This is a genomic window from Sphingomonas sp. Leaf62, assembly GCF_001421915.1.
Classification (GTDB): domain Bacteria; phylum Pseudomonadota; class Alphaproteobacteria; order Sphingomonadales; family Sphingomonadaceae; genus Sphingomonas.
The window spans coordinates 335,555-390,600 of the sequence record NZ_LMLN01000030.1 but is presented as its reverse complement, the minus strand read 5'-3'; the positions used below and the strand labels follow the sequence as shown (position 1 = coordinate 390,600).

Annotated in this window: 57 protein-coding genes, 1 other RNA gene and 2 pseudogenes (1 of these 60 cut by a window edge); 38 read left to right on the top strand and 22 right to left on the bottom strand. The window is 66.5% G+C overall.

Features of this window, described 5'->3' with window-relative positions:
* From ASE91_RS17150 to ASE91_RS17135, 4 genes are all read right to left on the bottom strand, one after another.
* A protein-coding gene (locus ASE91_RS17150) for a sugar O-acetyltransferase (RefSeq protein ID WP_056628360.1) crosses the window boundary here: on the bottom strand, positions 1 to 8 show its 5' portion. 541 nt of this gene lie to the left of the window's left edge; only the first 8 of its 549 coding nucleotides appear in the window; the start codon lies at positions 6 to 8; its stop codon lies beyond the left edge, outside the window.
* Positions 5 to 691 carry a RadC family protein gene (radC, locus tag ASE91_RS17145; protein WP_056628357.1) on the bottom strand — a complete coding sequence of 229 codons (687 nt, stop codon included), beginning with the start codon at positions 689 to 691 and terminating at the stop codon, positions 5 to 7. The genes ASE91_RS17150 and radC overlap by 4 nt, the downstream gene beginning before the upstream one ends.
* Before the next feature lie 181 nt (positions 692 to 872).
* On the bottom strand, positions 873 to 1,637 hold the full coding sequence (gene map, locus ASE91_RS17140; RefSeq protein WP_056628354.1) for a type I methionyl aminopeptidase: 765 nt from the start codon (positions 1,635 to 1,637) through the stop codon (positions 873 to 875).
* Position 1,638: 1 nt separating this feature from the next.
* Entirely contained in the window at positions 1,639 to 1,845 is a 207-nt protein-coding gene (locus ASE91_RS17135; RefSeq protein WP_056628351.1) for a ParD-like family protein, read from the bottom strand.
* Positions 1,846 to 2,025: 180 nt separating this feature from the next.
* Here ASE91_RS17135 and ASE91_RS17130 point away from each other — a divergent pair, with 180 nt between their 5' ends.
* The 21 genes from ASE91_RS17130 (at position 2,026) to ASE91_RS17035 (ending at position 21,853) form a co-directional block, all read left to right on the top strand.
* Complete coding sequence (locus ASE91_RS17130) at positions 2,026 to 5,196, top strand: intermembrane phospholipid transport protein YdbH family protein (protein ID WP_235530542.1); 3,171 nt, start codon at positions 2,026 to 2,028, stop codon at positions 5,194 to 5,196.
* Entirely contained in the window at positions 5,193 to 5,387 is a 195-nt protein-coding gene (locus ASE91_RS17125; protein WP_056004594.1) for a YnbE family lipoprotein, read from the top strand. Before ASE91_RS17130 ends, ASE91_RS17125 begins: the two co-directional genes overlap by 4 nt.
* Positions 5,388 to 5,389: 2 nt before the next feature.
* Complete coding sequence (locus tag ASE91_RS17120; RefSeq protein ID WP_056004596.1) at positions 5,390 to 5,773, top strand: YdbL family protein; 384 nt, start codon at positions 5,390 to 5,392, stop codon at positions 5,771 to 5,773.
* A gap of 544 nt (positions 5,774 to 6,317) precedes the next feature.
* Entirely contained in the window at positions 6,318 to 6,638 is a 321-nt protein-coding gene (locus tag ASE91_RS17115) for an AtpZ/AtpI family protein (protein ID WP_056628348.1), read from the top strand.
* Positions 6,639 to 6,675: 37 nt separating this feature from the next.
* Positions 6,676 to 7,461 (top strand): F0F1 ATP synthase subunit A, encoded by a 786-nt coding sequence (locus ASE91_RS17110; RefSeq protein WP_056628345.1) that lies wholly within the window; start codon positions 6,676 to 6,678, stop codon positions 7,459 to 7,461.
* A gap of 40 nt (positions 7,462 to 7,501) precedes the next feature.
* The gene (locus ASE91_RS17105) at positions 7,502 to 7,729 is read left to right on the top strand and encodes a F0F1 ATP synthase subunit C (protein ID WP_055998526.1); all 228 of its coding nucleotides are present in this window, start codon (positions 7,502 to 7,504) and stop codon (positions 7,727 to 7,729) included.
* Between the two features lie 105 nt (positions 7,730 to 7,834).
* A complete protein-coding gene (locus ASE91_RS17100) occupies positions 7,835 to 8,326 on the top strand; it encodes a F0F1 ATP synthase subunit B family protein (protein ID WP_055998524.1) in 492 nt (163 codons plus the stop codon).
* The gene (locus tag ASE91_RS17095; RefSeq protein ID WP_055998522.1) at positions 8,319 to 8,951 is read left to right on the top strand and encodes a F0F1 ATP synthase subunit B family protein; all 633 of its coding nucleotides are present in this window, start codon (positions 8,319 to 8,321) and stop codon (positions 8,949 to 8,951) included. The genes ASE91_RS17100 and ASE91_RS17095 overlap by 8 nt, the downstream gene beginning before the upstream one ends.
* 129 nt (positions 8,952 to 9,080) lie before the next feature.
* Positions 9,081 to 9,401: a DMT family transporter gene (locus ASE91_RS17090; protein WP_055998520.1), complete on the top strand. Its 321-nt coding sequence runs from the start codon at positions 9,081 to 9,083 to the stop codon at positions 9,399 to 9,401.
* A gap of 458 nt (positions 9,402 to 9,859) precedes the next feature.
* Positions 9,860 to 10,804 carry an alpha/beta hydrolase gene (locus ASE91_RS17085; RefSeq protein ID WP_082454093.1) on the top strand — a complete coding sequence of 315 codons (945 nt, stop codon included), beginning with the start codon at positions 9,860 to 9,862 and terminating at the stop codon, positions 10,802 to 10,804.
* Positions 10,805 to 11,224: 420 nt separating this feature from the next.
* Positions 11,225 to 11,536: a hypothetical protein gene (locus ASE91_RS17080; RefSeq protein WP_056628341.1), complete on the top strand. Its 312-nt coding sequence runs from the start codon at positions 11,225 to 11,227 to the stop codon at positions 11,534 to 11,536.
* A 1-nt stretch (position 11,537) separates the two neighbouring features.
* Positions 11,538 to 12,527, top strand: a complete 990-nt coding sequence (locus ASE91_RS17075) for an oxidoreductase (protein WP_056628338.1) — start codon at positions 11,538 to 11,540, stop codon at positions 12,525 to 12,527.
* 52 nt (positions 12,528 to 12,579) lie between these two features.
* Positions 12,580 to 13,671, top strand: a complete 1,092-nt coding sequence (locus ASE91_RS17070; protein ID WP_056628335.1) for a GGDEF domain-containing protein — start codon at positions 12,580 to 12,582, stop codon at positions 13,669 to 13,671.
* A 311-nt stretch (positions 13,672 to 13,982) separates the two neighbouring features.
* Positions 13,983 to 15,914: an excinuclease ABC subunit UvrC gene (gene uvrC, locus ASE91_RS17065; RefSeq protein ID WP_056628331.1), complete on the top strand. Its 1,932-nt coding sequence runs from the start codon at positions 13,983 to 13,985 to the stop codon at positions 15,912 to 15,914.
* Positions 15,892 to 16,098: a type II toxin-antitoxin system CcdA family antitoxin gene (locus tag ASE91_RS17060; RefSeq protein WP_056628327.1), complete on the top strand. Its 207-nt coding sequence runs from the start codon at positions 15,892 to 15,894 to the stop codon at positions 16,096 to 16,098. The genes uvrC and ASE91_RS17060 overlap by 23 nt, the downstream gene beginning before the upstream one ends.
* A 75-nt stretch (positions 16,099 to 16,173) precedes the next feature.
* The gene (locus tag ASE91_RS17055) at positions 16,174 to 17,127 is read left to right on the top strand and encodes a polysaccharide deacetylase family protein (RefSeq protein ID WP_056628324.1); all 954 of its coding nucleotides are present in this window, start codon (positions 16,174 to 16,176) and stop codon (positions 17,125 to 17,127) included.
* Positions 17,124 to 18,035 (top strand): GNAT family N-acetyltransferase, encoded by a 912-nt coding sequence (locus ASE91_RS17050; RefSeq protein WP_082454092.1) that lies wholly within the window; start codon positions 17,124 to 17,126, stop codon positions 18,033 to 18,035. Before ASE91_RS17055 ends, ASE91_RS17050 begins: the two co-directional genes overlap by 4 nt.
* Before the next feature lie 371 nt (positions 18,036 to 18,406).
* A complete protein-coding gene (locus ASE91_RS19785; protein ID WP_156357897.1) occupies positions 18,407 to 18,745 on the top strand; it encodes a hypothetical protein in 339 nt (112 codons plus the stop codon).
* Between the two features lie 44 nt (positions 18,746 to 18,789).
* The gene (gene recO, locus ASE91_RS17045; protein ID WP_056628319.1) at positions 18,790 to 19,521 is read left to right on the top strand and encodes a DNA repair protein RecO; all 732 of its coding nucleotides are present in this window, start codon (positions 18,790 to 18,792) and stop codon (positions 19,519 to 19,521) included.
* Between the two features lie 73 nt (positions 19,522 to 19,594).
* The gene (gene leuB / locus ASE91_RS17040) at positions 19,595 to 20,638 is read left to right on the top strand and encodes a 3-isopropylmalate dehydrogenase (RefSeq protein ID WP_056628317.1); all 1,044 of its coding nucleotides are present in this window, start codon (positions 19,595 to 19,597) and stop codon (positions 20,636 to 20,638) included.
* A 105-nt stretch (positions 20,639 to 20,743) separates the two neighbouring features.
* Positions 20,744 to 21,853, top strand: a complete 1,110-nt coding sequence (locus tag ASE91_RS17035; RefSeq protein WP_056628314.1) for a glycosyltransferase family 2 protein — start codon at positions 20,744 to 20,746, stop codon at positions 21,851 to 21,853.
* Here ASE91_RS17035 and ASE91_RS17030 read toward each other — a convergent pair.
* Complete coding sequence (locus ASE91_RS17030) at positions 21,850 to 23,082, bottom strand: phospholipid carrier-dependent glycosyltransferase (RefSeq protein WP_056628312.1); 1,233 nt, start codon at positions 23,080 to 23,082, stop codon at positions 21,850 to 21,852. The genes ASE91_RS17035 and ASE91_RS17030 overlap by 4 nt on opposite strands.
* Positions 23,083 to 23,228: 146 nt before the next feature.
* Between ASE91_RS17030 and ASE91_RS17025 the strand changes: the two genes are divergently transcribed.
* The gene (locus ASE91_RS17025) at positions 23,229 to 24,452 is read left to right on the top strand and encodes an SAM-dependent methyltransferase (RefSeq protein WP_056628310.1); all 1,224 of its coding nucleotides are present in this window, start codon (positions 23,229 to 23,231) and stop codon (positions 24,450 to 24,452) included.
* A gap of 40 nt (positions 24,453 to 24,492) precedes the next feature.
* On the opposite strand, the gene ASE91_RS17020 is transcribed toward ASE91_RS17025, so the two are convergent.
* The 7 genes from ASE91_RS17020 to ASE91_RS16990 form a co-directional block, all read right to left on the bottom strand.
* Positions 24,493 to 25,251: a helix-turn-helix domain-containing protein gene (locus ASE91_RS17020; RefSeq protein ID WP_056628308.1), complete on the bottom strand. Its 759-nt coding sequence runs from the start codon at positions 25,249 to 25,251 to the stop codon at positions 24,493 to 24,495.
* Positions 25,252 to 25,379: 128 nt separating this feature from the next.
* Positions 25,380 to 25,649 (bottom strand): HPr family phosphocarrier protein, encoded by a 270-nt coding sequence (locus ASE91_RS17015; RefSeq protein ID WP_056000078.1) that lies wholly within the window; start codon positions 25,647 to 25,649, stop codon positions 25,380 to 25,382.
* Positions 25,646 to 26,053 carry a PTS sugar transporter subunit IIA gene (locus tag ASE91_RS17010; RefSeq protein ID WP_056000233.1) on the bottom strand — a complete coding sequence of 136 codons (408 nt, stop codon included), beginning with the start codon at positions 26,051 to 26,053 and terminating at the stop codon, positions 25,646 to 25,648. Before ASE91_RS17010 ends, ASE91_RS17015 begins: the two co-directional genes overlap by 4 nt.
* Before the next feature lie 23 nt (positions 26,054 to 26,076).
* The gene (rapZ, locus tag ASE91_RS17005; RefSeq protein ID WP_443024555.1) at positions 26,077 to 26,970 is read right to left on the bottom strand and encodes an RNase adapter RapZ; all 894 of its coding nucleotides are present in this window, start codon (positions 26,968 to 26,970) and stop codon (positions 26,077 to 26,079) included.
* Positions 26,967 to 27,380 carry an HPr kinase/phosphorylase gene (locus tag ASE91_RS17000; protein WP_056628306.1) on the bottom strand — a complete coding sequence of 138 codons (414 nt, stop codon included), beginning with the start codon at positions 27,378 to 27,380 and terminating at the stop codon, positions 26,967 to 26,969. Before ASE91_RS17000 ends, rapZ begins: the two co-directional genes overlap by 4 nt.
* Entirely contained in the window at positions 27,377 to 28,951 is a 1,575-nt protein-coding gene (locus tag ASE91_RS16995; protein WP_056628304.1) for a sensor histidine kinase, read from the bottom strand. Before ASE91_RS16995 ends, ASE91_RS17000 begins: the two co-directional genes overlap by 4 nt.
* A 152-nt stretch (positions 28,952 to 29,103) precedes the next feature.
* Complete coding sequence (locus ASE91_RS16990) at positions 29,104 to 29,811, bottom strand: response regulator transcription factor (RefSeq protein WP_056000064.1); 708 nt, start codon at positions 29,809 to 29,811, stop codon at positions 29,104 to 29,106.
* A gap of 263 nt (positions 29,812 to 30,074) precedes the next feature.
* Here ASE91_RS16990 and ASE91_RS16985 point away from each other — a divergent pair, with 263 nt between their 5' ends.
* The 3 genes from ASE91_RS16985 to ASE91_RS16980 all read left to right on the top strand — a co-directional run bounded on the left by ASE91_RS16985 (position 30,075) and on the right by ASE91_RS16980 (position 32,238).
* Positions 30,075 to 31,682: a phosphoenolpyruvate carboxykinase gene (locus ASE91_RS16985; RefSeq protein WP_056628303.1), complete on the top strand. Its 1,608-nt coding sequence runs from the start codon at positions 30,075 to 30,077 to the stop codon at positions 31,680 to 31,682.
* Between the two features lie 193 nt (positions 31,683 to 31,875).
* On the top strand, positions 31,876 to 32,037 hold the full coding sequence (locus ASE91_RS19780) for a hypothetical protein (protein WP_156357896.1): 162 nt from the start codon (positions 31,876 to 31,878) through the stop codon (positions 32,035 to 32,037).
* 12 nt (positions 32,038 to 32,049) lie between these two features.
* On the top strand, positions 32,050 to 32,238 hold the full coding sequence (locus ASE91_RS16980; protein WP_056000056.1) for a hypothetical protein: 189 nt from the start codon (positions 32,050 to 32,052) through the stop codon (positions 32,236 to 32,238).
* On the opposite strand, the gene yaaA is transcribed toward ASE91_RS16980, so the two are convergent.
* Positions 32,235 to 32,990, bottom strand: a complete 756-nt coding sequence (yaaA, locus tag ASE91_RS16975) for a peroxide stress protein YaaA (RefSeq protein WP_056000053.1) — start codon at positions 32,988 to 32,990, stop codon at positions 32,235 to 32,237. The genes ASE91_RS16980 and yaaA overlap by 4 nt on opposite strands.
* 189 nt (positions 32,991 to 33,179) lie before the next feature.
* Here yaaA and ASE91_RS16970 point away from each other — a divergent pair, with 189 nt between their 5' ends.
* Positions 33,180 to 34,481, top strand: coding sequence for a hypothetical protein (locus ASE91_RS16970; protein WP_056628300.1), 1,302 nt, complete (start codon positions 33,180 to 33,182; stop codon positions 34,479 to 34,481).
* A 249-nt stretch (positions 34,482 to 34,730) separates the two neighbouring features.
* Here the strand turns inward: ASE91_RS16970 and radA are convergent, their stop codons facing one another.
* Entirely contained in the window at positions 34,731 to 36,101 is a 1,371-nt protein-coding gene (gene radA, locus ASE91_RS16965) for a DNA repair protein RadA (protein ID WP_056628297.1), read from the bottom strand.
* A gap of 290 nt (positions 36,102 to 36,391) precedes the next feature.
* The gene (locus tag ASE91_RS16960) at positions 36,392 to 36,604 is read right to left on the bottom strand and encodes a DUF2945 domain-containing protein (protein WP_056000044.1); all 213 of its coding nucleotides are present in this window, start codon (positions 36,602 to 36,604) and stop codon (positions 36,392 to 36,394) included.
* Positions 36,605 to 36,694: 90 nt separating this feature from the next.
* Here ASE91_RS16960 and ASE91_RS16955 point away from each other — a divergent pair, with 90 nt between their 5' ends.
* Positions 36,695 to 37,837: a glycosyltransferase family 4 protein gene (locus tag ASE91_RS16955; RefSeq protein ID WP_056000041.1), complete on the top strand. Its 1,143-nt coding sequence runs from the start codon at positions 36,695 to 36,697 to the stop codon at positions 37,835 to 37,837.
* Between the two features lie 259 nt (positions 37,838 to 38,096).
* Entirely contained in the window at positions 38,097 to 38,432 is a 336-nt protein-coding gene (locus ASE91_RS16950; RefSeq protein ID WP_056000038.1) for a DUF423 domain-containing protein, read from the top strand.
* Between the two features lie 86 nt (positions 38,433 to 38,518).
* Here ASE91_RS16950 and ASE91_RS16945 read toward each other — a convergent pair whose 3' ends face one another.
* The 3 genes from ASE91_RS16945 to ASE91_RS16935 all read right to left on the bottom strand — a co-directional run bounded on the left by ASE91_RS16945 (position 38,519) and on the right by ASE91_RS16935 (position 42,560).
* Positions 38,519 to 38,956, bottom strand: coding sequence for a GNAT family N-acetyltransferase (locus ASE91_RS16945; protein ID WP_056000036.1), 438 nt, complete (start codon positions 38,954 to 38,956; stop codon positions 38,519 to 38,521).
* Between the two features lie 161 nt (positions 38,957 to 39,117).
* Entirely contained in the window at positions 39,118 to 40,614 is a 1,497-nt protein-coding gene (trpE, locus tag ASE91_RS16940) for an anthranilate synthase component I (RefSeq protein WP_056000033.1), read from the bottom strand.
* Complete coding sequence (locus tag ASE91_RS16935) at positions 40,611 to 42,560, bottom strand: peptidylprolyl isomerase (protein ID WP_056628294.1); 1,950 nt, start codon at positions 42,558 to 42,560, stop codon at positions 40,611 to 40,613. Before ASE91_RS16935 ends, trpE begins: the two co-directional genes overlap by 4 nt.
* Before the next feature lie 129 nt (positions 42,561 to 42,689).
* Here ASE91_RS16935 and tpiA point away from each other — a divergent pair, with 129 nt between their 5' ends.
* From tpiA to ffs, 3 genes are all read left to right on the top strand, one after another.
* Complete coding sequence (gene tpiA / locus ASE91_RS16930; RefSeq protein ID WP_056000027.1) at positions 42,690 to 43,436, top strand: triose-phosphate isomerase; 747 nt, start codon at positions 42,690 to 42,692, stop codon at positions 43,434 to 43,436.
* Between the two features lie 108 nt (positions 43,437 to 43,544).
* Complete coding sequence (locus ASE91_RS16925; RefSeq protein ID WP_056000024.1) at positions 43,545 to 43,946, top strand: hypothetical protein; 402 nt, start codon at positions 43,545 to 43,547, stop codon at positions 43,944 to 43,946.
* 37 nt (positions 43,947 to 43,983) lie between these two features.
* Positions 43,984 to 44,080: signal recognition particle sRNA small type (ffs, locus tag ASE91_RS19035), an RNA gene on the top strand.
* Here the strand turns inward: ffs and ASE91_RS16920 are convergent.
* From ASE91_RS16920 to ASE91_RS16910, 3 genes are all read right to left on the bottom strand, one after another.
* Positions 44,079 to 45,389 (bottom strand): serine hydrolase, encoded by a 1,311-nt coding sequence (locus ASE91_RS16920; RefSeq protein WP_056628291.1) that lies wholly within the window; start codon positions 45,387 to 45,389, stop codon positions 44,079 to 44,081. The two genes, ffs and ASE91_RS16920, sit on opposite strands and share 2 nt — an antisense overlap.
* 65 nt (positions 45,390 to 45,454) lie before the next feature.
* Positions 45,455 to 47,434, bottom strand: a complete 1,980-nt coding sequence (parE, locus tag ASE91_RS16915) for a DNA topoisomerase IV subunit B (RefSeq protein WP_056000017.1) — start codon at positions 47,432 to 47,434, stop codon at positions 45,455 to 45,457.
* A 164-nt stretch (positions 47,435 to 47,598) separates the two neighbouring features.
* A complete protein-coding gene (locus ASE91_RS16910) occupies positions 47,599 to 48,393 on the bottom strand; it encodes a GcrA family cell cycle regulator (RefSeq protein ID WP_056628288.1) in 795 nt (264 codons plus the stop codon).
* An 86-nt stretch (positions 48,394 to 48,479) separates the two neighbouring features.
* Between ASE91_RS16910 and ASE91_RS16905 the strand changes: the two genes are divergently transcribed.
* From ASE91_RS16905 to queE, 7 genes and pseudogenes are all read left to right on the top strand, one after another.
* Positions 48,480 to 49,316: an ABC transporter permease gene (locus ASE91_RS16905; protein WP_056628286.1), complete on the top strand. Its 837-nt coding sequence runs from the start codon at positions 48,480 to 48,482 to the stop codon at positions 49,314 to 49,316.
* A 98-nt stretch (positions 49,317 to 49,414) separates the two neighbouring features.
* Positions 49,415 to 50,605 carry an aspartate aminotransferase family protein gene (locus tag ASE91_RS16900; protein ID WP_056000008.1) on the top strand — a complete coding sequence of 397 codons (1,191 nt, stop codon included), beginning with the start codon at positions 49,415 to 49,417 and terminating at the stop codon, positions 50,603 to 50,605.
* 144 nt (positions 50,606 to 50,749) lie between these two features.
* The gene (gene argF, locus ASE91_RS16895; protein ID WP_056628283.1) at positions 50,750 to 51,667 is read left to right on the top strand and encodes an ornithine carbamoyltransferase; all 918 of its coding nucleotides are present in this window, start codon (positions 50,750 to 50,752) and stop codon (positions 51,665 to 51,667) included.
* A gap of 267 nt (positions 51,668 to 51,934) precedes the next feature.
* The gene (hslO, locus tag ASE91_RS16890) at positions 51,935 to 52,864 is read left to right on the top strand and encodes an Hsp33 family molecular chaperone HslO (protein ID WP_056628281.1); all 930 of its coding nucleotides are present in this window, start codon (positions 51,935 to 51,937) and stop codon (positions 52,862 to 52,864) included.
* A 22-nt stretch (positions 52,865 to 52,886) separates the two neighbouring features.
* Positions 52,887 to 53,306 (top strand): hypothetical protein, encoded by a 420-nt coding sequence (locus ASE91_RS16885; protein ID WP_082454091.1) that lies wholly within the window; start codon positions 52,887 to 52,889, stop codon positions 53,304 to 53,306.
* Between the two features lie 147 nt (positions 53,307 to 53,453).
* A pseudogene (gene queC / locus ASE91_RS16880) lies at positions 53,454 to 54,158 on the top strand (7-cyano-7-deazaguanine synthase QueC); the annotation flags it as partial.
* Positions 54,155 to 54,790 carry a 7-carboxy-7-deazaguanine synthase gene (queE, locus tag ASE91_RS16875; protein WP_056628276.1) on the top strand — a complete coding sequence of 212 codons (636 nt, stop codon included), beginning with the start codon at positions 54,155 to 54,157 and terminating at the stop codon, positions 54,788 to 54,790. The pseudogene queC and the gene queE, both read left to right, overlap by 4 nt.
* Positions 54,791 to 54,838: 48 nt before the next feature.
* Here queE and ASE91_RS20770 read toward each other — a convergent pair.
* A pseudogene (locus ASE91_RS20770) lies at positions 54,839 to 55,046 on the bottom strand (histidine kinase); the annotation flags it as partial.

The following is a 55,046-nucleotide window of genomic DNA, read 5'->3' as shown; positions in this document are numbered from 1 at the left end:
AAGGTCATAGCATTCCCTGTGCGCGCAGGCTCGTATGCCCCTTCGCGCCGATGATCAGGTGATCGTGGACGGTGATGCCCAGCGGCTTGCCCGCCGCCGCGATCTGCCGCGTCAGGTCGATATCGGCGCGACTGGGGCTATGGTCGCCGCTCGGATGGTTATGGACGAGGATCAGTGCCGCCGACCCCAGATCGAGTGCGCGGTGGATTACCTCGCGCGTATAGAGCGGCGCTTCGTCCAGCGTTCCCTCCGCGACCAGTTCGTCGCGGATCAACAGGTTACGGGTGTTCAGGTGCAGCACCCGGATACGCTCGACCGCCTGATGCGCCATGTCGGCGTGGAGATAGTCGAGCAGCGCCTGCCAGTTCGACAGCACCGGCCGTGCCAGCACCTGCGCCTGCAACATCCGCGTCGCCGCGCATTGCGCGATGCGGATCGCGGCGACGGCGGTGTCGCCCATGCCCGCTACCTTGCCCATCGCCGCCGGATCGGCCGACAGCAATCCGCCGATCCCACCGAATTCGTGCAACAATGTCTTTGCCAACGGCTTGGTATCGCGCCGGGGAATGGCCAGCGTCAGCAGATATTCGATCAGTTCATGGTCGAGCAGCGCTTCCCCGCCATGCTCCAGCAACCGCCCCCGCAGCCGCGCGCGGTGTCCGGTGCCATCGGTTTCGGGCGGGGTGTTCATGCCGCGGTCGTAGCCGATCGGGCAGGGGCGGGCGAGGGGGTGCGTTCCGTTGACGAAGCGAAGACCAGCATCAACCCTCTCGTCATCCCCGCGCAGGCGGGGATTCCTACACGCTACCCTGTCGGCGCTTACCACAGCCGACAGCGCCAATGGATTCCCGCCTTCGCGGGAATGACGAAAGCTAACCCTGCACCTCATCCCGCCGCAACGTCAGCACCTCGACCCCGTCCGCCGTCACCGCGACGGTATGCTCGAACTGCGCCGACAATTTCCTGTCGCCGGTTACGACGGTCCAGCCATCGTCCTCGGTCTCGACCCGGCGCGTGCCCTGATTGACCATCGGTTCGATGGTAAAGGTCATGCCCTCGCGCAGCCGCACGCCCTTGCCCGGCTTGCCGAAGTTCATCACCTCGGGCGCTTCGTGCATCTCGCGGCCGATACCGTGGCCGCAATATTCGCGGACCACCGAATATCCGTTCTTCTTGGCATGGCGTTCGATCGCAAAGCCGATATCGCCCAGATGCGCGCCGGGCTTCACCTGCCGGATGCCCTGCCACATCGCCTCCTGCGCGACCTTCACCAGCCGCCGCGCGGCGGGCGCGACCGCGCCGACCAGATAGGTCTTGCTCGAATCGGCGATGAACCCGTTCTTTTCGAGCGTGATGTCGAGATTGATGATATCCCCGTCGCGCACGATCGTATCGGCATCGGGCACGCCGTGGCACACGACCTGGTTGATCGAGCAATTCAGCACGAACTTGAAGCCATATTGCCCCTTGCTCGCTGGGCGCGCGGCAAGGTCGTGGGTGATGAAGCGCTCGACCAGATCGTTGATCGCCAGCGTCGACATGCCGGCAAGGTCCGTGTCGTCGAGCATTTCGAACACGCGGGCCAGCAGCTTGCCCGAAATGCGCATCAACGCCAGTTCGTCCGGGGTCTTGACCATGTCAGGCGGCGATCGCGTCGGCCGGCGGGACCTGCACGGCGGCCAGCTCGGCCCGCACGATGTCGGTGAACGGCAGCGTCGGGTTCGCTTCGGCCAACATCCCGATCTTCATCCAGAATTCGGCCTGAGCATTGATCGACCGGCACATCACCGCGCTCGCCCTGCGAACTTCGGCATGCAAATCGTCGTCGATCTTCACGATCCCCATGGTCGGCCTTCCTCCTGACACTCGATACGAACCATATATGGTCCATATGCTATCGGGTCAACTCAGGTCGCCCGCTACGTGTAACCTTCGCCAACTTCCGTTGCGCAGCCGGAACCGTTTCGCGCCTCTCGCGCTTGACGCCGGCGGGCCGAACCGCGACGAACGGGGCGAAACAGCGGAGTGGGTGGTCTGGGCGTTGATGACGATCGGGCGGAGCAGGCCGAAGCGTCGCCGCGTCGCGCCGGTCGCCGGCGGCGGCGTTTCGCGCGGGTGCTGCTGGTCATCTGCCTCCTCGTTCTCGCGCTGGCGGCCCTGCTGTGGACGCAGCGGCGCTCGATCGCCGACGATATCGTCCGCCGCGAACTCGAACGCCGCGGCGTCACCGCCCGCTACCGCGTCGCCGAAATCGGCTTCGGGCGTCAGCGTCTGGTCGACGTCGTCCTTGGCGATCCCCGCGCCCCCGACCTCGTTGCCGACTGGGTGGAAGTCGATACGCGGGTCGATCTGAACGGCGCACAGGTCACCGGCGCGCGCGTCGGACAAGCCCGCCTGCGCGCGACGCTGCGGCCCGATGGCACGGTCTCGTTCGGACAGATCGACCGCCTGCTCCCGCCGCCCTCGGGCAAACCCTTTGCGCTGCCCGATTTCAACGTCGCGGTCGATGACGGCCGCGTTCGTCTCGCCACCCCCTATGGCCTGATCGGTGCGAAGCTCGCCGGGCGCGGCAACCTCGCCAACGGCTTTGTCGGGCGGCTGGCGGCGGTGTCCGAACGCCTGTCGTTGAACGGCTGCGGCGTCGACCGTTTGGCGCTGAACGTATCGCTCCGCACCGCCACGACCGGACCGTCGCTGACCGGCCCCGTGCGTGCGCGGCAGGCGGCCTGCGGCGAGGTACGGCTGGGTTCGCCGGTCATCCGCCTCGACGCAAAGCTCGCGCCGGCCTTCAACGGCTGGCGGGGGCAGGCCGACGTCTCGGCGGCGGCGGTCGCCGCGCCGCAGACCCGCGTCGCCGATCTTTCGGGCCAGATCGGCTTCGAGGGCACGGCGCAGGGCACGCGCGGAACGCTCGACCTTGCGTCGGGCGCATTCGACCTGCCGCAACTCGACGGTGCCGGCCTGTCGATCGCCGGCCGCTATCAGGTCGGCGGCGTTCCCGCCTTCGAAGGGCGGGTCGGCGCGCGCGGCGCAAGGCTCGCCGACGCGATGGTCACACAAATCGAGGGATCGGGTACTGCCGCTAACGGTCTGCCGGTCGCACCGCTGCTGCGCGCCGCGTCCCGGGCGGCGGGGCAGGCGGCGCGCTGCTTCGACCTGTCCGCCGACGTCGCCGCCCGCCCGCTCGCCGCCCGGCTCGACCGGCTGGCGTTCACCGCCGCCAATGGTGCCCGCGCGACGCTGCGCGACGGGCCGGTCCGCTGGGTATCGGGCAAGGGCGTGACGCTGAACGGTACGCTGGCGACGGGCGGGGGCGGGCTGCCGGTCGCGAGCATCCGCCTGTCGCATGCCGGACCCGGTGCGCCGGTGACCGGCACGGCGATGGTGCAGCCCTATGCCGCCGGTGACTCCCGGCTGGCGCTTGCGCCCGTCCGGTTCCGCACTGCCGGCAACGGAGCGACCCAAATCGAGACACGCGCCGAACTGAGCGGGCCGCTCGGCGATGGTCGGGTCGAACGACTGGCGGTGCCGATCGATGCGCGTTGGGACGGGGGCGGGCGGCTGACCGTCAATGCCGACTGCGTGCCGGTCGCCTTCGATCGGCTGCGCGTTTCGGCGCTTGTTCTAGACGCCACCCGGTTGCGGCTATGCCCGCAGGACGGGGGGATGCTGCGGCTTGCCCGTGGCCGCGTCGCTGGCGGGGTCGGCATAGGTGCGACGCAATTGCGCGGCACCCTCGGCGGAACGCCGCTCGCGCTCGCCGCAAGCGGCGGCCGGTTCGGCTTGGCCGGCATGGCGTTCACGTTGGACGGCGTGAAGACCCGGCTGGGTAGTCCGGAACGGGTCAGCATCCTCGATATCGGGACGCTGACCGGCCGTATCGCCAACGGCGCCGTCACCGGCGGGTTCGAGCGGGGCGAGGGGCAGATCGGCAACGTTCCCCTGCTGATCCGTGAGGCGTCGGGCGGCTGGAAACTGGCGGGCGGCGTGCTGTCGCTGAACGGCGATGTCGGCGTCCGCGACGCCGCGCCCGAACCCCGGTTCGAACCGCTGCGCAGCGACGATTTCCGGCTGACGCTGAACGGCAATGACATTCGCGCCGGTGGTACGCTGAAGCACCCGACCAAGGGGGTGAAGGTCAGCGACGTGACCATTGCCCATGACCTTGCCACCGGGCGCGGCGATGCAGTGCTCGACGTCCCCGGCATCGCCTTTGGTGACGCGTTCCAGCCCAATGAACTGACGCGCCTGACGTTCGGCGTCATCGCCGATGTGAAGGGCAGCGTGTCGGGCCGGGGCAAGATCGGGTGGAGCCCCGAGGGCGTCACCAGTACCGGCGTGTTCCGCACCGCCGGAACCGACCTCGCCGCTGCCTTCGGCCCCGTCACCGGCCTGTCGGGCGAGATCCGCTTCACCGACCTGCTGGGGTTGGTCAGCGCGCCAGGGCAGGTGGCGACGATCGCCGAGGTCAATCCGGGTATCGCCGTAACCGATGGCGTCGTCCGCTATCGCCTGATCGAAGGGCAGCGGATCCAGATCGAGGGCGGCCGCTGGCCGCTGGGCGGTGGCGAGATGATCCTCGATCCGACCATACTTGATTTCGCCGAGGACCGCGAACGGCGCATGACGTTCCGGGTGAAGGGAGTCGATGGCGGGCTGTTCCTGCAACAGTTCGCCTTCGACAATCTCAATGCGTCGGGCACGTTCGACGGCGTGCTGCCGATGATCTTCGATGCCAGTGGCGGCCGCATCGAAGGCGGCAAGCTGCAGTCGCGTGGTGCCGGCAACCTGTCCTATGTCGGCGAAGTGTCGAAGGAGGATGTCGGCTTCTGGGGCAATCTTGCCTTCCAGGCGCTGAAATCGATGAACTATCGTGGCCTGACGATCGAGATGGACGGGCCGATCGCCGGCGAGATGGTGACCGCGATCCGCTTTTCCGGGGTCAGCCAGGGGAAGGGGACCTACAGCAATTTCCTGATCCGGCGGCTGGCGCGGTTGCCCTTCGTCTTCAACGTGCGGATCAAGGCGCCCTTCCGCCAATTGATCGATTCGGTGCAGAATTATTATGATCCCAAGCGGCTGATCGAACGCAACCTGCCGGCGCTGCAAGCCGAACAGCGCCGCCGCGAACAAGGCTTGCCGCCGGCACCGCTCGATACCACCATTCAGCCTTCCGAAAGCGAGACCGTGCCATGACGCGAACCGTGACGATGCTGCGATTTCTGACGATCGGTGCCGCTTCCTGTGCGGCGACCGGGTGCGTGAACGTCTCCGCGCCCGACAAGCCGATCGTCATCAACTTGAACATCAACATCACGCAGGAAGTGGTGTACCGTCTCGACGGAGAAGCGAAGACGCTGATCCAGGACAATCCGGGGATATTCTGACCATGCATGCTTTCGTGAAATACGGCCTCGCCGCAGCCGCCATTGTCGCGGTCGCCGGGTTTGCCGGCAGCGCATGGGCGCAGCGCGATCCGGCCTATCAGGCTGCTCGCGCCGCGGGTCAGGTTGGCGAGCAACCCGATGGCTATCTTGGCGTCGTCGGCGGCGGCACGCCGGAGCTTCGCGCGCTGGTCGCGAACATCAATATCCAACGCAAGGCGGCGTACACGCGCGGCGCACAGGCGGGTGCGACGGTCGAACAGTTCGCGTTCGTATCAGGCTGCAACCTGATCGCGCAGACCAAGCCGGGCGAGAAGTACAAGACGCCGGGCGGCGGCTGGGAAACCCGCGGCAGCGGTGCGCCGGAGCGCGACCCGCGCTGTGTGTGAGAGTTGAAGATCGGCGACCTATACGTTATGTATTGATCGCTGAATCAGAAGTTCGTTGAACTCGTCTCCGACCCCGGCTGTGCCAGCAGTCGGGGTCTTTGGCGTTTGGGGACCGGCTGCCAGGCTCGGCCCCCTCCCGCCGCTACTTTGAGCGGGCGGCCTCGATGACTTTAAGCACCAAGGTCGCGAAAGCCATCACCAGCATTGCTACGCCAATGATGACCATTGCTGAATCTTTGTACGTTTTACTCACCTCCTTCGCAACCGATGTGTCGGTCGCATCGTCTGACTAACATTCGCATCTTGGTTTGTCCCCGTGCCCTTTGGGGCATTTTGGCGGACCAACGACACCCTGACAGCAAGCTATCACCGCTCCCGCCTCGGAACTTCCCGATGGCCGTCATCTCCCGTTCATCGTCCCGAAAGGTTTCGGCGCGAACGCTGTGGTTGACTCGAAACCGTCACCTTCCTAAAGCGCGCCTGCCTTGGCGGGCTCGCCATCCGGCGGATTCCGGCCCGGCCTTTGACGGTCCAGGGAGGAATCATGGCGGAGAACGAGCCTGGACTAGACCCCTTGCCCGAAGACGTCCGGATCACCTCGCTCGATGAGCGGCTGGATCGGGCGAAGAAGGATGAGGCGATCCGGACCGGTCAGGCGCGTGACGAAGCGGGGGAAAAGAACTACCGCCTCGGCAATCGCGTGCTGGCCGAATTGATCGGCGGAATGGTCGGGGGGGCGGTGATCGGGGGTACGCTCGATTATCTGCTCGGCACCTCGCCTTGGCTCCTGCTCGTGTTGCTGACCCTCGGGATCGCCAGCGCGTTCAGGAACATCATCAGGATTTCGAACCGGCGTCCGGACTGAAAGTTTTGGGCGCCTTGGCATATCGGGGCGAAGCGACGTGGCGCAGGCAGGCAAGATCGATCCGATGCACCAGTTCGAGGTGCAGACGATCTTCAACATTCCGCTCGGCGGTTCCGTCCTGCCGTTCACCAATTCGGCGCTGTGGATGATCGTCGCGGCGGTCGCGTTGTTCGTGTTCATGATCGGCGGCATGAAGCAGCAGCAGGTGCCCGGTCGCTGGCAGATGGCGGTCGAGGGCTTCACCGGCTTTATCGACAAGCTGCTGGCGGCGAATATCGGGCATGAGGGGCGCAAGTATCTGCCCTACGTCTTCTCGCTGTTCATGTTCATCCTGTTCGCGAACGTCGTCGGGCTGCTGCCGTTCGGCCTGATCGGGCTGCACCCGTTCACCGTCACCAGCCACTTCACTGTGACCGGCGTCCTCGCCATCGCCAGCTTCTCGATCGTGCTGGTCGTTGGCCTGTTCAAGCATGGCCTGCGCTTCTTCAGCCTGTTCGCGCCGAAGGGCACGCCAGTTCCGGTGCTGCTGCTGGTCGCGCCGATCGAGTTCGTGTCGTTCATGGTCCGCCCGTTCAGTCTCGCGCTGCGACTGTTCGTGGCGATGACCGCCGGCCACATCCTGCTGAAGGTGCTGGCGGGTTTCATCATCAATTCGACTGCCGCCGGTGCGGGCATCGGCGTGCTGGTCAGCGTGCCGAGCTTCGCGCTGATGGTCGGCGTGTCGGCCCTCGAAATGCTGGTTGCCGGCGTGCAGGCCTATGTCTTTGCGCTGTTGACCTCGCTCTACATCAACGATGCCGTGCACCTGCACGACCATCACTGATCCCAACCCAAACTGATATTTTTCCAAGGGAGTTTTCGACATGGAAGCAGACGCCATCAAGTTCCTCGGCGCCGGTCTGGCCGCCATCGGTGCCGGCCTTGCGGCACTCGGCGTGGGCAACGTCTTCGCCGCTTTCCTGCAGGGCGCACTGCGCAACCCGTCGGCCGCTGCCAGCCAGCAGGGCAACATGTTCATCGGCTTCGCCGCCGCCGAACTTCTCGGCCTGCTGGCGTTCGTCGTTGCAGTGCTGCTGATCTTCGTCGCGTAACTGCGTGACGCCCGGCGCGGGGTTGCCCGCGCCGGATCTCCGGCCCCATGGGCCGGTTTCGGCCGGACGATGGCGTCCGGTCGACCAGACAATACGGGACGTTTCATGCCGCAAATCGAGCAGCTCGCCGCGACCTGGGGGTCGCAGGTCTTCTGGCTGGTGCTGACCTTCGGCATCGTGTTTCTTGTCGTCGGCCTTGGCATGGTGCCCAAGGTTCAGGGCACCGTCGACCAGCGCGATCAGGGCATCGCCGCCGATCTGGCCGCGGCCGATCAGGCGCGGAGCACCGCCGATGCCACCGAAGCCGCATGGCGTACCCGCGAAAATGCAAGCCGCGAGGCTGCGCAGAAGCTGTTGGCCGAAGCACGTGCCAAGGGCGCTGCTGCTACCGCCGAACGGCTGGCTGCTGCCAATGCCGATGTGCAGGTCCGCGTCGCTAAGGCCGAAGCCGACATCGCTGCGCAGCGCAACGCTGCGATGGCAGAAGTCGAACAGGTCGCTGCCGAAGCGGCGCAGGCGATCGTTGCTCGCGTGTCGGGCATTCAGGTCAGCGAACAGGACGCGCAAGGCGCGGTAAAGGCGGTGCTCCATGGCTAATCCGACCACGGCCGTACATGGCAGCCCGACGCTGAACGAAGCGATCCACGAGGAAGGTCTGACCAAGACCGGCGTGAGCGCCGTCGAAAGCGAGCATGGCAGCACCACTGCCGCCAACCATCCCGATCCGACCGCGTTCGGCCTCGACGGCACCGGGTGGGTCAGCGCGGCGATGTTCGTGTTCCTGGCCGTGCTGTTGTTCAAGGGCGTACCGACCGTGATCGGCCGGCTGCTCGACGGGCAGATCGCGGTGATCCGCACCCGTCTCGACGAAGCGCGCAAGCTGCGTGCCGAAGCCGAGGCGTTGCGCGACGAATATACTGCGAAGATCGCCGGGATCGAGGCACAGGCCGCCGAAATGGTCGCCCATGCCGAAGCGGAAGCGCAGGGGCTGCTGGCCAAGGCCGAAGCCGATGCCGCCGACCTGACCCAACGTCGCGCCAAGATGGCGACCGACAAGATCGCCGCCGCCGAGCGCGCCGCCATCGCCGAGGTCCGCGCGACCGCCGCCGATGCCGCCGCCAAGGCCGCGACCGCACTGATCTCGACGCATCTGTCGGGCGACGCCGATCGCGTGCTGATCGACCGGACGATTGCCGGTCTGGGTGGCAACCGGCTGAACTGACCGACGTTTACCGACGCGTGTGCGCCGCCCTGCCGATCCGGCCGGGCGGCGTTTCGCGTTTTGGGGTGACGCCTCTTTCGGGTTTCCGGCGCGCCCGCCCATCACCGAGCCCGCTGAAGGAGAAACGCCATGGCATGGGCCATTCTGGCGGTTGCGGTCGTGTGCGAGGTCATCTGGGCGCTCAGCCTGAAATGGGCGGCGGGGCAGGGGACGCTGCTGGCGTCGTCGGTGCCGATCGGCCTGTCGTTCGTGAACATGGCGTTGCTGGCGCTGGCGATGCGCGGCATTCCGGCGGGGACAGCCTATGCGGTGTGGACCGGGCTGGGTGCGATCGGTGTCATCATCGGCGGGGCGCTGCTGTTCGGCGAACGGATCGCCCCGTTGCAGGCCGGGTTCATGGTCCTGATCGTGGTCGGTGTCGCGGGAACCAAGCTGTTCGCGCAGGGATAATTCTGATCCGTGGAAGGTTGCGAAGGTTACACCTTTTCGACCTTTGGCGCGGCAGTCTGGACGGTCATTTCAAAGGACGGATCGAGTGTAGTTTGCCCGTTCCGTGTAGGAAAGTGGTGAGAAAAGCACTTCATAACAATGGGATAGGCCCTGCTCTAACTTAATGGACGGCGGGGTGGGATGCTGGTGGAGGCTGTCGGGCAATGCCTGATCGTGCCGCCGGGGCGTGGAAGTGGACACAGGCGGGTCGTCGCGGTGGTCCGGCCGGTTCGCCGGGTAATCCGGAACGGTTCGGATCGGTCCCATCGCCCCGGCAACGGTGTGCTGCGCGACGGAACTACCGCCGTCGGGCCGGGCAGCAGACCCGCCGCCCCCACTGCCGTTAACGCTAACAGAATCATTGGACAATAGGTGCGTGCCTGCCGATACTCCCCTGATAATACAGGGAGAAGATGGTCATGACGGGTACGAAACACGTGCGTCTGCGCGCGCTGGCGCGGACGATCGGCGGGGCGCTGATCGCGGTGGCGACGCCGGCGCTGGCACAAAGCGACAAGATGGAGCCGATCGCGATCCCGGCGCAGCCGGATGCGATCCCGCTGAAGACCGGCACGCTGCCCGACGCGAAGGCGCGCGAGGCTTGGCACCAGCAATATGGCAGCGTGTTCGCGCGCAACGTCACCGATGCGACGCTGACGCCGTTCCTGCCCGATCCGGCCAAGGCCAACGGCACGGCGGTGATCGTCGCGCCGGGCGGCGGGTTCCGCACGCTGTCGATGCAGAACGAGGGTTGGGACGTCGCCAGGGCGCTGGCGGCGCGCGGCGTGGCGGCGTTCGTGCTGAAATACCGGCTAAACCAGACGCCTGCCGATATGGCCGGGTTCGAACAGTCGATGACCGCCATGTTCTCGGCCACCGCACAGCGTCCGCCCCGGCCGAACCCTGCCAGCGCCGCGAACGCGCTGGCACCGCAGATCGCCGATGCCAATGCGGCGTTCGCGCTGGTCCGTTCGCGCGCCGGCGAATGGAAGGTCGATCCCGATCGGATCGGGATGATCGGCTTTTCGGCCGGCGCGATGCTGACGATGGCGACGACGCTGTCGTCGAACGCGGCGAAGCCGGCCTTTATCGGCGACATCTATGGCCCGTTGTCCGCCGCGACCGTGCCCGCCGATGCCCCGCCGCTGTTCGTGGCGCTCGCCGCCGACGATCCGTTCTTCGCCAATGCCGGGTTCGGGCTGATCGATTCGTGGAAGGCGGCGAAGCGGCCGGTCGAGTTCCACCTGTACGAACAGGGTGGCCACGGTTTCGGCATGTACCCGAAGCCGACGACCAGCACCGGTTGGTTCGAGGCGTTTGCCAAGTGGATGGAAATGCATGGCTGGATGAAGCGGGCGGCGTGAGGTTGTCCTCGCGGTATTGAGGGCGGGGTCTCGTTTCGGTTGGTGTCAGAAGGGGGGCTTTGGCCGCTGTCGGGGTACGGTCGGGGCTGTCCAGCCGGCCTTTCGGGTTTAATCCGAGGACTCCGTTTCCTGCTGGCGAAGCAGAAGATGCGGGACCCCGGCGCAAAGCAGGACCTCCGCGAAAGTCGCAAACTTCGCCAAAAACTCACCGTACCCCCGCGCAGGCGGGGGTACAGCAGAGGGCAGGAACCGGTACTTTCGCCGAGGTCTCGCACAAGCCCGGCGTGTCGGGGGCTATGGGCGATGTGTGCTGCTATCGCCTTGGCATGGCTCGGGAGCCATCAACCTATCCCGCTTGGCGCGGAGCGGGTGGGACGCTACGTTCCGGTCCGGGCGAACACGCCCATGGAGAGATTGCCGATGAAACTGCTCCTTACCGCCGCGTTGCTGGCGATGCCGATCGCGGCCACTGCCCAGACCGCGCCGGCCGCTGCCCCCAGCCCCGCCGCGCCGGCCGCCGCCAAGCTGTCCATCGACAGCAGCATCGAGACGATTGCCGCCAATCCCAAGGGAAAGGCGATCCTCGACGCTGTCTTTCCGGGTATGCTCGCGCATGATTCCTACGCGATGTTCAAGGGCATGAGCCTGAAGCAGGTCCAGCCCTATGCCAATGGCGCGATCACCGACGAACAGGTGGCGAAGGTCGCCGCCGAGCTGACGAAGCTGGGCTGAGATGGTGCGTGTCGGCCTGATCGGGTTCGGCCTTGCCGGGGCGTCGTTCCATGCGCCGCTGATCGCGACGGTCGAGGGCATGGAGCTGGCCGCGATCGCCACGTCGCGGCCGATCGACCGGTTTCCGGCGGCGATACGATACGACGATCCGCACGCGCTGATCGAGGACGACAGCCTCGACCTGGTGGTGATTGCCACGCCGAACGACAGCCATGCGCCGCTGGCGCAGGCGGCGCTGGCGGCGGGGCGGCATGTCGTGGTCGACAAGCCGCTGGCCACCGACGATACCGATGCGGTGGCGCTGGCGCAGCTGGCGCGCGGGACGGGGCGGTTGCTGAGCGTGTTCCACAATCGCCGTTGGGACAGCGACTTCCTGACGGTCGCGCGGCTGCTGCGCGAGGACGCGTTGGGCGAGGTGATGCTGGCCGAATTCCGCTGGGACCGGTTCCGCCCGGCGATCAAGCCGGGTTGGCGCGAGGAGGGTGGGCCGGGCAGCGGGCTGCTGAACGATCTGGGGCCGCATATGATCGATCAGGCGATCCACCTGTTCGGGATGCCCGATGCGGTTGCGGGCGATGTCACGCAGCAGCGCGAACAGGCGGGCGTCGATGATTATTTCGAGGTCGTGCTGCACTATGGCACGCGGCGGGTGACGATCGGGTCGGCGTCGCTGGTCGCGGCACCGCGCCCCCGCTTCGCGCTGCACGGGACCAGGGGCAGCTTCGTCAAACACGGCATCGATCCGCAGGAAGCGGTGCTGCGGGCGGGCGGGATGCCGACCGACAGCGGCTATGGCATCGAACCCGACGCGCAATGGGGCGTGCTGACCGACGGAGAGGGCGCATCGCGGCCGGTCCGGTCGGAAGCGGGCGACTGGCGCGGCTTTTACCGGGCGATGCGCGATGCGGTGCGCGGCGAGGGCGAGGTGCCGGTCGATCCGGCCGATGCGGTGCGCGGATTGCGGATCATCGCGGCCGCACGGGCGGGATAATACGGCGTATCGTGACCGGCTGTTAATGGTCGCCGGCTACTGGTGACGGTCGATGTTCGACCTTCCCGACGTCTCGACGCTGCGCCAGTGCAGCATCCTGTGCAGCGCGTCCTATGCCGCGGTGTTCTTCGTCATGTCCGCGGGGCAAAGCTGGTATCGGTGCTGGGGATGGGGGGCCGGCGCCTATTGCGCCTCGCTGGTCATCGGCGGCCTGTTCGAGAATATCCTTCCCCCGTGGGGGTACGCCCTGATCGACGGCATCCTCTGCCTTTCGATGGCGCTGGTGCTGGCCGGTGTCCGGCGCTTCGATGGGGTACGGGGCTTCGCGCCGTGGATGTGGGGTGTGGTCGTGGTGACGGCGATCGTGCCCACGGTTGCGGAGATCGTGTTCGGGGCGGGGGGCGTATCGTCGGCTATCTGGTCGTTGAGGATGGCGGTCTGCTCGTTCAGCCTCGCCGTGCCGCTGGCCGTCAGCCGCGCGACCGACGGGACCGTGCGACCGCGGCGGATCGCCGGCTGGCTGCTGATCCTGTACGTACCCGTCTATCTGGCCGTCGCGGTCGCTGATCTGATCGCGCCACGTCTGGCGCCGGCGCTGGAGGCAGTGCCCTTTCTTGCCGATCAATTGCTGTTCGGCGCGGGCAATCTGGCGTTGTTGTGGATACCGGCGTCGCACTCGCAACAGCGGTTGCGCGATACGGCGTTGCGCGATCCGTTGACCGGCGTCTGGAATCGCGCAGCGCTGGCGGCGAATGCCGCCGCCCTGCTGGTGCCGGGCCGGGTCGCGCTGCTGATCGATGTCGACCGGTTCAAGGCGATCAATGACCAGCATGGTCATGCGGCCGGCGACCGGGTGCTGGTGGCGATCGCGACGGTCCTGCAACAGGGTGCCGGCGGCGATTTCGTCGTGCGGCTGGGCGGCGACGAATTTCTGGTCATCACGACCGCCGACGATCCGGTACGGGCCGCCGAACAGATCCGCCTCCGCGCCGATCGTCGCGAAGCCGGGCTGCCGGCATGGACGCTGAGCATCGGGGCCGCGCGGATCGAACCCGGCGACCGGTCGATCGACGACGTCATGCAGCGCGCCGACCTGTTGATGTACCGTACGAAGGCGCTCGGTCGCACGGCCGCCGTGGCTTGACGCTGGCGTTGGCGCAGCGCGCTTCCTGGGGGTCCAGGCCCATAACTGACAACGGTCGGGACGGAGCCTATTTTGGCGTCAGGCCAGGAGCAAGGAGCGAGCGATGCTGCAGCATCGTGACCGACGCGCGACGCCGCGTGACGCCAAAATAGGCCCGCCGTGCAGCGGTCGCCGGGAGAAGCCCGCCGGACGGCGTCGCTTGCTTGCGCGTAGCGGAGAGCTACGCGACTGCGCTGCGCTCCTTGCCGGCGGGCTTCTCCCGGCGATCACGACCATTGGCAGTTGTGGGTCTGGACCCTAAATCGGGCATAATGTCGGAAACACCCAACGCCCCCAATCGCTTCAACGAGGACAAGGCCAGCTTCACCGTGCGCGGGTCGGACGCGCCGGATATCGATGCCGGCGTCGCCGCGATCCGCAACGTGCTGGCGACGCTGCCGGTGCGGCCGGGCGTGTACCGGATGCAGGATGCGCGCGGCGAGGTGTTGTATGTCGGCAAGGCGCGGGCGCTGAAGAACCGCGTCGCCAACTATACGCAGGTGTCGCGGCTGACGAAGCGGTTGCAGCGCATGGTCGCGCAGACGCGGTCGATGACGATCGTCACGACGAACAACGAGGCGGAGGCGCTGCTGCTCGAAGCGCAGCTCATCAAACGCTATCGCCCGCCGTACAACGTGCTGCTGCGCGACGACAAGTCGTTCCCGTTCATCCTGCTGCGCGCCGATCACGACTTTCCGCGCATTCAGAAGCATCGTGGTGCGCGGCGGGCGAAGGGCGATTATTACGGTCCCTTTGCCAGCGCCGGTTCGGTGACGCAGACGCTGAACGCGTTGCAAAAGCTGTTCCTGCTCAGGTCGTGCACCGATGGTTTCTTCAAGACGCGCGACCGGCCGTGCCTGCTGTACCAGATCAAGCGCTGTTCGGCGCCGTGCGTCGGGCGGATCGATAAGGCGGCCTATGCCGAGCTGATCGGCGACGCGAAGGACTTTCTCGGCGGCAAGTCGACCAAGGTGCAGGCGAAGCTGGGCGTGCAGATGCAGGCGGCGGCGGAGGCGATGGATTTCGAACTCGCTGCGGTGCTGCGCGACCGGCTGAAGGCGCTGACCTTCATCCAGGGCAGTCAGGCGATCAACGCGGACGGGGTCGGTGATGCCGACGTCTTCGCGATGGCGTGTCTGGAGGGGGTGATCGGCATCCAGGCATTCTTCATCCGGGGCGGGCAGAATTGGGGGCATCGCAGCTTCTTCCCCGCGCATACCAACGAGGTGCCCGAGGACGAGGTGCTGTCGGCGTTCCTGATGCAGTTTTACGAGGAGGTGCCGCCGCCGCGCAACGTCTTCGTCGATCGCGAACTCGCGGAGGGCGAGGTGCTGGCCGAGGCGATGGCCGAGCGGGCCGGGTTCAAGGTTGCGCTGTCGGTGCCGCAGCGCGGCGTCCGGCGGCGGCTGCTTGATCAGGCGAAGCGCAATGCCGACGAAGCCCTGCAGCGGCGCAATGCGGAGTCGACGACGCAGGCGCGGCTGCTGCGCGAGGTTGCCGACCTGTTCGAACTGGAAGGTCCGCCTGACCGGATCGAGGTCTATGACAACAGCCATATCCAGGGGACCAACGCGCTGGGGGCGATGGTCGTCGCCGGGCCGGAGGGGTTCCGCAAGGGCCAGTATCGCAAGTTCAACATCAAGCAGGCGCAGACCAACGACGACTTCGCGATGATGAAGGAGGTGCTGACCCGCCGCTTCGCCCGTGCGCAGGAGGAGAATCCCGATCGCGAGACCGATCGCGACGGCAATGGCTGGCCCGACCTCGTGCTGATCGATGGCGGCAAGGGGCAGTTGAGCGCGGCGAAGGCGGTGCTGGAGGATCTGGGCATCGAGGATGTGTGCATGGTCGGCGTGGCGAAGGGGCCGCATCATGGCCGTGACGGGCGCGAGGTGTTCCACCTGATGGACGGGCGCGAACTGACGCTGCCGGTCAATTCGCCGGTGCTGTTCTATCTGCAGCGGCTGCGCGACGAGGTCCACCGCTTCGTGATCGGCGCGCATCGCGACAAGCGATCGAAGGCGATCGGCGTCAGCCCGCTCGACGAGGTGCCCGGCATCGGGCCGGCGCGGAAAAAGGCGCTGCTGATGCATTTCGGTACGGCGCGGGCGGTGCGTAACGCCAGCCTTGCCGATCTGCAAAAGGCGCCGGGGGTCAGCAAGGCGATGGCGCAGGGGGTCTATGACTATTTCCACAGCCGCTGAACCGGTCGCGATCGACGCGGCGTTGCTGGCCCGCGCGCGGAGGGCAGGGGTCGACGTGGCGGCCACCTGTCACGCGGCGCTGGCACGCGCGACCGAGGAGGCCGGTCGGGCGGTGCAGCGGTCGGAAAGCGCCGCGGCGATCACCGAATGGAATGACTGGGCCGGTTCGCCGCCGACCGGTTAGTATGATACGTCCCGACCTCGTCGAAGGCGGCCGGTGTTTCACCGGTTGTTTACGCGCAGCGGGCAGGACAGGACCATGACGACCCCCGTCTTCCTGACGATCGATACCGAATTGATGTGGCGGCACCATGCCGCCGGTCTGCCGGCCGACACGGTGGTGCAGCGCTCGCTCGAACCCGCCGGGGTCGGGGTGACGTGGCAGCTCGAACGGCTGCGGGTGCATGGGTTGAAGGCATGTTTCTTCGTCGATCCGCTGCCCGCTCGGCTCTATGGCATGGCGGCGATCGCGCCGACCGTCGAGGCGATCCTGTCGGCGGGGCAGGAGGTGCAACTGCACCTCCACCCCAATTGGGCGCGGGCGGCGCTGGCGGACCGGCGGCGCGCGCATGTGTTCGAACTGGTCGACCTGTCGCGACAGGCGCAGCAGGACTTGCTGGGCGAGGCGCGCGACCTGTTGCGGGCCGCCGGTGCGCCCGTTCCGGTCGCGTTCCGTGCGGGCAGCTATAGCGCCAATGACGTGACGCTCGATGCGCTGGCGGCGCTCGGCTTTGCCTATGACAGCAGCCATAATGGCGCGCACCATCCATGGCCGAGCATGATCGCGCTGTCGCCCGATCGGATCGCGCCGGTCGAGCATCGCGGGCTGATCGAAGTGCCGGTGACGACGATCGCGATGCCCGGCGGCGGGCGGCGGCATTTTCAGATCTGTGCGCTGTCGGCCGCCGAAATGCGCGCGGCATTAACCCATGCTGGCGCCAACGATCATGCGGCGGTGACGATCGTCAGCCACGGTTTCGAACTCGCCAATCGAGCGGGCACGCGAGCCAACCGCGTTCATGTCCGCCGGTTCGAAACCTTGTGCCGCACGCTGGCCGCCGATGCCGATCGCCTGCCGACGACCCATTTCCGCGACCGTCCGGCGCTGCGGCTGGGGCAGGACGACCGGCCGCTGCCGGCCAGCGCGTTCAGGACGCGGCGGCGGCAGGTCGAACAGCTCTGGTCGAACCTGATCGAGGAACGCGCGGCATGACGCCGGTCCAGCCCTGGCCGATCAGGTTCCAGATCGGGGCGCGGACGCTGTTTTCGGTGCGGCGGCGGCTGGTGCGGGTGCCGATGGAACTACGCGACGTGCTGGCGGGGGCGGTGCCGGTGCTGCCGCCGCTGCCCAAGGGGGCGGATGGCTGGTCGGTGACTTCGCTGCCCGAACCGTTGATGCCGGCGGTCGTGCCGAATGCCGGGATCGTGTTCGTCCGGCAGCAATATACCCGCTATCACACCGACCTGACGATCGGGTTCGACGCATGGTTTGCTGGGCTGTCGGGCAACGCCCGGTCGAGTTTGAAGCGCAAGCGCAAGAAGCTGGCCGAGGCGAACGACGGCACGCTCGGCGTACGGACCTATCGCACCGCGCAGGAACTGGCCGAGTTTCACGGGCTGGCGCGGACGGTCGCGGCGCGGACCTATCAGGAAAAGCTGCTCGGCGCGGGATTGCCGGGCGACATTCCGTTTCGCGCGGTGATGCAGGGCAAGGGCGCGCGGGGCGAGGCGTTCGGCTGGTTGCTGTTCGTGGGCGGCACGCCGATTGCCTATCTCTATTGCCCAATGACGGGCGGCGATGTGCGGTACGAGTATGTCGGGCATGATCCGTCATGGGGGGAATGGTCGCCGGGCAGCGTGTTGCATCTGGAGGCGTTCCGGACGTTGTTTGCGGAGCCGGCGGCGCTGCGGTTCGATTTCACCGAGGGGGAAGGGCAGCATAAGCGGCAATTCGCTACGGCTGGGACGGCGTGTGTGGACTTGCTGTTGTTGCGCGACAGTCGGGCCAATCGCGCGACGGTGCGGACGTTGCAGGTATTCGATGGGGCAGTCGAGCGGGTGAAGCGGGCGCGGGAGTGGCCGGTGGTCGGGCCGATGATTTCGAGGGTTCGGCGGGGGTAGCGCGGGCCAAAGGTCACAAAAGTCACACTCGCGCAACTCGCTGGTTGTGCAGGCTTTCGGAGCGAAACGCTGCGTGGGGATCGACAATACAGAAGAACCAGCGCACGATATCCCGCTTCAGACTCGGTAGGAAAGTCTCGGAGCGACGTGTACGCTGCACGTGATGGTTTTGAATTGAGTGCCTCGTTCAAATCTGCAGGGAGCAGACCGCTTTGACCCGTCATGGACAGTGGAGCGTTTGTTCTGTCCTGCTCCTATCGCTTACGGGATGTTCCTACGCATATGATCTCCGAGCCGTAGTGACCGCCGGAAGGCTCGCGTTCGTCGTCGACCCGGCGTCCCAGCGAAACGCTGATTGTATAAGGAGTATCATGGTTTCAGCCGAAACCGGACCGGCGGCCATTCCTAACCAAGAGGATGATCTTCAACTCATTAAAAACGGTGTCGTTTGGTCGAAAAATACTGATGTTGGTGAGTGCTGGAACCAGTTCCCGATCCTGTATGGCCAGACACTGACAGGAAAGCCGTTTCTTCCGCCCGGAGTGGCAGCGAAGCCGCTTCGCGTCGGAACGATTTACACCGTAGAAACTACGGGCAGTGGTTCAGGCTATGGCAGCGGCCGATTTCGCGTTCGGCGGGATCGTACCGTCGAGAATCTGCCGCCGGTCGCCAGCGCGGATGTGCTACTGGAACCAACGAACGGAAATTGAGGGCGCGGATCGGTGTATTTGCCAATTCCCGCTAAAACCACCCCATGCACCTGAACACCACCGCCATCCTGCTCTCGTCGCGCGCGCATGGCGAGCATGGCGCGGTCGTTCGCGCCTTGACTGCGGAGGCGGGCGTCCAGCCCGGCTATGTGCGCGGCGGGCGGAGCCGGGCGATCCGGCCGGTGTTGCAGCCGGGCAATCTGATCCGCGGCGACTGGCGGGCGCGGACCGATACGCAGTTGGCGGCGCTGACCGTCGAACTGATCGAGAGCCGCGCGCCGCTGTTCGCCGAACCGGTGCCGGCGGCGGCGATCGACTGGATGTGTGCGCTGGCCGCCTATGCTTTGCCCGAGGCGCAGGCCTATCCGCGCATCCATGCCGCGCTCGACGGGCTGCTGGCGGCGATCGCGGCGGCGCCGGCGGCACGCGACTGGATCGGGGCGCTGGTGCGGACCGAGTTGCTGATCCTGTCCGAGCTGGGATTCGGACTGGCGCTCGACGAATGTGTCGCGACCGGCGCGCGCGACGACCTGACCCATGTCAGCCCCAGGAGCGGCGGCGCGGTATCGCGCGCGTCGGCGGTCGGGCTGGAGCATCGGTTGCTGGCACTGCCCGCCTTTCTGGCGGAGGGCGGGCCGGCAAGCTGGGACGCGGCGTTCGAGGGGCTGGCACTGTCGGGTCATTTCCTGACCCGCGACCTGCTGGGCGGACGGGGGCAGGACGTGCTGGCGGCGCGGGAACGGATGGTCGAGCGACTGAAAAGGACGGTTGCGTGACCCGCCCGGCTTGGGGCAGGGGCTTTTGCCGATGGAGCCGCGCAATGTTCGTGCGCGAAACGGGAATGATGCAATGGCCTTGATCGCGATACTGCCCGGCGACGGGATCGGACCGGAAGTGGTGGCGGCGGCGCGGCGGGTGCTCGATGCGCTCGATCTGGGTCTGACGTTCGAGGAAGCACCGGTTGGTGGTGCGGCCTATCGTGCGCATGGCCATCCGCTGCCGCCAGCGACGCTCGATCTGGCGAAGCGTGCCGATGCGGTCCTGTTTGGTGCGGTCGGCGACCCGGAATTCGACAATGTCGCGCGCGAGCATCGCCCTGAACAGGCGATCCTCGGCCTGCGCAAGGCATTGGGGCTGTTCGCCAATCTGCGCCCGGCCAAGCTGTTCGCGGGGCTGGAGGATGCCTCTGCGCTGCGTCCCGAAGTCGCCGCCGCGATCGACATGGTGATCGTGCGCGAGCTGACCGGCGACGTTTATTTCGGCGACAAGGGGCGCGGCACGACCGCCGATGGCCTGCGCGAGGGTCATGACCTGATGCGCTATGACGAGGCCGAGGTCGAACGCATCGCCCGCGTCGCATTCGACACCGCACGGACCCGCAACCACCGGCTGTGTTCGGTCGACAAGGCGAACGTCCTCGAAACCTCGCAATTGTGGCGCGACGTGGTGATCGAGGTGTCGGCCGATTATCCCGATGTCGCGCTGACCCATATGTATGTCGACAATGCCGCGATGCAGCTGGTGCGCAATCCCGGGCAGTTCGACGTGATCGTCACCGGCAACCTGTTCGGCGATATCCTGTCGGATCAGGCGAGCATGTGCGCCGGATCGATCGGGATGCTGCCGTCGGCGGCGATCAATCAGGACAAGAAGGGGCTGTACGAGCCGATCCATGGCTCCGCGCCCGATATCGCGGGGCAGGGCAAGGCGAACCCGCTGGCGACGATCCTGTCGGCGGCGATGATGCTGCGCCATTCGCTTGGGGAGGCCGAGGCTGCCGACCGGATCGAGGCAGCGGTGACGGCGGCGCTGGTCGCGGGGCATCGGACGCCCGATCTGGGTGGGACGGCGACGACCGGGGAGATGACGGACGCGGTGCTGGCGGCGTTGTGATTTTCACGCGCTATCGTATCCCCGCGCAGGCGGGGATCCAGGGTAACGAACGGCATCGACTGTGGCTCTGGACCCCCGCCTGCGCGGGGGTACGGTAAGGGGGATATGACCCCGCTCGACCTTGCCATCGTCGTGCCCGTCTTCAACGAGCGCGGCAACGTGCCGTTGCTGGTCGCGGCGCTCGACACGGCACTGGCTGGGTATGCGTGGGAGGCGATCTTCGTCGACGACGACAGCCCCGACGGCACCGCCGATGTCGTGCGGGCGATCGCCGGCAGCGACCCGCGCATCCGCGTGCTGCAACGGATCGGTCGGCGCGGGCTGTCGACGGCCTGTATCGAGGGGATGTGCGCCACCGCCGCGCCGCTGGTCGCGGTGATCGATGGCGACCTGCAACATGACGAGGCATTGTTGCCGCGCATGGCGGCGGCGCTGGCGGGTGATCGGGCGATCGATCTGGTGATCGGATCGCGGTTCGTCGACGGGGGCGGGACGGGCGCGTGGGATGCCGATCGCGTCGCCAAATCGGCGCTGGCCGCCCGGCTGTCGCGGCGGGTGCTGAAGGCCGATCTGTCCGATCCGATGAGCGGTTTCTTCATGATCCGCAGCGATGTGGTGCGGGGCGTCGCGCCGCGCCTGTCCGGGATCGGGTTCAAGATCCTGCTCGACATTCTGACTGCCGCGCCGGTGCCGCTGCGCTTCGTCGAACTGCCCTATGTGTTCCGCACGCGCGCGGTGGGGGAGAGCAAGCTCGACCACGTCGTCGCGCTCGAATATCTGATCGCGCTGTACGACCGGATGTTCGGGCGGGTGGTGCCGGTGCGGTTCGTCATGTTCTCCGCGATCGGCGCGGCGGGGGCGATCGTGCATCTCGCGGCGCTGGGACTGTTCCTCGAACTGGGCGGCGGGTTCGTCATGGCGACGATCGTTGCGACGATGGTGGCGATGACGTTCAACTTCTTTCTGAACAACCATTTGACCTATCGCGACCGGCGGCTGCGCGGGGTGCGGTCATTGCTCAACGGATGGCTGTCGTTCTGCGCGGTGTGTTCGGTGGGGGCGGTCGCCAATGTCGGGCTGGCGGCGTTCCTGTATGACGTGCGCGGCGGGGCTTGGGCGCTGCCGGCATTGGCGGGGATCGCGGTCGGGGCAGTGTGGAATTTCGCGCTGTCATCGCGCTTTACGTGGGGGCGGTATGGGCGGCGGGCGACCTAGCGCCAGCTGTCGAACCACATCCAGCGGTTGAACGCCTGCGGTCCCGACAGCGGAGCGGCGGAAAGGATGGGATAGAAATAGACGAACAGCATGATCGCCGGCAGCGCGAACCATTCGTCGGCGCGGGCGAGGCGACCCCTGGCATGGGCGTGGAAGGCGGCGGCAAGCGCGAGGCAGAGCCAGATGCTCGACAGGTGGTAGTAATAATAGAAGCCGAGCGATTTGGGGATCACCGCCCATACCGCCAGCGATCCGACCCACAACAGCCCGATGCCGAACAAGGCCGGTGCCCGCCGCTTCCATCCGGTCCGCAGGCACACCGCGACGGCCAGCAACCCGCCCCACATGATCGCCGGATTGCCGAGCAGCAGCACGCCGCGCTGCACCCCCGCATCGGGTTCGTAGAAATACCAGATCGGCCGGGCGAGCAGCGGCCAGGTCCACCAGCTCGATTGATAGGGATGCGCCGCCAGCACCTGTGTCTGGCGTTCGTACATGTCCCATTGGAACGGCAGGAGCCGAGCAAGGGTCAGCGGCTCGGACGCATAAAAGAACGCCGGAGCGAAGGTCGCGAAATAGGTGGCGATGCTGACCGCGCCGAGGATCGCCAGCGCGGCGATCAGCGGCAGGCCCGGCCAGTAATCGCGCTTGCCGGTCTTGCCCCAGATCAGCAGCAGTCCGGCCCCCGCGACATAGGGCACCGCCGCCCATTTCACCCCGACCGCCAGCCCGAACAGCAACGCCGCCAGCGTCAGCCGCAGCGCCGGCTGCCCGCGCATCGACCAGAGGAGCGCGGCGATGCCGAGCGTGACGAACGCGCCGAGATACACCTCCAGCATCGCCGTCCGCGCCTCGACCAGCAGCGTTTGGTTCAGCATCGCGAGCGCCGCACCGAACGCGGAAACATGCGTCCGCCGGAACAGCAGTTGCAGGATGGCGAAGACGCCGAGCACCGTCGCCGTGCCCGCCAGAGTCCCCATGATCCGCCAGCCCCATGGATTGTCGCCGAGCAGCAGGATGCCGGCCGCGATCAGTTCCTTGGCCACCAGCGGATGTTCGGGATTGGCGGGATAGGCGAGCGTCAGCAGCGTTCGCGCGGCGGGGACGTAATGGACTTCGTCGAACGACAGCTTGCCCGGCCGCCCCAGCGCCCAGGCGAACAGCAATTGCGCCGCCACGCCGATCAGCAGCGCGGTGGTCCATGGGCGATCGCGCAGGCGGGAAAGCATGGCGGGCGTGTAGCGGAACGTCCGCCCCAAGCAAATCCTCCCGGAATCGGCGAAGGCGCAGTCCAGTCCCGATATCCTCCCCGGAGCGGGGACGATTGTCACGGTTCGCCCATGACTTGCCACATTCGGTCCCTAACGGGCCGTTCATGGCACTGATCGACACGTTTCTCGCCCGCACGGTTCGTCGCGGCACGCTTTCCCTGACCCACGCCGATGGCCGTATCGTCCATTTCGGTACCCCCGATCCGGCCTTTCCCGATGTCGCGATCCGCTTCACCAGGCCGGGCGTCGCCGGCCGCATCGTCCGCCATCCGGCCTTGGGCGCGGCGGAGGCGTTCATGGACGGCGAACTGGTCATCGATCGCGGCGACATTCGCGATCTGGTCGAATTGCTGACCGGCAACACGCCATGGGGCCGGGGCGGCGGGTTGCGGCCGTCGCTGCCGATCCGCCTGTTCGATGCCGTCCGGCACCGGATCGACCGGGTGAACATGGCGCGGCGGTCGAAACGAAACGTCGCGCACCATTACGACCTGTCGGACCGGCTCTACGCGCTCTTCCTCGACACCGACCTGCAATATAGCTGTGCCTATTTCACCGATGCCGACCATGGCCTCGAACAGGCGCAGGCCGACAAGAAGGCGCATATCGCCGCGAAACTGGCGATAAGGCCAGGGATGCGCGTGCTCGACATCGGCTGCGGCTGGGGCGGGATGGCGCTGTATCTGCACGAAAAGACCGGGGCCGAGGTGCTGGGCGTCACCCTGTCCGAAGAGCAGATCAAGGTCGCCCGCCGTCGCGCCGAAGCCGCCGGCGTCGCCGACAAGGTGAAGTTCGAGCTGATCGATTATCGCGACGTGACCGGCCGGTTCGACCGGATCGTGTCGGTCGGCATGTTCGAACATGTCGGCCCGCCGCAATATGGCACCTTCTTCCGCAAGTGCCGCGAATTGTTGACCGACGACGGCGTGATGCTGGTCCATACCATCGGCCGGATGGGCGTGCCGGGCGTCACCGACACCTTCACGACCAAATATATCTTCCCCGGCGGCTACAACCCGGCACTGTCGGAGATCGTGCGCGGTTATGAGGGCACCAAGCTGATCGCGAGCGATATCGAGGTGCTGCGCGTACATTATGCGCATACCATTGATCACTGGTATGCGCGCACGGTGGCGGCGAAGGATGCGATCGTCGACCTGTACGACGAGAAATTCTACCGCATGTGGACCTTCTACCTCGCCGGCGCGGCAGCGGCGTTCCGCCATGGCGGCATGGTCAATTATCAGGTGCAGCTGACCCGCGACCGCTGGGCATTGCCGCTGACCCGCGATTATCTGGTGGAGGAAGAGCGGCGGTTGCGGGGGTAAGTTGTGCTCTGCCCCGGATCGGGTCCGGGGCGGCGTGTCTCTAGCCGATGGTGATGCCGACGACCTTCCATTCGGTATCTTCCTGATCGAGCATCACTGTCTCCACCTGCTCACCGCCCTTGGCGAAGCGGGTGCGGAATTTGACCGATTGGTAGCCATAGGGCGGGGCAGGAACATATTCCTGTCCAATCAGCGTCCGCGACACGACCGGGCCGAGCGGAGTACGAACCTTTTCCGAGACATTGGTCCAGACCTGCTCCGTATTCAGCTTGCGGAAGGCAACGCCGAACCGGCGGTAGGTGTCGGTCCAGCGCCCCTGATCGACCAGTTCGAGGAAGGTGCGCGCCGCATCGGGCGCGGGCGTCGCCGGTGCGGTCGCGGGCGGCGGTGCCGGCACCTGCAACGTCGCGGGCAACAGGGTGAAGGCCAGCAGGCCGAGGGCAAGGGTCATGACGATCGCTCCGATCAGAAACCGGGCCAGGCGACGTGCCGGCCCCGCGCCGTCGTCCGGCGTGGAAGCGACATCGGTGGTGCGGCGGCTTCCGTCGTCCCCGTTTCTCATGTCCCCCAGATTTTCGGGGGTCGCGCCCTCGGCCTCGAACAGCATCCGCGCCGCCTCGCGACTGCTCGACACCGCCAGCTTGCGCCGTGCGTCGCGCAGCCGCTCGTTGATGGTGTGGACCGACAGGCCGAGCGTCACCGCGACCGACTTCGCATCATGGCCGCGCACGATCAGGCGCAGCGTATGCTTTTCCTTGTCGGTCAGGGCGGCGAGGCCCGGATGGTCCGGCATTGTCATGCGGCGGGACCTATGGCCGGGGCAGGGGTGGGACCACCCCTAAAAATTTGGGAAGCAGGACGGTGGTCCCAAATACGTCGTCGCCGCGGATCAAGTCCGGGGTAACGACGAAGGGAAAGCGGCGCGGCTCAATCCTCGCCGAAGCGATCCTCGACCAGTTGCGCGAGTTGTCCGACCACCGCCTCGGCACCGTCGCCGCTCGCGCTGATCGTGATATGGTCGCCCTTGGCGGCGCCCAGCATCATCAGGCCCATGATCGAGGTGCCGGTGACGCTCGATCCGTCCTTTTCGACGCTGACCTCGATCGGTTGCGCGGCGGCCATCGTCACGAATTTGGCGGAGGCGCGGGCGTGGAGGCCGCGACGGTTGGTGATCTGCACGGTGCGCGAGGTTGTCATGCCGCTGCTTCTCCCAGAACCTCGCTGGCGACCGATATATATTTGCGGCCGGCTTCGCGCGCGGCGGCGACCGCTTCGGCGACCTTCATCGCCTTGCGCGCGCCACCCAGCCGGATCAGCATCGGCAGGTTGATCCCGGCGATCACCTCGATCCGGCCGGTTTCCATCAGCGAGATCGCAAGGTTGCTGGGCGTACCACCGAACAGGTCGGTCAGCACGATCACGCCCTGCCCGGCATCGACCGCGGCGATCGCGGTCGCGATGTCGGCGCGGCGTTCCTCCATATCGTCGTCGGGACCGATACACACCGTCTCGATCCGCTCCTGCGGGCCGACGACATGCTCCATCGCAACGACGAACTCCTGGGCAAGACGACCATGCGTCACCAAAACCAACCCGATCATGTTCGTCGTCGTTCCTACATCCGTCATGGCGCGCGCCGTGCGCCTTCCAGCGAGTCCTGCGGCGCGGTGCCGAGATCGCGATGTTCTATCGTGGGCGAAAAACCCTGCTCGCGCAACCATGCCCCCATGCGTTCGGCGACATGGACCGACCGGTGTCTCCCGCCGGTACAGCCGAAAGCGATGGTGACATAGGATTTGCCCTCCGCCTTGTAGCGCGGCAGCAGCGTCGCCAGCATCGTTTCGAACGAAGCGATGGCGGCGTCATAGGCGGGATCGGCCTGCACATAGGCGGCAACATCGGCGTCGAGGCCGGTGCCGGGCCGCAGCACCGGGTCCCAGTGCGGGTTGCGCAGGAAGCGCATGTCGAGCACGATATCGGCGTTGCGTGGCGCACCGCGCGCGAAGCCGAACGAATATACCGACAACACCGGATCGGCGCTGCCCGGCGCGGCGAACGTCTCGCGCACCCATTCCGCCAGCGCGTTGCGCGAGAAATGGGTGGTGTCGAGCAGCCGGTTCGCAAAGGCGCGCAGCGGTTCGAGCACCGCGCGCTCGGACTCGATCCCGTCGGCGGCGGTGCGATCGGTGGCAAGGGGATGGCGGCGGCGCGTTTCGTTGTAGCGGCGCTCCAGCTCGGCCTGGCTGCTGTCGAGGAACAACACGCTGACGCCGAGATTGGGGCGGTCGCGAATGCGGTCGACGATCTGTTGTGCGTCGAAGCCCCGCGTCCGGGTGCCGATGCCGATCGCCAGCGGCCGTTCGGCATCGGCGGGGCTGGCAGCGATCAGGTTGCCGAGCAGGCGCAACGGCAGATTGTCGACGATATCCCAGCCGCTGTCCTCCAGCGTCTTGAGCACCGTCGATTTGCCCGCACCCGACATGCCGGTGACGAGCAGGATATCGGCATGGCGCATCATCGGAGAATCCTGTCAAGCATTAGGTCGATCTTGGCGGGTGCCGAGGCTTCGAGCAACGCCAGTCTGTAGGCGGGGATGGCGATGCCGGCGAGTGTCCGCGTCATGGGTTCGGGCAGGCGATCGGGGGTGCCGGCCTCGACGAACAGCGCGACGGGGATGCTGGCGATGGTCGGGCGATCGACGATGCCCAGCCCACGCACCTCGATACGGCCGGCGATGGTGGCGGGCGCGGTCGCGTGCAGCACGCCGGCTTCGACATGGAGCAGGGTGTAATCGTCGCTGACCAGTACCCCGCCGCGCTCGATCAGCCTGAGCGCGAGGTCCGATTTGCCTGATCCAGACGGGCCGGCGATCAGCACGCCGACGCCGCGGATCGCGACGCAGCCGGCGTGGATCGGCGGTTCGGTCATTCGCCGGCGATCGGCAGATGTACGACGAAGCGCGCGCCGTCGCGGCTGTCCCGGCGTGATTCGGCGGCGATCATACCGCCATGCCCTTCGACGATGGTCCGGGCGATGGCAAGGCCGAGGCCGGAATGCTGGCCGAACGCCTCGCCGCCGGGGCGGACCGAATGGAACCGGCGGAACACCGCCTCGCGCTGTTCGGGCGGCACGCCGGGACCGTCGTCGACGATCTCGATCTCGACCAGATCACCGTCGTTTCCGCCGCCGATCCGCACCGCGCCGCCGGGCGGGGAGAAGGAAATGGCGTTGTCGATCAGATTGGCGAACACCCGTTCCAGCCGGGCACCCTCGCCGTGCACGACCAGCGGACCGACGTCGCCACGATCGAAGTCGAGCGTCACGTCGCGGTCGATCCCGCGATCGACACGGTACGCGACCAGCGCCGCGATCAGCGCCGCCAGATCGACATCCTCGAACTTCGCCCGCGCCAATTGCCCATCGAGCCGCGAGGCATCGGAGATATCGGTGATGAGGCGGTCGAGCCGGTGAACGTCGTCATGCACGATCGCCAGCAACTGGTCGCGCAGATCGGGGTCCCTGACCGTCGCCAGCCCGTCGACCGCCGACCGCAGCGAGGCGAGCGGATTCTTCAGCTCATGGGTGACGTCGGCGGCAAAGGCTTCGGTCGCATCGATCCGGCTGCGCAGTGCCGCGGTCATGTCGGACAGCGAGCGGGCGAGCATGCCGATCTCGTCGCGGCGGCTGGGCAGGCGCGGCACCACGACCTCCCGGTCGCGGCCCAGCCGCACCCGGATCGCGGCGCGCGCCAGCATCCGCATCGGGCGGACGATGGTGCGCGCGAGGAACAGCGACAGCAGCACCGACAGCAGCACCGCGACCGCGAGAACCATGCTCAGCCGCGCGCGTTCGGTCCGCACCGTCTGGGTGATGTCGCGGGCATTGACCGTCGCCATCAGTACCCGGTCCTCGGGCAGGGGCGCGGCGGCGGTGACGACCGGCGTCCGGTCGGGCGCGCGCCACACCGTCGCGGCGGTGCCGCCGGTGGTGCGGACCGTCACCACATCGGGCCAGCGCAGGCCGCGACCCGGCGCGCGTTCGCGGTACAGCGGGTCGCGATCGTTGCGGACCACGGTATCGATCACCGCGTCGAGCGCGCGCGCCGCATCCTGCTGCCAGCCATCCTTGTCGGGATCGCGCAGCTGGAAATTGCGCACGCCCAGTTGCCGGCTGTCGGCGACCAGCCGCCCCCGCCGGTCGTAAATGCGGAGCCGCAGCCCTGATTTGCGCGCGAAATTGACCATTTCGTCGGTGCGCTCGTCGGGCGACAACAATGTCAGCGCCTCGGCGATCAACCGCACTTCGCGTTCGGCCTGCGCCACCCGGCCGTCGACGATGCGCGCACGATAGCTGTCGAGATAGAAGAACCCGCCCGCCAGCAGCGCGAGCGCGAAGATGTTGACGAACAGGATGCGCGGGGTGAGCGACACCCGCCCCGACCAGCGCAGCGACAGGGCGCCTTCGTTGGGCGGACGGTCGATGGGGTCAGCGTCGGGCATTCGGCATTCCTACATGCCGCAGCCGTACCCCCGCGCAGGCGGGGGTCCAGCGTTCCACCCGCCGACCGTTGTTCCGCCTGGCTCTGGACCCCCGCCTGCGCGGGGGTACGGCGGAGTGGCTGGGCAGGCGGCGCGCGCCTGTGCTCCCCGTCCTAATCGTCGGCGAACCGGTACCCTGCGCCATATAGTGTCTCGATTGCGTCGAATTCCTTGTCGACCTGCCGAAACTTGCGGCGCAACCGTTTGATGTGGCTGTCGATGGTGCGGTCGTCGACATAGATGTCGTCCTGATAGGCGGCGTCCATCAACTGGTTGCGGGTCTTGACGATACCCGGACGGCTGGCAAGCGTTTCGAGGATCAGGAATTCGGTGACGGTCAGTGTCACGTTCTCGCCGTGCCACGTCACCTTGTGCCGCGCCGGGTCCATCGCCAGCCGTCCGCGCTCCAGCACCGGTTGCGTCCCCTCGGCACTGCCCGCCTCCCCCGGCTGGGCCGGTTCGGCACGGCGCAGGATGGCGCGAATGCGCGCGATCAGCAGCCGCTGCGAAAATGGCTTCGCGATGTAATCGTCGGCACCCATGGCGAGACCCAGCGCCTCGTCCAGCTCGTCGTCCTTGCTGGTCAGGAAGATGACCGGCAGCCGGCTGCGCTCGCGCAACCGGCGGAGCAGTTCGAGGCCGTCCATCCGCGGCATCTTGATGTCGAGCACCGCAAGATCGGGCGGGTTCTCGGCGAACGCCTTCAACGCCACCTCGCCGTCCGAATAGACGCGCGTGACGAACCCCTCGGTCTGCAACGCGATCGAGACGGAGGTCAGAATGTTGCGGTCGTCATCGACCAGGGCGATCGTCGCGGTCATTGCATCGGGTCCGTCTGCATCATCGGCAGGGTTACGGGAAAGGGGCGTTCGGCTCAATGCCCCCGTCCATCTCAAATAGTCATATAATTGACAAAGAACAGCAGCCGTCCCGGTTCGATCGGCGGTAATCAACGTTACGTCGAAAATGATGTTTAACGCGTTTGACGAACGGCGATCGCAAGCATAGGGGAAGCATAGCGAACACATAGCGAGGCGATGGACAGGGCGTTCGCCGCCGGTGATTCGACAGGGAGAATGGCAGCATGGCGATCGTGACGCCGGAATACGGACTGGCTGCGATGGAGATCGAGACCGGGGCCGATGTGCACTGGAATCTGCAGACCCCGCAGCTTGTCGAACAGGCGGTGGCCCGTGGCGAGGGGCGGTTGGCAAAGGACGGTCCGCTGGTCGTGACGACCGGCCGGCATACTGGCCGCAGCCCGCAGGACAAGTTCATGGTCCGCGACGCCATCACCGAGGAGACGGTGTGGTGGGGCAAGACCAACCGCGCGATGCAGCCCGAACATTTCGCGGCGCTGAAAGCGGACTTCCTCGAACAGCTGACCACCGAACCGACGCTGTTCGTGCAGGACCTGTATGGCGGATCGCAGCCCGAACACCGGGTGAAGGTTCGCGTCATCAACACGCTGGCGTGGCATAACCTGTTCATCCGCACGATGCTGGTGCGTCCCGACGTCGCCGACCTTGCCGGGTTCGTGCCCGACTTCACGATCATCGACCTGCCGACCTTCCGCGCCGATCCCGAGCGTCACGGTTGCCGCAGCGAGACGGTGATCGCGGTCAGCATGACGGAGAAGCTGATCCTGATCGGCGGCACGCAATATGCCGGCGAAATGAAGAAGTCGGTGTTCGGCCTGCTCAACTTCCTGCTGCCCGAAACCGGCACGATGCCAATGCACTGTTCCGCCAATATCGGTCCGAACGGCGACACGGCGGTGTTCTTCGGCCTGTCGGGCACCGGCAAGACGACGTTGTCGGCCGATGCCAGCCGCACGCTGATCGGCGACGACGAACATGGCTGGTCGGACACCGCGGTCTTCAATTTCGAAGGCGGTTGCTATGCCAAGATGATCCGCCTGTCGGCAGAGGCCGAACCGGAAATCTTCGCGACGACCAAGCGCTTCGGCACCGTTCTTGAGAACGTGGTGATGGACCCCGACACCCGCACGCTCGACCTCGACGATCCGAGCATTGCCGAAAACTCGCGCGCGGCCTATCCGATCGACTGCATCCCCAATGCGTCGGCCGACAATATGGGGCCGACGCCGCGCAACGTGGTGATGCTGACCGCCGACGCGTTCGGCATCCTGCCGCCGATCGCACGGTTGACCCCCGATCAGGCGATGTATCACTTCCTGTCGGGCTATACGTCGAAGGTCGCGGGCACCGAAATCGGCGTGACCGAGCCGGAACCGGTCTTTTCAACCTGCTTCGGTGCGCCGTTCATGCCGCGCCACCCGTCGGTCTATGGCAATCTGCTGAAGGAGCGCATCGCCAAGGGCAATGTCGCATGTTGGCTGGTCAACACCGGCTGGACCGGCGGCCAATATGGCGAAGGCCGCCGCATGCCGATCAAGGCGACGCGCGCGCTGCTCAACGCCGCGCTCGACGGGTCGCTGGCCGATGGCGAATTCCGCACCGATCCCAATTTCGGGTTCGAGGTGCCGGTTTCGGTGCCGGGCGTCGACGCCGCGATCCTCGACCCGCGCTCGACCTGGGCCGATGGCGATGCCTATGACCGCACGGCTGCCAGGCTGGTCGACCTGTTCAACCAAAATTTCGCGCAGTTCGCCGACGCGGTCGACGCCGGCGTTCGCGACGCCGCCCCGAAGGCGCGCGAACTGGCGTAAGAGGTAGGAGAGGGAGCGCCCCCGCCACGTAGCGGGGGCGCCTTTTCCACATCGACGTCGTCCCCGCACCGGCGGGGATCCGCAGCCGTAACGGCCGCACGTCTTCCCCGAATGCGCGGGAAGTAGGCGCGGTTTCTCCCCAACGCTTGCCATCCCCGGGGATAACAATCGCGACTTCAGCGTTGTGAGGCGGATGACCCATCCGAATCACGCCGCCCTGACGCTGCGCGCCGGCCGCAAGCTGCGGTTGAAGGCAGAGGTGTCGGTCACGCCGGTGGGTTTGCTGTCGATCGGGGCGCTGGTTTCGGCGATCCTGTTGTCGAGTGCTGCGATCGTCGTCGCGGCGCGCCGTTGAGGGGTAGGGGCGATGTTCTACGACTCCAACGCGTGGCCACCACCGCCCGATGGCTACGAACCGCCCCGGCCGCCCGCACGGCTCAGCCCGCCGCAGGAACGGGTGATGATCGGCACGATCGCGGTCTTCCTGCTGGTGATGTTCATCGGCCCGCTTGCAGGGTCGTCGGTCGTCCTCGCGATTATGTCGCTGTTCACCTAACCGCGCACGAACGTCCAGCGATCGCCCCCGGCATCGGCAAAGCGATAGCCGTCGCTGTCGAACCCTTGCATCGCATCGACATCGGTCACGCGGTGCTCGCACATCCACCGCGCCATCATCCCCCGCGCTTTCTTGGCGTGGAAACTGACGAAGCGCGGCCCGTCCGGACCGTTCTCGCGGAAGTCGACGTCGATCACGCGAACCCCGTCCGGCAGCTTCCCCGCGACCGCATGCCAATATTCCTGGCTGGCGAGGTTCAGCACCACCGCATCCCCGCTTGCCGCCACATCGTCGGCCAGCAGCGCCGCGATCCGCGTGCCCCAGAACCCGTAGAGGTCGCTCGCCCTTCCCGGTGCCCAGCGCGTGCCCATTTCCAGCCGATAGGGCCGGATCACGTCGAGCGGCCGCAACAGTCCGTACAGTCCCGACAGGATCCGCACATGGTCCTGCGCGAACGCGAACCCCGGTTCTTCCAGCGACTTGGCGTCGAAGCCGGTATAGACGTCGCCGGCAAAGGCCAGCATCGCCGGTCGTTCGGGCGCATCGGCGAAGGCGCGATAGCGGCCGGCGTTCAATTCGGCCAGCTTGGGCGAAATCTTCATCAGCGTCGCCAGCCTCGCGGCCCCCAGCCGCGCCGCGCCCCGCGCGATCTGACCGGTCTGATCGGGCAGGCGCGGCATGCTGTGCTGCGGCAAGGCGGGCAGGGGGCTGTCGTAATCGAGCGTCTTGGCGGGGGAGAGGATCGCGATCATCGCCGCCGCCTATCCGCCTGCAAAGCCGCCGTCAAAGGGCGGCAGGGAGCCGAACCGTTCAACGCGCGTTCACGCGGTGTCCGGCAACGGACGACGCGCGCGACCGCTTGTGCGGATGCGCCGTAGGACCTAGAGGAGCGGCGCCTGCCGGGCGTTGTTCCGGCACCAGTTTTCGGGAGAGATCACGGCATGACGTTCGTTTCCAAGGCTGCCCTCGCCGCCATGCTCGGCCTGGGTGCAACCCTGGTCGTCGCCCCGCCGGCCGATGCCCAGAAGCGCAAGAAGGAAGAAGCGCCGGCCACGCCGCAGATCCAGGTCGGCGAGGCATTCCGCGTCGCGGTACTGGCGGCCGATGCGGCGATCAAGGCGAAGGACTTCGCCACCGCCGACACGCAGATCGCCGCCGCGCAGGCCGCGATGACCGCCGGCAATCAGGACGAGGCCTATTTCCTCGCCCAGACCAAGGTGCAGGCCGCGCAGGGCAAGAATGATCGTCCGGCGCTCGCCGCTGCGATCGATGAATTGCTGGCCAGCCCGAAGCTGAAGCCGGAAGATCGCGGTGGCCTGTATTTCAACCGCGGCATCCTCGCGCTCGACGCCAAGCAGGGCGACGTTGCCAAGCAGTTCTTCCAGCGCGCGCAGCAGGCGGGCTATAAGGACCCCGATCTCGACCTGCGCCTTGCCCAGATCGAGATTCAGGGCGGCAATATTGATGCCGGCGTCCAGAACATGGAAAAGGTCATCGCCGCGAAGAAGGCCGCCGGTCAGCCGGTGCCGTCGCAGTGGTACGACTATATGATCTCGCAGCTGTACAAGTCGAAGCGTTCGGCCGAAGCCGGCCAGTGGGCGCGTCGTCAGCTGACCGAATATCCGACGCAGGCGAATTGGCGCAAGGTGCTGATCCTGTTCCGCGACCGCGCCGACAACAACGGTGCGACGCTCGGCAATCAGGCGCGCGTCGACGTGCTGCGCCTGATGCGCGATACCAAGTCGCTGGCCGACCAGAACGACTATCGCGAATATACGCAGGTCACGCAGGACATCGGTCTGCCCTATGAAACCGTCACGCTGATCGACGAAGGTCGGGCGCTGGGCAAGATCCCGGCATCGGCAGCGGTGTTCAACGGTATCAAGACGACCGCGCAGACCCAGATCAAGGCCGATGGTTCGGTCACCGTGCTCGAAACCCGTGCCAAGTCGGGTGCCAATGGCCGCGCGGCGGCCGCTGCCGGCAACGTCTATCTGGCGACGGGCAACAATGCCAAGGCGATCGAGCTGTACCAGCTGGCGCTGCAGAAGGGCGGCGTCGATGCCGACGAAGTGAACACGCGCATCGGCATCGCGCAGGCCCGTTCGGGCAACGCCGCCGAAGCCAAGGCATCGTTCGCCAAGGTGACCGCCGGCCCGCGCGGCGAAATAGCGACCTTCTGGACGCTGTTTGTCGACCAGCCGCGCATCGTCGCCTCGACCCCGTTCGTCGGCAACAACTGATCGCATCGCTTACGTTGCGCGATTCGGCCCGGACAGGCGACTGTCCGGGCCGTTTTCATTTGGGTCGGGGCTATAGCGTGATCACATGGGTCGGAGCGAAGTCGAAGACCCGTATCGAAGCACTTGGCCGACATCCGTTCTTCGATACGCTGTTTCGGCAAGCTTAACAGCTACGTAGGACAAGCGGACGAGTTTGAAGTCAGCAGGCCGCAGGCTACGGCTGCGTGCGTAATCCGCACGGAAACGCGCTTACCGTCCCAGCATGTAATCGACGAAGCGCGGCAGGTCCTTGAACCCCGACAGCTTCACCGCGCCGCCATCGGCGCTCTGTGACGACGGCACCAGCGCCCGACCGAAGCCGAGCTTTCCGGCCTCCTTCAACCGCAGCGCGCCATGCGCCACCGGCCGAACCTCGCCCGACAGCGCGATTTCGCCGAACACGATCGCATCCGACGGCACCGGCCGCTCCGACAATGCCGAGACCAGCGCCGCCGCCACCGCCAGATCGGCCGCCGGGTCGGTCACCCGATACCCGCCGGCGATGTTGAGATAGACTTCGGCGGTCGCGAACGCCAAGCCGCACCGCGCCTCCAGCACGGCGAGGATCATCGCCAGCCGGCCCGAATCCCACCCGACCACTGCGCGCCTCGGCGTGGCCCCCGACGCCAGTCGCACCGTCAGCGCCTGCACCTCGACCAGTACCGGCCGCGTGCCCTCCAGCGCCGGGAACACCACGGTGCCGGTGACATTCTCGTCACGGCTGGTCAGGAACAGCGACGAAGGGTTAGAGATTTCGGACAATCCCTCGCTTTCCATCGCGAAGACGCCGATTTCGTCGGTGCCGCCGAAGCGGTTCTTGACCGCGCGCAGGATGCGATACTGGTGGCTGCGCTCGCCCTCGAACGCCAGCACCGTGTCGACCATGTGTTCGAGCACGCGCGGACCGGCGATCGACCCGTCCTTGGTCACATGGCCGACCAGCACCACCGCCGTGCCGCGTTCCTTGGCGAAGCGGATCAGTTCGCCCGAGGATGCCCGCACCTGGCTGACGGTGCCCGGCGCACCTTCGATCAGGTCGCTGTGCATCGTCTGGATCGAATCGATGATGAGCAGATCAGGTGCCGCCGCCCCGCCGAACGTCGTCAGGATATCGCGCACCGACGTCGCCGCCGCCAGTTGCACCGGCGCATTACCCAACCCCAGCCGCCGCGCGCGCAACCGTACCTGATCGGACGCTTCCTCGCCCGAGACATAGGCCACGCCCTTGCCCGCCAGCGCCAGCTTCGCCGCCGCCTGCAACAACAGCGTCGACTTGCCGATACCCGGATCGCCGCCGATCAGCGTCGCCGACCCCTCGACGAAGCCGCCGCCGAGCGCGCGATCGAGTTCGGCGATCCCGGTCGTCAGCCGATCGGGTAGCGCGATGTCGGTATCGAGGCCGGACAACAGGATCGGCCTGCCGCCGCTTTGCAGGTTATGTCGCGCCGAAAACGGGGTAACGACCGCCCCGGCATCCTCGACCAGCGTGTTCCAGTCGCCGCAATCGGCACATTGCCCCGCCCATTTGGACGAAATCGATCCGCATTGCTGACAGACATAGCGCTTCTGGGGTTTTGCCATGGCAGCGCCCTAACAGAAGCGGAACGAAAGGGGAATATCCCAAGAGACCTCTTCCGCACGAGGAGGGGAATCGCCGCGCAGCACCGCTCCCGCCGGGGGACGGACTTAGGCGGGATCGACATTCAGTTCGCTGAGCGCAGGAATAGCGTTCCATCCCGTTCGTCACTCCCGCGCAGGCGGGAATCCATATACGCCAGCGTCGCGAATCCGGTCAAACCGTCGGCGTCTATGGGTTCCCGCCTTCGCGGGAATGACGAAATTCGGTGGTTATCGCTGAATGTCGATTGGTCCTAGTCCAGTTCGCTGCCGCGCTTGAGCACCTTGGCCCCGTCTTCCTGTTCGATCAGATAGGCGGGGTTCTCCTTGGTCCCGTTCTTCGTGATCTTCGTGCCCTTGATCGTCCGCTGCACCCGCCGTTCGAACCGTTCCTCGACCTTGCCCTCGGCGGTGCCGTTGCCCCACGACCATGATACCTTGGCACCCGTCTTGTAACTGTCGCTCATCTGGCCACTCCTGTCGTCGGCCCGGTCAACCGTCCATAGGCGCAATGCGTTCCGGTGGCGTGATGCGCGCGTGCGCGCTATGGGCCACGGATGAAGGCTTCCCAACTCCGCGTGGCGATGTTCAGCGGAAACTATAATTATGTCCGCGACGGCGCGAACCAGGCGCTGAACCGGCTCGCCCGGCATCTGCTCGACCGCGACGTCACGCTTCGCGTCTATTCGCCGACCGTCGCCAATCCGGCATTCCCGCCGACCGGCGATCTGGTCAGCGTGCCCGCCTATGGCATGCCCGGCGGGCGCGGTGAATATAAGCTGGCCCGCGGGCTGACCACGAAGACCCGCGCCGACCTTGAAGGGTTCCGGCCCAATATCGTCCATGTTTCGGCCCCCGACATTCTCGGTCACCGTGCGCTCAGCTGGGCCCGGAAGCAGGGGGTCGCGACGCTCGCCTCGCTCCACACCCGCTTCGAAACCTACCCGCAATATTATGGCATCGGCTTTCTCGAACCCGTTGCGCGCGGCGTGTCGAAACGCTTCTACAACCGCGCCGACCAGGTGATGGTGCCCGGTCGCGGCATGGCGGAGCTGTTGCACGAATGGGGCGTGACCCGCCCGGTCGGTATCTGGTCGCGCGGGGTGGATCATCACCGCTTCAATCCGGCGATGCGCGATGTCGACTGGCGGCGCTCGATCGGCATCGGCGACGACGAGGTCGCGGTCAGCTTCCTCGGGCGGCTGGTTCTGGAAAAAGGGCTCGATGTCTTTTCGGACGTCGCCACCGAATTGCAACGACGCGGCGTCAAGCATCGCATTCTCGTAATCGGCGAAGGCCCCGCGCGCGACTGGTTCGCCGAACGCGTGCCGCATGCCGTGTTCGCCGGGTTTCAGGCGGGCGACGATCTTGGCCGTGCCGTCGCGTCGATGGACGTGTTCTTCAACCCCTCGATCACCGAAACGTTCGGCAACGTCACGCTGGAAGCGATGGCCGCCGGGGTTCCCGTCGTTGCCGCGCGTGCGTCGGGTGCGGTCGGGCTGGTCGACGACCGGCGCACCGGCTTCCTCGTGCCGCCGCGCGACGTCCCGGCCTATGCCGATGCGATCGCCCGGCTGTGCGAGGACGCCAATATGCGCTGGCACATGGGACTGGCGGGCCATGAGGACGCCAAGGAATATGAATGGGACCGCGCCAATCAGGCGGTACTGGACGCCTATCTGCGGATCGTGCGCGGGTAGGGGGTATTGGGCGACGTGCCTGTCGTGCGCGCGTCGACGACCTTCCACCATCCCCTCATGCCATGAACGCTGCAACGGCAAAGCTTCGGCAAACTGCCTCGCTTGCCGTCCGTCGCCGCGCCGGGCCTGTTCCTGCGGTTGCTGCCGGGTGTACGGATTGGCGGCGTTGCGAGTAATGGCGTGATGCAGGGAACAACTTCCGGCTCCCGATGGCTATTCCGCCAAGGTAGCCAACGATCATTACCGCCCGGAGCCGCCCATGAACCTTCTTCTCCTCGCCGCCGCCCTGTCGGGCGCGATGGCCGTCGCGGCCGGTGCGTTCGGTGCCCATAGCGCGTCGGGGCCGGCAGTCGACTGGTTGAAGACCGGAGGCCAGTATCAACTCGCTCACGCCATCGCCGCGCTTGTCGCGCTGAACCTCGGCGCGCGCGGGCCGGGCTGGCTTTTCGTCGCAGGCGGGCTTTTGTTCGGCGGTTCGCTCTACGCGATGGCGCTGGGCGGCCCGCGCGGGGTGCTGGGACCGATCACGCCGCTGGGCGGGTTGGCGATGATGATCGGCTGGCTGTGGCTCGGCTGGATCGCGTTGCGGCGGTGACAGGCCATGACGAGAGCAACATCGAAGCGGCTGTCCTACAAACCCGACCCTGCGTTACCCCGATCCCCGCTCTTTCGACCGTCAACTCACCCGATCGCAATCGCATAGGTATGGAACTGCGCGTCGCGCGCCCATCCTGCCCGCACATACAGCGCATGTGCCGCGCTGTTGTCGACGGCGGTCGCCAGCGATATCCGCGCCGCGCCGGACTCGCGCGCGACCTCGCAGGCACCATGCAACAACGCCGCCCCGATCCCGTGGCTGCGCAATTCGGGCCGGACGAACAGGTCGTTCAGGATCATGGTCGGCCGCAGCCGCACCGACGAGAAACTCGGATATAGTTGCGCGAAGCCGGAATCGTCGTCGGCGAGCAAAATCACCGATTGCGCCCGCTCGATCCGCTCGATCAGGAAAGCGCGCGCGCCATCGACATCGCTTTCCTGCTCGTAGAACTGCCGATACGCGTCGAACAACGGTACGATGCGATCGATATCCTGCAACGTCGCACGCCGGATCGTACCCATGGCTTTCCTCGCTGACCGCGCGTCGGTGTCAACTTCCGCGCACACGCCGAATCACGTTTGCTACAGGGAATCGTTTAGTATCAACGATTTAACCGAAACCCCCGGCCACACGACTACGCCGTGCAACCTTAACGTAGCGCAAACTTCGCCAACTTCCGCGACTATTGTCCGAAACGCGCCTTGGTCGCCTGTGCCACTGCCTCGCGCGCCGCCGCGAGCAGCGCGCCGGCCTTTGCCTCGCACTCGCGCTGTTCGTATTCCGGCACGCTGTCGGCGACGATGCCCGCCCCCGACTGGACGTGCATCACCCCGTCCTTGACCACGGCGGTGCGCAGCACGATGCACGAATCCATCGACCCGTCGGGACTGAAATAGCCGACCCCGCCGGCATAGGCACCGCGACGTTCGCGTTCCAGTTCGGCGATGATCTGGCACGCCCGCACCTTGGGCGCGCCCGATACGGTACCGGCGGGGAAGCCGGCGAACAGCGCATCGAGCGCATCGGCGTCGTCGCGCAGCTTGCCCACGACGTTCGACACGATGTGCATGACATGACTGTAGAATTCGACGGTATAGCTGTCGGTGACCCGCACGCTGCCAGTCGATGCGACCCGCCCGACATCGTTGCGGCCAAGGTCGAGCAGCATCAGATGTTCGGCCCGCTCCTTGGGATCGGCGAGCAGGCTGGTCCGGTTCGCTTCGTCCTCCGCCGCCGTCGCACCGCGCGGTCGCGTACCGGCGATCGGCCGGATCGTGACCTCGCCGTCGCGCAGCCGGACGAGAATTTCAGGGCTCGATCCGGTCAGCGCAAAGCCCGGCAGGTCGAGATGGTAGAGGAACGGCGACGGGTTGATCCGCCGGAGCGCCCGATACAATTCGAACGGCTCGAGCGGGAACGGGCTGGTAAAGCGTTGCGCCAGCACGACCTGAAAAATATCGCCCGCCGCGATATACTCCTTCGCCGCGGCGACCATCTCGCCATAGCGACCCGCGGGCAGCGTCGGCGTCAGCGCCATTTCCGGCGCTTCCGCCAGCCGCGCGGGCGCCGGCAGGGCGGCGGCGTCGAGCGCGGCGCCAGTCTCCTCGATCCGCTCGACCGCGCGCTCGACCGACGCCCCCGGCCAGACGGGCGCGACGACGAACAGCGTGTCGGACAGGCGGTCGAACACCAGCAGCACCGTCGGCCGGACGAACATCATGTCGGGCAGGCCCAGCGCATCCTCGGCGGCCTGCGGCAACTGCTCGACCAGCCCGACCGTCTCATATCCAAAATAGCCGACCAGACACGCCAGCGCCGGTGGCAGCGCGGCCGGCACGTCCATCCGGCATTCCCCGACCAGCGTGCGCAGTGCGCTCAGCGTCGGCTCGGTGCAGGGCACGAACGCGTCGCGGTCGCTCAGCCAGTGCGGATTGATCGCCGCATCATGCCCCTGCGCCCGGAACACCAGATCGGGGGCGAGGCCGAGCAGGCTGTACCGGCCCCGCACCGATCCGCCCTCGACCGATTCGAGCAGGAAGTCACCGCGTCCCGGCTGGATCAGTTTCAGCGCGGCGGCGACCGGCGTTTCGGTATCGGCGACGCGGGTCGTCCACACCAGCGCCGGACGGCCGGCCGTCAGCGCGACCTGCGCCGCCGCTACCCCCGAAACCGCACTCATTGCGCTGTCGGAGCGGCCGTGCCGGCCAGTTCGCCCCGCAAACGACCGATCGCGGCAGCATTTTTGGTCACACCGACCTGCCGGCGCACGGCCTCGACGAATTGTTCGGCATATTCATTGCCGCTGATCCGCCCCAGCTCACGACCGACGCCGGTGATCGCCGCCTTGTCGCCGCTCGCATCGCCGCGGGCGATCGAATCGAGATAGACGATGATCCAGCCCTCGCCATCGGGCGCGGCGGTCAGCCGGGCCTTTTTCGGTGCCATCGAGAACATCAGCGAGAGGGCCGGCGGCACCTGCGCGCCCAGCTGCGACAATTGCAGGCGGGACGCGGTCACCGGACGCGGCGCGGGCAGGCGCGCCCCCGATTGCGCCACGGCGGTGTTCAGCGGCATGCCGCCATTGACCTTGGTCAGGATCTGCTGCGCGATCATCCGCGCCGCCTTCATCGCCTGATCCTTCAGATACTGGCCGACGACCTGCGCGCGGATATCGGCCAGCGGCCGCGGTGCGGCACGGGTCACGTCGCCGGTTGCGACCAGCGCAAAGGTGCCGTCGGCCTGGGTCTGCACGATCTGCGGCGCGTCACCGGCCTCGGCCGCGAAGCCGGCTTCGATGATCGGGGCCAGCGCCGGGTCGGGCTGGCCGGGTTTCATCGGGTCGATACCCTGCGCGGTGATCGGCGCGGTCGCCTGTGCGGTCAGCTTGGCATCGGCGACGATCTCGTCGAAGGTCGCGCCATCGGTGATGCCGCCGTCGATCTTCTCCTGCACCGCGCCCAGCGCCGTCGCGCTCTTGGTCTTTGTGAGTTCGGCAACGAGTTCGGGACGCGCTTGTTCAATCGTCTTGCCGGGCACCTGCGTGATCGTATCGACCTTCAGCACCACGAAGCCCAGCGGCGAGCGGACAGGCCCGACCACCGCGCGCTGTTGCGCGGTGAAGGCGGCGGCGGCGATTTCGGCAGAGGTCCGCGCGGCGAACTGACCCTGGGTCTGGCCGGTCAGCGTGGTCGCTTCCAGCCCGAGCGGCGCGGCGGCGGCCGACACGCTCTGGCCGCTGCGAACCGCCTGCGCGACGCGGTTCGCCGCCGCCTGATCGGCGATGACCACCTGCGATATGGCGCGGGTCTGCGACGGTGCGAATCGTGCGGCGTTGGTGCGATACGCGTTCTGCACCTCGGCATTGGTCGGTGCGGACCGCGCCGCGACGCTCGCCGGGCTGACGATCGCATAGCGGATCACCCGCCGTTCCGGGATCGTGTAGCGGCCGCGATTGGCGTTGTAATACGCCTGCAACTGCTGTTCGGTCGGCGCGGCCGGTGCGGGCAGCGCCGCGGTTGGCACGATCGCCACCTGTCCGGTACGCGATTCCTTCGACAGCGAGGCATAGGGCAGCGCCAGCTGCTGCGGCATGAAGCTGTTCTCGACCGTGCGGGCCAGCATCAGCCGGGTCAGCACCGTCCGGCGGAAATCGTCGCGCAACTGTTGCGGGGTGATCCGGGCGCGGGCCAGCGCCTGATCGAACGCCTGTTGGCTGAACTTGCCGTCCAGGCCCTGAAACGCCGGCAGGCTGGCGATCTGTCCGTCGATATAGCGGTCGCTGACGGCAAGTCCGTGATCCTTGGCGAACTGCATCAGCGCCGAATCCGAAATCGCCCGCTCCAGCGATCCTTCGAACCCGCCGGCCGCGATATACTGCGCGGCAGTCAGTCCGGGCTGACGCTGCGCCGCGTTCTGGACGTCGTTCTGGATCCGCTCGCGCAGTGCGACGTCGCCGATTTCCTGATCGCCGACCTTCGCCACTGCCGCACCGCCACCGCCCATCGATGCGGGGCGCAGGCTCTGGATATCCGCCATCGCGAACCCGATGGCGATGGTCACCAGCAGCAGCAGGCCGATGAAGATGCCGACCTTCGACTTGGTCATGCGCCTGAAGAAACCGAGCATCCGTACAACCGATCGCGAGGAATGAAAGGAGGCTGCTTTAGAGACGGGCCGCCGCCGCTTCAAGGTTGCGCGGACCGCCAGACACGCTATCGGCTGTAGAACATGTAAAACGGGCTGGGAGCCGGAACGATGAGTCGTCGCAAGCTGGTCGCGGGGAACTGGAAGATGCACGGGCTGCGGGCTCAGCTGGCCGAGATCGAGGCGATCGATGCCGCCGCCGCCGCCGCGCCGGGCGTCGATGTCGCGCTGTGCGTGCCGGCCACGCTGGTCCACCACGCGGCCGAGATCGCCAAGTCGGTACAGATCGGCGGACAGGACGTGCATGCCAATGAACGCGGCGCGCATACCGGTTGTCTGTCGGCCGAGATGTTGCGTGAGGTCGGGGCACAGGTCGTGATCGTCGGCCATAGCGAGCGCCGTACCGATCAGAACGAAACCAGCCACGACGCATGGGCGAAGGCCGCCGCCGCCCGGCGGCAGGGGCTGGCCGTAATCCTGTGCTGCGGCGAGACCGAAGCGGAACGCGACGCCGGCCGCGCCGAACGTGTGGTGCAGGCGCAAATCGAAAAGTCGGTCCCCGAAGGTGCCAGCGGCGACTGGTTCACGCTCGCCTACGAACCGCGCTGGGCGATCGGCACCGGCCGCACGCCGTCGGCGGACGAAATCGCGCAGGTCCATGCGATCGCCCGTGCCAAGCTGCGCCAGATGGTCGGCGATGCCGCCGACGGCATCCGCATCCTCTATGGCGGTTCGGTCACCGGCGCCAATGCCGGATCGATCCTGTCGATCGAGGACGTTGACGGGGCGCTGGTCGGTGGTGCCAGCCTGACCGCGGCGAAGTTCGTGCCGATCATCGAAGCCGCCGCCGCGCTGTAAGGGGCGGATGGAGCGGATGGATGGTCGACTGCGTTGACCGTTCGTCAGCGCGCGTTCAGCTGCCGATGGCTAATGAACGTGTCCATCACTCTATCCGGGATTTTCGCGATGCGCCTGCCGATCCTGATGCTCGCTTCCGCCCTGATCGCCACCCCTGTCGTCGCGCAGGATCGCGTCGCTGCCGGAGAGGCAGCGTTGGCGCGGATCGTCGAGGGGCGGACCATGGGCAAGCCGGTCGATTGCATCAACCTGCGCGACATTCGGTCGACCGAGATCGTGCCGGATGTCGGTGTCGTGTATCGGATGAACAACGGCACATTGATGGTCAATCGACCGGAGGGCGGCACGATCGCCGACCGCGACGACATTCTGGTCACCCGGACGATCGGGACGCGATTGTGCCGGATCGATATCGTTACACTGGTCGACCGCAATTCGCAGATGTTCAGCGGATCGCTGTCGCTCAACGATTTCGTTCCCTATTCGCGACTGCCGCGCAAGGCGAACTGACGCTCTTGCGTCGGCGCGGCGCTTCGCCCATATGGCGCGCGGGAGTCGGGCGGACGATGCCGTCGCCAACCCGGTCAGGTCCGGAAGGAAGCAGCCGCAACGATTTCGCAGCGGGTCGTCCGGCTCCCACCTTTAACGCGGCGCGGCAAGTTCCAGCGCGCGACCCATCAAACCGGTGAAGCGCAGCGTATCGACATCCTTTGTCGGATCGTTGACGCCACTCGACAGTACGTACCAGTTGCCGTCCTTGCCCTGGAGCAGGAACGTCATGGTCAGTACGCCGGGCTCCGACCCGCCCTTGTACCCGACATAGCGCCAGTTGGTGGCAGGTTCGGGCAGGCCGGGGTTTTTCGACAGGACCGCCCGCAGGTCCGCCCCCGCCGGCCCATCGAAATGGCGTCGCAGCCAGTCCATCGTGCGGACCAGATCGTTCGGACTGGCGAACCATTCGATCTGCTCGACGCGCAACGGCTTGCCGTCCTGGAACAGGGTCTTGGGAATTGCCGCGATCGGCGTGTCACGCACCGGTCCGTCGAGAAACGCGCGACGTTGCGCGATCGGCAGTGCCAGATACTTCGACCCCAGCGCGCCGCCATCGACGCCCTTCAGTTTGAAGATCTCCAGCGCGCCGAGGAACGGCACGTTGCGTGGAGTCGCATCGGTCATCCCGACGACCGGCAGCATCGCCTCGACCTTCTGCCGGCCGAGATGGAATAGCAGGATATCGGTCGCGCTGTTGTCGCTGACGGAGATCATGCGTTCGGCCAGTTCGCGGAACGGAACGCGCGTTCCCTTTGGCTGCTGCGCATAGCCGCCGCCGGGCAGGGCGGAACCGTCGAGCGTCACGACATCGCTCCATTTGCGTTCCCCTGCCTCGATCGACCGGACCAGTTCGGCGAGGATCACCAGCTTGAAAGCCGAGCCGATCGCCAAAGGGATCGATGCGTCATGACTTTTGAGCAGTTGCGGCGCGCCGCTGCCAAGTTTTGCCAGCGCGAGGCCGCTATGGCCGGGCAGGGCGGCGACCTGTTCGACGACCGCATCGGTCGTGGCGGCGACGGGCCCGCGCGCATCGACGCCGCGCGTCAGCAGGCCGGTGATCTGGTGTGCCCCGTTCGGATCGATCACCAGATCGGCGTTCAGGATGCCGCGATCATAGCCGATGCGGACGCGCGCCGACCATGGCCCGGTCGGCTGCACGGCCTCGACACCGGTCGGTTTGCCGAGCGCCTGTGATAATTGCGCGCCGATCGCATCGAATTGCGCGCGCGGCACGGCGGTGCGGAAGGACGGCGCGAAGATCGCATCATAGTCGCCTTGGCCCGACAGGATCGACACGACGTCGCGCGCCCGTCGCTCGACTGCTGGATCCGCAGCCGGCGCCGGAGCAGGTGCCGTTTGTGCTGCTGCCGCCGCCATCAGCATAGTTGCCGCCACCAGCATCCGATTTCCCCCTCATCCCTCGTCGTCTAAGGGTGGCGGATGCGGTCGGGGCCGTCAACCAAGCCTCAGGCGTCGATCACCTCGTCGTCGAGCCGAGCGGCATTTTCCTGAATGAAGGCGAAGCGGTGCGCGGGATTGGTGCCCATCAACCGGTCGACCAGATCCTTGACCGCCGCACGCTCCTCATATTCCTGCGGCAGGGTGATGCGGATCATGCTGCGGGTCTTCGGGTCCATCGTCGTTTCGCGAAGCTGGCCGGGGTTCATCTCGCCCAGCCCCTTGAACCGGCCGACCTCGACCTTCTTGCCGCGAAACGCGGTGCGTTCCAGTTCGGCGCGGTGCGCATCGTCGCGGGCATAGAGCGACTTGGCCCCCACCGTCAGCCGATACAGCGGCGGCTGCGCCAGATAGAGATGCCCGCGCCGCACGACCTCCGGCATCTCCTGAAAGAAGAACGTCATCAACAAGGTCGCGATATGCGCCCCATCAACATCGGCGTCGGTCATGATGACGATGCGTTCGTAGCGCAGCGCATCGGGTTGACAGTCCTTGCGCGTGCCGCACCCCATGGCGAGGACCAGATCGGCAATTTCCTGATTGGCGAGAATCTTGGCACTGGTCGCCGACGCGACGTTCAGGATCTTGCCGCGGATCGGCAGGATCGCCTGCGTCTTGCGGTCCCGCGCCTGCTTGGCCGAACCACCCGCCGAATCACCCTCGACGATGAACAATTCGGTGCCGGCGGGGTCGTCGGAGGCGCAGTCGGTCAGCTTGCCGGGCAGGCGCAGCTTGCGCGACGACGTCGCCGTCTTGCGCTTGACCTCGCGTTCGGCCTTGCGGCGCAGGCGTTCGTCCATCCGGTCGAGCACGAGGCCGAGCAGCGCCTTGCCACGGTCCATATTGTGGCTGAGGAAATGGTCGAAATGGTCGCGCACCGCCTTTTCGACGAGGCTCGCCGCCTCGACGCTGGTCAGGCGGTCCTTGGTCTGGCTCTGGAACTGCGGTTCGCGAATGAACACCGACAGCATCAGTTCGCAGCCGACCGTCACGTCGTCGGCGGTCATGTCCTTGGCGCGCTTGTTCCCCACCAGATCGGCGAACCCGCGCAGGCCCCGGACCAGCGCCTGCCGCAGGCCCTGTTCATGGGTGCCGCCATCGGGCGTCGGGATGGTATTGCAATAATAGCTATAGCTGCCATCGCTCCATAGCGGCCATGCTACCGCCCATTCGACCCGGCCCTGTTCGCCCGGAAAATCCTGTCGACCGGTGAAGAAATCGGCGGTCGCACATTCGCGGCCGCCAATCTGTTCGCGCAGATGGTCGGCAAGGCCGCCGGGGAACTGGAAGACGGCTTCGGCGGGTACGTCCGTGCCGGCGACCAGCTCGGGCGCACATTTCCAGCGGATTTCGACGCCGGCGAACAGATAGGCTTTTGATCGCACCAGCTTGTGCAGCCGCGCGGGCTTGAACTGCAGATCGGCGAAGATTTCGGCATCGGGCGTGAACGCGACCAGCGTGCCGCGCCGGTTGGGGGCCGCACCGACATGTTCGAGCGCGCCGAGCGTCTGCCCCTGCGAGAAACGCTGGCGATACAGCTGCCGGTCGCGTGCGACCTCGACCACCGTATCGATCGACAGCGCGTTGACGACCGAGATGCCGACGCCGTGCAGGCCGCCCGACGTCGCATACGCCTTGCCGGCGAACTTGCCGCCCGAGTGCAGCGTCGACAGAATGACTTCGAGCGCCGATTTGTCGGGGAATTTCGGGTGCGGATCGACCGGGATGCCGCGGCCATTGTCGATGATCGTCAGCCGGTTGCCGACATCCAGCTGCACTTCGATCCGGTTGGCATGGCCGGCGACCGCTTCGTCCATCGCGTTGTCGAGGACTTCGGCGGCCAGATGGTGCAGCGCGCGTTCGTCGGTGCCGCCGATATACATGCCCGGCCGGCGGCGGACCGGCTCCAGCCCCTCCAGCACCTCGATCGACGACGCGTCATAGGCGGGCTGGGAGGGGACGTTCGCTTCGAACAGATTTTCGGCCATGTGCGACGTATAGAACGAAACGGGGTCATCCGCAAAGCGGGGGTGGCGTCGGGAGTTCGGGCGGGCATGGGCGAAGCCCATGCCGTCGGTCGCGGCTTTGGCCGCGCCGGCCGGCCGAGCGCCGGAGCGTGTCCGGGCTCAAGCCCGGACTTGCGCGCTGGGCATCAGCGAACCCGTGGCCCACCGTACGGCAGCGGCGGCGGCGGGCGGCGGTCGCGGCGGGGCAGCTGCGCCTGATAGGCATGGCCGCAATGGGCTACGCAGTACGGGAAGCCCGGATTGACCTTGTCACCGCAGAAATGGAAATCCGGTTCGCCCGGATGGCCGATCGGCCATTTGCAGATCCGGTCGTTCAGATCGAGCAACGTCGTCTTGCCCGCGATCGCATCGCTCGGCCGGGCCGGAACCAGACGGCGCGGCGGGGCCGGGGTCAGCGGCGCGGTCTGCTCGCCCGGATTCTGCCGCAGGAACCCGCCGGGACCGACCGAGCGCATGACCGGCATGTCGCGCTGCTTCGGGGCAGCGGGGGCGTCGTCTTCCGCTTCGTTCTCTTCCTCCTCGTCCGCGTCATCGGCGCTGACGGGGAGGGGCGTGAACGGATCGTCCTCGACCGGGGATTTCGGGGCGACCGGCTTGGGCGCGACCGGTTCGGCGGCGATCACCGGCGCGGGCTTGGGTTCGGGCGCGGGTTTCGGCTCCGGTGCGGGCTTGGGCGGAGGCGGGGCAGCCTCGACGACCGGAGCCGGCTCGACAGGAGCGGGCTTGGGCGCAGCGGCGGCGGCCTTCGACGCGTCGTTCGACCGCACCGGCGAAGGGCGTGATTGCAGCCCGAGACGATGCGCCTTGCCGATCACCGCGTTCCGGCTGATCCCGCCGAGCTCCTCGGCGATCTGGCTGGCGGTCATCCCCGATTCCCACATCTTGGCCAGTGTCGCGATGCGTTCTTCGGTCCAGCTCATGCCCGTCCTTGTCCTTCATATTCCAGTGGCGCCCGGACGACCTTGATCCTTGCCGCCGCCCTCGCCAGCGATTAGGCGACACAGCCATGCAGGAACAATCCCCGTTGCGCGCAAAAATCGTCCTTGCCGACCCCGGCGTGCCGGTCATCCGGAACGTCAACTGGGGCGGCTTGCGCACGCTCTATATCAAGGAGGTGCGCCGCTTCTTCAAGGTGCAGCTTCAGACCATCTGGGCACCGGCGGTCACGACGCTGCTGTTCCTCGTCATCTTTTCGGTGGCGATGGGTGGGGCCGGGCGGTCGGTACTGGGCGTGCCGTTCCCCGATTTCGTCGCACCGGGGCTGATCGCCATGGCGATGCTCAACAACGCCTTCGCCAATTCCAGCTTCGCGCTGCTGGTCGGCAAGATTCAGGGGACGGTGGTCGATTACCTGATGCCGCCCCTGTCCACCGGTGAATTGCTGGCGGCGCTGGTCGGCGGCGCGGTGACGCGCGCGTTCCTCGTCGGGATCGTGCTGTGGTTCGCGATGTTGCTCTATCCGGGCGTGCATGTCATGCCGCGGCATCCCGGCGCAGTGCTGTGGTTTGGGCTGTTCGGATCGACCTTCCTCGCGCTCGCCGGGGTGATGACCTCGATCTGGGCGGAGAAGTTCGACCATGCCGCCGCCATCACCAATTTCGTGATCGGGCCGCTGACCCTGTTGTCGGGCACTTTTTATTCGGTCGAGGCGCTGGCGCCGCATTTCCGGACGATCAGCCACCTGAACCCGTTCTTCTATATCATCTCGGGCTTCCGCTACGGCTTTCTGGAACGCGCCGATTCGCCGGTGCTGCTGGGCGGTGCGGTGATCCTGGCGGTCGATATCGCGATGGCGATCGGCTGCTATGCGCTGCTGCGGTCGGGGTGGAAGCTCAAGAATTGACGAAAGCCCCTTGAGGGCGGTACAGCGCCGCTCCGGGCGGTCCGGTTGACCGCCCTTTTTGCGTTTTAAGCGCCGATATTTCTCAAAGGAGCAGTTCGATGACGACCCCCGCACTGATGCCCGTCTATCCACGGTGCGGCGTGCGTCCGGTCCGAGGCGAGGGCTGCTACCTGTACGGCGAGGACGGCACCGAGTATCTCGATTTCGCCGCCGGCATCGCCGTCAACGCGCTCGGCCATGGCCATCCGCACCTGACCAAGGCGATCCAGGAACAGGCCGCGACGCTGATCCATGTCAGCAACCTGTACGGCAGCCCGCAGGGCGAGGCACTGGCGCAGCGGATTGTCGACAACAGCTTTGCCGACACGGTGTTCTTCACCAACTCGGGGGCCGAGGCAGTCGAGTGCGCGATCAAGACCGCGCGCCGTTTCCACTTTGCCAACGGAAATCCGCAGCGGCACACGCTGATCACCTTCAATCAGGCGTTTCACGGCCGGACGCTCGGCACCATCTCAGCGACCAATCAGGCGAAGATGCGCGACGGGTTCGAACCGCTGCTGCCGGGTTTCAACTATGCCGAGTTCAACGATCTCGAAGGCGCGCTGGCGCTGATCGACGACAACACGGCAGGGTTCCTCGTCGAGCCGATTCAGGGCGAGGGCGGCCTGCGTACCGCGACGCCCGAGTTCCTTGCGGGTCTGCGCAAGGCGTGCGACGACCACGGCCTGTTGCTGGTGCTGGATGAGGTTCAGTGCGGCTATGGCCGGACCGGTACGTTGTTCGCGCACGAACAATATGGTGTGACGCCGGACATCGTTTCGTCGGCCAAAGGGATCGGGGGCGGCTTTCCGTTCGGCGCGTGTCTTGCGACCGAGGAAGCGGCCAAGGGCATGGTGTTCGGCACGCACGGCTCGACCTATGGCGGCAATCCGCTGGCGATGGCGGCGGGGCAGGCGGTGCTCGACGTCATGCTAGAACCCGGCTTCTTCGATCATGTGAAGGCGATGGGTGACCGGTTGCGCGCCAGTCTCGAACAGATGATCCCGAACCACGATCACCTGTTTCAGGAGATTCGCGGCAAGGGGCTGATGCTCGGCATCAAGCTGAAGTCCGACAGCCGCCGCTTCGTCGCCCATCTGCGCGATCAGCACCAGTTGTTGACCGTCGCGGCCGGCGACAATGTCGTGCGCGTCCTGCCGCCGCTGGTGATCGAAGAGCGCCATATCGCGGAAGCCGTCGAAAAGCTGTCCGCCGCCGCCCGGGTCTATGTGCCCGTCGCCGACGATTGATTGAACCCTCCTCCCCGGCACGGGGAGGGGGACCATGCGAAGCATGGTGGAGGGGGACCGCCCCGAAGCGCAGCGTTGGTGGAGCACCCCCTCCACCGTCCTGCGGACGGTCCTCATCCCTGTGCCGGGGAGGATTTACCCAATATGCGCCATTTCCTCGATCTCGCCTCGGCCGGTGCCGATGGCATCGCCGCCATTCTCAACGACGCGCTCGACGCGAAGGCCGCGCGCAAGGGCTGGCCGAAGGGCCGCGCCGATGCCGATGCGTCGCTCGCCGGGCATACGCTCGCCTGCGTGTTTGAAAAGTCGTCGACCCGGACGCGCGTGTCGTTCGACATGGCGATGCGGCAACTGGGCGGGTCGGCGCTGGTGCTCGACGCCGGCACCACCCAATTGGGGCGCGGCGAGACCGTCGCCGACACCGCGCGCGTGCTGTCGGGATATTGCGATGCGATCATGGTCCGCACCGACGATCCCGCCAAGCTGGACGAGATGGTCCGCTATGCCTCGGTCCCGGTCATCAACGGCCTGACCGACCATTCGCATCCGTGCCAGATCGTCGCCGACCTGTTGACGGTGATCGAAGCCGGGAAGGCATTGCCGGGCACCAAATGGGCATGGCTGGGCGACGGTAACAACGTGCTGCATTCGATCGTCGAGGCCGGCGCATTGATGGGGTTCGACGTCGTCGCCGCCTGTCCCGAAGGCTATGATCCCTCGGCGGACGTTCTGTCGTCGGCAGGCGGTCGCGCGACCGTCACGCGCGACCCCGTCGCGGCGGTGCGGGACGCGGATGTCGTCGTTACCGACACCTGGATATCGATGGGACAGGCGCACGTCGAGCAGAAGCTGGCGGCAATGGCCCCGTATCAGGTCGATGCGGCACTGATGGCGCATGCCAAGGCCGATGCGGTGTTCCTCCACTGCCTTCCTGCGCATCGCGGCGAGGAGGTTGCGCCGGACGTCATCGACGGGCCGCAGTCGTTGATCTGGCCGGAGGCCGAGAACCGGCTGCATGCCCAAAAGGCGATCCTGCGCTGGTGTTTCGGTCTGGTAGGGTAAGCCGACGACAAACGCGGTTTGTGATAGAACTCTATTCGGTAATTCGTCCGGCTTCGGGCGGAAGCCACTATTCACGTCCGCCGCAGCAGCCGAGAATCCCGTCGTGTCCGCTCACCAGCGGCAGGGCGGTGCGGTCAGCTATCAGGGCACAAATCGAAGCGTCCCAGCCTGTTTATTTCGCAGTCGCAACATAGCGCAAAGCGCTTGCGGAATCACCGACGGGCTACCATGTGAGTGATCGATCACAGTTTGCCCGAATGTCGGGCCATGGGGAGCCTGATTTTGTCCGATACCGTCCGTCTGCCTGACCTCGATCGTGCGATCGGGTTCACGCTGCCCGATCATCACGCGCGCGGTCGCGTCGTGCGGCTGGGGCCGGTGGCGCAGTCGATCCTCGCCGCGCACGCCTATCCCGCGCCGATCGAAAAGTTGCTGGCCGAAACGCTGGCGCTGACGGCGTTGCTCGGCACGACGTTGAAGGAGGCCGAGGGGCAGTTGACGCTCCAGGCGCAGACGCAGGGCGGGATCATCCGCCTGATGGTCTGTGATTACAAGCATGGCGAACTGCGCGGCTATGTCGATTTCGATGCAGATCGGCTGGCGGAGCTGGGCGAAGACCCGTCACTGTTCGCCATGTTCGGTCAGGGCTATCTGGCGATCACGTTCGATCAGGTGACGTCGGGTGAGCGCTATCAGGGTATCGTTCCCCTCGACGGTGACTCGATCGCGGCGGCGGCGGAAAGCTATTTCCTGCAATCCGAACAGATCCCGTCGCTAGTTCGCCTCGGCATCGGCGTCGACGATAACGGGCAGCGCATTGCGGGCGGTATCTTCCTGCAACATCTGCCCGAGGGTGAGGAAGGTCGCGAACGGCTGCACGTTCGCCTCGACCACGCCGAATGGCATCATGTCGAGGCGCTGGGTTCGACGATGGGACCCGACGAACTCGCCGATCCGATGGTGCCGTTGGAAACGCTGGTCTGGCGGCTGTTCAACGAGGAACGCGAAGTCCGCATCCTTGCGACCACCGACCTGTCGCGCGGATGTCGCTGCGACCGCGACTATATCGCGGGGGTCATCTCGCGCTTTCCCGAAGAGGAGCGCGCGGCGATGGCGGATGAGAACGGCATCATCACCGTCGACTGCGCCTTCTGCGCGACGAAATTTCCGCTGGCGGTGGCCGACATCGCATCCTGACGCGAGCGGTAAGGGGGACGTGATGGCGAGTAGGTCGATATACCGGGTCGCGGCGGCGCTGGTGCTGGCATCGGGTGCGGCGATGGCGCAGCCTGCCGCCGCACCGACGCTGGCGGCGATGCGTGCGGTTGCGCCGGGCGACTGGTCGCTGCGCGAGGCCGGATCGCCCGAGGCTGCACGGACAAGTTGCTTTGCCGATCCGGCGGCTTTCCTGCGGCTGCGGTTGCGCAGTGCGCAATGCAGCCGGTTCGTGATCGAGGATACGGTCCGCGTATCGACCGTCCATTATACCTGCCCCGGCATCGGCCACATCCGCACGACGGTCCATGTCGATACGCCGCGCTCGCTACGGATCGAGAGCGAGGGCATCGCCGACGGCATGCCGTTTGCGGATGCCTATGAAGCGCGGCGGGTCGGCAGTTGCGCCCGCCGTTCGCGTTAACCCTATGTTTAGGCCAAGCGCGTTATACGAATTACGTGTCCGGTTGGGCACGCATGTTTCCCCTAAAGCATGGAACCCTCCGGGCCGCGTCATCGCGGCCCGCTCTTTTTCGGGCGGTTGCCCTGACCTCCCGAAAGTCTTAGCGAGCGCAGCATGACGAATTCTCCCTTCAGCGTGGTGCTGGTGTCGGGCGGACTCGACTCGATGGTGTCGGCGGCGCTGGCACGCGAGGCGGGTCACCGGCTGCTGGCCCTATCGATCGATTACAACCAGCGCCATCAGATCGAACTGGCCGCGGCCAAGCGCATCGCCGAGTCGCTGGGGGTCGAACGCCATGTCATCCTGCCGCTCGACCTGTCGGCATTCGGTGGATCGGCGCTGACCGACCTGTCGATCGACGTGCCCAAGGACGGCGTGGGTAACGATATTCCGGTCACGTACGTCCCGGCGCGCAACACCATCTTCCTCAGCCTCGCGCTCGGATGGGCGGAAGCGGCGGGCGCGCGCGATTTGTGGATCGGGGTCAATGCGCTCGATTATTCGGGCTATCCCGATTGCCGCCCCGACTTCATTGCTGGGTTCGAGGCGCTGGCCGAGCTGGCGACCCGCGCCGGCAGCGACGGTGCCCGCTTCCGTATCCATGCTCCGCTGCAACACATGACCAAGGCCGACATCGCGCGCGAAGCGGATCGACTGGGTCTCGACGCCGCGATGAGCTGGACCTGCTACGATCCGGTCGGCGATCTGCATTGCGGCCGCTGCGACAGCTGCCGCCTGCGCGCGCGTGGCTTTGTCGAGGCAGGTTTGCCCGATCCCACCCGCTACGCGGAAACCCCCGACACCGGCCGATGACCTATTCGGTGAAGGAAATGTTCCTCACCTTGCAGGGGGAGGGGGTGCATGCCGGGAGACGCGCGGTGTTCGTCCGCTTTGCCGGTTGCAATCTGTGGACGGGTCGGGAGGTCGATCGGCACAGTGCGATCTGCCGGTTCTGCGATACCGATTTCGTCGGCACCGACGGGGTTGGCGGCGGAAAGTTTCCCGGTGCAATGGCATTGGCGGCAGCAGTCGCCAGTCATTGGGGACCGGAGCCGGCGCGGCGCTTCGTGGTGTTGACCGGTGGCGAGCCGATGTTGCAGATCGACGATGCGCTGGTCGACGCCCTGCATGCCGAGGGTTTCCAGATTGCGATCGAGAGCAACGGCACGATTGTCACCCATCCCGGCATCGACTGGGTCTGTATCAGTCCGAAGGCGGGCAGCGACGTCGTGCAGTGTAACGGCGACGAACTGAAGCTGGTCTGGCCGCAATCCGGTATCGATGTCGATGCGATCGAGCAGTGGGATTTCACCCATCATCTCGTCCAGCCGATGGACGCGATCGGACAGGAAGTGTTCAACCGCGACGAAGCCGTCGCCTTTGCCATGGCTCGCCCGCGCTGGCGACTGTCGCTGCAAACCCACAAGCTATTGGGATTGCGCTGAACCGATCGCCGCTTCGGTTTCGATCCGGGCCAGCGATGGGGGACCGTTTTACGCCGCCTTTGCCGCGATCGTAATCTCGTAGGCACCGATCAGCGGATCGTGGTGGAGCGGCGCGCGCAACTGTCGTGACAGGCCGAGGATAATCCGCCCATAGCGGGTGGCGACCAGCGCATCGAGTTGCTCGCCCTCGACCAGCGCCGGCGAACTTGCACGCAGCACCGCGGTGTCGCTTCCGCCGACCGGACGCAGCGAGATG

Coding starts and splice junctions, on each gene's coding strand:
- parE (WP_056000017.1), bottom strand. CDS start 47,434: ATGGCCGAAAATCTGTTCGAAGCGAACGTCCCCTCCCAGCCCGCCTAT.
- ASE91_RS17060 (WP_056628327.1), top strand. CDS start 15,892: ATGACTATTTCCACAGCCGCTGAACCGGTCGCGATCGACGCGGCGTTG.
- ASE91_RS17085 (WP_082454093.1), top strand. CDS start 9,860: ATGACGGGTACGAAACACGTGCGTCTGCGCGCGCTGGCGCGGACGATC.
- rapZ (WP_443024555.1), bottom strand. CDS start 26,970: ATGATGCGCCATGCCGATATCCTGCTCGTCACCGGCATGTCGGGTGCG.
- ASE91_RS19785 (WP_156357897.1), top strand. CDS start 18,407: ATGGTTTCAGCCGAAACCGGACCGGCGGCCATTCCTAACCAAGAGGAT.
- ASE91_RS16920 (WP_056628291.1), bottom strand. CDS start 45,389: ATGCTGGTGGCGGCAACTATGCTGATGGCGGCGGCAGCAGCACAAACG.
- ASE91_RS16995 (WP_056628304.1), bottom strand. CDS start 28,951: ATGCCCGACGCTGACCCCATCGACCGTCCGCCCAACGAAGGCGCCCTG.
- ASE91_RS16950 (WP_056000038.1), top strand. CDS start 38,097: ATGAACCTTCTTCTCCTCGCCGCCGCCCTGTCGGGCGCGATGGCCGTC.
- ASE91_RS17070 (WP_056628335.1), top strand. CDS start 12,580: ATGTTCGACCTTCCCGACGTCTCGACGCTGCGCCAGTGCAGCATCCTG.
- ASE91_RS16970 (WP_056628300.1), top strand. CDS start 33,180: ATGACGTTCGTTTCCAAGGCTGCCCTCGCCGCCATGCTCGGCCTGGGT.
- trpE (WP_056000033.1), bottom strand. CDS start 40,614: ATGAGTGCGGTTTCGGGGGTAGCGGCGGCGCAGGTCGCGCTGACGGCC.
- ASE91_RS17000 (WP_056628306.1), bottom strand. CDS start 27,380: ATGACCGAACCGCCGATCCACGCCGGCTGCGTCGCGATCCGCGGCGTC.
- hslO (WP_056628281.1), top strand. CDS start 51,935: ATGGGGAGCCTGATTTTGTCCGATACCGTCCGTCTGCCTGACCTCGAT.
- ASE91_RS16985 (WP_056628303.1), top strand. CDS start 30,075: ATGGCGATCGTGACGCCGGAATACGGACTGGCTGCGATGGAGATCGAG.
- ASE91_RS17135 (WP_056628351.1), bottom strand. CDS start 1,845: ATGGGGATCGTGAAGATCGACGACGATTTGCATGCCGAAGTTCGCAGG.
- yaaA (WP_056000053.1), bottom strand. CDS start 32,990: ATGATCGCGATCCTCTCCCCCGCCAAGACGCTCGATTACGACAGCCCC.
- ASE91_RS16925 (WP_056000024.1), top strand. CDS start 43,545: ATGCGCCTGCCGATCCTGATGCTCGCTTCCGCCCTGATCGCCACCCCT.
- ASE91_RS16955 (WP_056000041.1), top strand. CDS start 36,695: ATGAAGGCTTCCCAACTCCGCGTGGCGATGTTCAGCGGAAACTATAAT.
- ASE91_RS17095 (WP_055998522.1), top strand. CDS start 8,319: ATGGCTAATCCGACCACGGCCGTACATGGCAGCCCGACGCTGAACGAA.
- ASE91_RS17020 (WP_056628308.1), bottom strand. CDS start 25,251: ATGACAATGCCGGACCATCCGGGCCTCGCCGCCCTGACCGACAAGGAA.
- ASE91_RS16900 (WP_056000008.1), top strand. CDS start 49,415: ATGACGACCCCCGCACTGATGCCCGTCTATCCACGGTGCGGCGTGCGT.
- recO (WP_056628319.1), top strand. CDS start 18,790: ATGCACCTGAACACCACCGCCATCCTGCTCTCGTCGCGCGCGCATGGC.
- queE (WP_056628276.1), top strand. CDS start 54,155: ATGACCTATTCGGTGAAGGAAATGTTCCTCACCTTGCAGGGGGAGGGG.
- ASE91_RS17115 (WP_056628348.1), top strand. CDS start 6,318: ATGGCGGAGAACGAGCCTGGACTAGACCCCTTGCCCGAAGACGTCCGG.
- ASE91_RS17120 (WP_056004596.1), top strand. CDS start 5,390: ATGCATGCTTTCGTGAAATACGGCCTCGCCGCAGCCGCCATTGTCGCG.
- ASE91_RS17055 (WP_056628324.1), top strand. CDS start 16,174: ATGACGACCCCCGTCTTCCTGACGATCGATACCGAATTGATGTGGCGG.
- ASE91_RS17025 (WP_056628310.1), top strand. CDS start 23,229: ATGGCACTGATCGACACGTTTCTCGCCCGCACGGTTCGTCGCGGCACG.
- ASE91_RS16905 (WP_056628286.1), top strand. CDS start 48,480: ATGCAGGAACAATCCCCGTTGCGCGCAAAAATCGTCCTTGCCGACCCC.
- uvrC (WP_056628331.1), top strand. CDS start 13,983: ATGTCGGAAACACCCAACGCCCCCAATCGCTTCAACGAGGACAAGGCC.
- ASE91_RS17105 (WP_055998526.1), top strand. CDS start 7,502: ATGGAAGCAGACGCCATCAAGTTCCTCGGCGCCGGTCTGGCCGCCATC.
- radA (WP_056628297.1), bottom strand. CDS start 36,101: ATGGCAAAACCCCAGAAGCGCTATGTCTGTCAGCAATGCGGATCGATT.
- ASE91_RS16960 (WP_056000044.1), bottom strand. CDS start 36,604: ATGAGCGACAGTTACAAGACGGGTGCCAAGGTATCATGGTCGTGGGGC.
- ASE91_RS16980 (WP_056000056.1), top strand. CDS start 32,050: ATGTTCTACGACTCCAACGCGTGGCCACCACCGCCCGATGGCTACGAA.
- ASE91_RS16945 (WP_056000036.1), bottom strand. CDS start 38,956: ATGGGTACGATCCGGCGTGCGACGTTGCAGGATATCGATCGCATCGTA.
- leuB (WP_056628317.1), top strand. CDS start 19,595: ATGGCCTTGATCGCGATACTGCCCGGCGACGGGATCGGACCGGAAGTG.
- ASE91_RS17080 (WP_056628341.1), top strand. CDS start 11,225: ATGAAACTGCTCCTTACCGCCGCGTTGCTGGCGATGCCGATCGCGGCC.
- map (WP_056628354.1), bottom strand. CDS start 1,637: ATGGTCAAGACCCCGGACGAACTGGCGTTGATGCGCATTTCGGGCAAG.
- ASE91_RS17035 (WP_056628314.1), top strand. CDS start 20,744: ATGACCCCGCTCGACCTTGCCATCGTCGTGCCCGTCTTCAACGAGCGC.
- ASE91_RS16885 (WP_082454091.1), top strand. CDS start 52,887: ATGGCGAGTAGGTCGATATACCGGGTCGCGGCGGCGCTGGTGCTGGCA.
- ASE91_RS16935 (WP_056628294.1), bottom strand. CDS start 42,560: ATGCTCGGTTTCTTCAGGCGCATGACCAAGTCGAAGGTCGGCATCTTC.
- ASE91_RS17015 (WP_056000078.1), bottom strand. CDS start 25,649: ATGACAACCTCGCGCACCGTGCAGATCACCAACCGTCGCGGCCTCCAC.
- ASE91_RS17010 (WP_056000233.1), bottom strand. CDS start 26,053: ATGATCGGGTTGGTTTTGGTGACGCATGGTCGTCTTGCCCAGGAGTTC.
- tpiA (WP_056000027.1), top strand. CDS start 42,690: ATGAGTCGTCGCAAGCTGGTCGCGGGGAACTGGAAGATGCACGGGCTG.
- radC (WP_056628357.1), bottom strand. CDS start 691: ATGAACACCCCGCCCGAAACCGATGGCACCGGACACCGCGCGCGGCTG.
- ASE91_RS17125 (WP_056004594.1), top strand. CDS start 5,193: ATGACGCGAACCGTGACGATGCTGCGATTTCTGACGATCGGTGCCGCT.
- argF (WP_056628283.1), top strand. CDS start 50,750: ATGCGCCATTTCCTCGATCTCGCCTCGGCCGGTGCCGATGGCATCGCC.
- ASE91_RS17030 (WP_056628312.1), bottom strand. CDS start 23,082: ATGCTTTCCCGCCTGCGCGATCGCCCATGGACCACCGCGCTGCTGATC.
- ASE91_RS17075 (WP_056628338.1), top strand. CDS start 11,538: ATGGTGCGTGTCGGCCTGATCGGGTTCGGCCTTGCCGGGGCGTCGTTC.
- ASE91_RS17100 (WP_055998524.1), top strand. CDS start 7,835: ATGCCGCAAATCGAGCAGCTCGCCGCGACCTGGGGGTCGCAGGTCTTC.
- ASE91_RS19780 (WP_156357896.1), top strand. CDS start 31,876: ATGACCCATCCGAATCACGCCGCCCTGACGCTGCGCGCCGGCCGCAAG.
- ASE91_RS16990 (WP_056000064.1), bottom strand. CDS start 29,811: ATGACCGCGACGATCGCCCTGGTCGATGACGACCGCAACATTCTGACC.
- ASE91_RS16910 (WP_056628288.1), bottom strand. CDS start 48,393: ATGAGCTGGACCGAAGAACGCATCGCGACACTGGCCAAGATGTGGGAA.
- ASE91_RS17090 (WP_055998520.1), top strand. CDS start 9,081: ATGGCATGGGCCATTCTGGCGGTTGCGGTCGTGTGCGAGGTCATCTGG.
- ASE91_RS17050 (WP_082454092.1), top strand. CDS start 17,124: ATGACGCCGGTCCAGCCCTGGCCGATCAGGTTCCAGATCGGGGCGCGG.